Source organism: Psychrobacillus sp. Z16_25, from assembly GCF_056856695.1.
This window is the reverse complement of record NZ_JBXEOV010000001.1, coordinates 345536-403206: the sequence shown is the minus strand read 5'-3', so window position 1 is coordinate 403206 and position 57671 is coordinate 345536. Positions and strand designations below refer to the sequence as shown.

Sequence of the window (57671 nt, the reverse complement as noted above, 5' to 3'; positions counted from 1 at the left end):
TCGGAATATTATTGACAGAGCCGTCTGTCGTAACCACTACGCCGATGGTGGAATGGTCACGGATTACCTTATCTGTTCCGATTCTTGCAGCATCCTCAAATGGTATAGCCTCGTTATGCCAAGGAGTGTGAACTAACTTCTGCCCTTCCTCTCCAGAATGCGTCTTAATCCCATCAATCATATAGCCGACACAATCTACCAAACGGATTTGCAGCCGTAGCTGTTCCTCACCCAGATATACATTTGTTCCGTGGGCAGGGACAAATTTAGGCTCAGCTGTCATAATCACATTCCCTGGGGAGCTTTGGGGAAGTTCATCTTGTGCTCGGAGTCTTTCTGATTCCTCTAGAATATTTGGAATCACAACCAGTTCCATTACTTTTTTTACAAATGTAGATTTTCCAACCCTCACAGGACCTACAACGCCGATATACACATCACCATTTGTTCTTTCCGCTATTTGTTCATACAGTTTACTCGTCATGGGTACTCTCCTTTCTTCGCACTTCAATATATGCACAAAAAAAACGTTTCATGCACAGTGCATAAAACGTTTCTTTTTACTTATCTAACATAAAGATAGGCTCGTTATTTTCATTAACCGTATATGGCAGGGAATAAGCAGGAACAACAGCAAAATTGTCTGTTAGTAGGTATCGAATATCTTCTCCTGGCTTCGGTTTCTCTTCTGCTTCCTGTAGCATTCGATTTAACTCAATGGAATAATCGACATAAACTTTCCCCTCTCCTGATGCCACGAGTGGAAGCTGGGTATCAGAATAAGGACTTTGAACGGACGGCTCCGTCTTGTATCCCATTTTCTTATAATCTAAGCGATACACGCCCTCCGCAATTTGCTCGGCAATTGGTCCATATTTATTGATGGTAATGCGAGAGTTCAAATCACGTAAAGTATCAGCTAAGCGTAAGTCTACTAGTTTTACAGTTGGATCTTCATCCACATTCATCAAGACGTATTGATAAATACCCCCGGCTTCATAGGAATTGGGAGGAGTTTCTGCCATAAAACTAGGAATAATCTTTTTAAAGTCTATCGGGTATTTAATATATTGATCAGTTTCCATATCTCTCGTCTTAATAGGCAGGAGACCACCATTTGTTTCTTGATAGCTGTCCACCGCTGTTTGAACGGAGTTTATCTGATCCTCATAGGGTAATAGATTTTCTGGTTCATAGCCACTTTTATATGCACAACCACTTAACAATGCCACTATAACTAATAAGACACAAAAGGTACATTTTTTCATTGATATCTCCTAACTAAGCCTTGGTTGGATTAAAGATGATATAAATCATCGTAATAAAACCTATGAACAACAGTATGTATGCAATGAGTCCAAATAAAAACTTCAAAAATCTGTTTTGTATTTTTGTTTTCACAAAAAACATAAATAGCATCGCTAAAAACATGCATCCCATCGACCCGAAGGAGATCCACATTTTATCCATTGAAGATACTAGTAGCAACAGTTCCCCCACCTTTCTTATAGCATTATATCACAGAAAAAAAGAGTTGCATTTTTCCTACAACTCTTTTTTTGACAATTTTAAAACGTTTTATAATCCTCTAGCTCACTCTTTTTCGTTCTATGCATGAGTGTATCAACAGCTTCCTTAGGATGTACTCCTTCAAATAAAACACCATAGAGCGCTTGGGTAATCGGCATATCGACCTGTTGCTTTTCTGCAAGCTGGTAAGCTGCTTTTGTTGTTCGAACACCTTCTACAATCATCCCTATCTCTTCAAGCACCTCATCAAGACTAGCACCCTTCCCTAGCATGTTACCTGCTCGCCAGTTTCTTGAATGAACACTAGTACAAGTAACGATCAAGTCACCCATACCAGTTAATCCTGCAAAGGTAGAAGGCTCGGCACCTAGACTGATACCTAGTCTCGAAATTTCCGCCAAACCTCTTGTAATCAAGGCAGCCTTCGCGTTATCTCCATATCCAAGCCCATCGACAATACCGGCAGCCAAAGCAATGACATTTTTCATTGCTGCTCCTATTTCCACTCCAATAACATCTGCATTTGTATACACTCTAAAGGCTTTATTCATAAAAAGATCCTGAACCTTCTCCGCTGCTTCCATATTGACGCTTGCAGCCGTTACGGTTGTTGGATGCTCCAGTACTACTTCTTCAGCATGGCTCGGTCCTGATAGAACAACAATTGCTTGTACTAGATGTTGTGGAATTTCTTCCTCTATCATTTCTGTAATACGCTTTAATGTGTCAGGCTCAATACCCTTCGAAACATGCACAATTAGCTTTTCTTGATCTGCAGTTTTCGCAACAAGCTGGCAGACCTCACGAATCGCTTTCGTAGGTACTGCAATAACAATCGTAGAAGAATGACTAATCGCTTCTTGAATATCACTAGTCGCTCGCAGATTATCTGGCAGCTTCGTTCCTGGTAAGTACTGCTTGTTCGTTTTATACTCATTTATCTCTTTAGTTTGGTCTTCTCTAATGGACCATATTAGACAATTATGGTTGTTATGGGCTAGCACCATAGCAAGGGCTGTTCCCCAGCTTCCTGCTCCTAATACTGTTACCTTTTCCATTCTATCGCCCCCTCTTTTCTTACCTATTCATCAGCACGTATAATTTTTTATGTTCTTGCTCGAGTAATAATACGAATTGGAGTTCCTTCAAAGTCAAAGGATTCTCGTATACGATTTTCCAAGAAACGCTCATAAGAGAAGTGCATAAGCTCCGGTTCATTTACGAATACAACAAAAGTCGGTGGCTTAATTGCAACCTGTGTTGCATAGTAGATGCGCAAACGTTTCCCTTTATCTGTTGGTGCAGGGTTTCTTGCAACCGCATCCTCGATTACCTCATTAAGAACGGATGATTGAACACGTAATGCGTGATTTTCACTCACTTGATTAATAACTGGGAATAAGGAATGTACTCGTTGCTTCGTTTTTGCAGAAACAAAGACGATTGGTGCATAATCAAGGAATTGAAAATGCTCACGAATCGATTTTGTCATTTCATTCATCGTTTTATCGTTCTTTTCAATAGCATCCCATTTATTCATTACGATAATAACGCCTTTTCCTGCCTCATGTGCGTATCCTGCAATTTTCTTATCCTGCTCCTGAATTCCTTCTTCAGCGTTTAATACGACTAAGACGACATCAGAGCGTTCAATTGCCTTTAATGCACGAAGCACACTGTATTTTTCAGTGGTTTCATACACCTTTCCTTTTTTACGCATACCTGCTGTGTCGATCATGACATATTCTTGATCGTCAAAGGTATACTCTGTATCGATTGCATCCCTAGTAGTTCCTGCAATATCACTTACGATTACTCGCTCATGGCCTAAGAAAGCATTGATTAAAGAAGATTTTCCGACATTTGGTCGTCCGATAAGAGAGAACTTGATAACATCCTCTCCATACTCCGTATCATCTTGTTCAGGAAAGTTCTTTGCAACCTCGTCTAATAAATCCCCTAAGCCTAGACCATGGGCTCCAGAAATCGGGAATGGCTCTCCCATGCCAAGAGAATAGAAATCGTAAATCATCTCTTTCATATCCGGATTATCAATTTTATTCACAGCCAGTACAATCGGCTTTTTCGTTTTATATAAGATTCTCGCCACGTATTCATCGGCATCCGTCACACCTTCTCGTCCATTTGTTAAGAAGATAATAACATCTGCCTCATCCATCGCAATCTCGGCCTGTTGTTTGATTTGCTCTAAAAATGGCTCGTCGCTAAGCTCGATACCACCAGTATCAATAATATTAAATTCATGTGTCAGCCAATCTGCTGAGCTATAGATTCGGTCACGTGTTACACCAGGGATATCTTCCACAATGGATACACGTTCCCCGACTATTCGGTTAAAGATTGTCGACTTCCCTACATTAGGCCTACCGACAATTGCTACTACTGGTTTTGTCATTCTAATTTCATCCTTCCAACTTCATCTAAAATGTATTATACAACATAGAAGCGTTTAAATGTAATGAAAGCTATATTTTCACGGAAGCATGCTTCATATTTGAGTTCGAAAGTACAACATTGTCGGCGAAAATTACAACATAGCGACCCATTTTTACAACATCGCTTCGAGGGCCAAGCGTTTTTACAACATTCCTACTGATAATTACAACATTGTTAGTGGAAATTACAACTTTGTGACTCGTTTTTACAACATTACTCCGAGGGCCAAGCGTTTTTCCTACATTCCCACTGAAAATTACAACATTGTCATTGAAATTTACGACATTGTGGCTCGTTTTTACAACATAGCGACCCATTTTTACAACATCACTTCGAGGGCCAAGCGTTTTTACAACATTCCTACTGATAATTACAACATTGTTAGTGGAAATTACAACATAGTGACCGGTTTTTACAACATTGTGACCCATTTTTACAACATTGATTCGAAGGGCCAAGCTTTTTCAATGCAATAAAGCAATTACGATTGGATTAGCGACTGAATACTTTTTTACTATGTAAAAAAGCAAGCGATTTAGCTATCGCTTGCTTTTCAACTTACTTATTCGTAAAGTTTTTTAGTTTATCCCCAAGGACATCGCTGATAGAGAAACCTTTTGATTCCTCTGGTGCTTGGTAGTCCTCTAGGTTGTAATCTTCTTCATTTTCCACTAAATCTTTGATGCTTAAGGATAGACGTTTTTCTGCGCTATTAACCTCTAGCACCTTCACTTCGACCTCTTGGCCCTCCTGCAATACTTCATGTGGAGTTCCAATATGCTTATGCGAGATTTGAGAAATGTGTACAAGTCCCTCTACTCCTGGGAACACTTCTACAAAAGCTCCGTATGAAACTAAGCGCTTAACTGTTCCAGTAAGCACTGTTCCCTTAGCAGCCTTCTCCTCAATATCAACCCATGGTCCAGGTAACGTTTCTTTAATAGATAGAGATATTCTTTCAGAATCCAGGTCTACAGATAAAACTTTTACTTTTACCTCTTGTCCTTCTGCTAGAACATCGCTAACGTTGCTTAAGTGTTCATGTGAAATCTGAGAGATATGAACAAGTCCATCTACTCCGCCGATATCTACGAAAGCACCAAAGGAAGCGATTCGTTGTACTGTTCCAGTTAACACATCTCCTGGTTTTAGAGAGCTTAGGGTTTGGCTTTTCGATAAGGATTTTTCGTCCTCCACTACTGCTTTATGAGACAGAATCAGACGGTTTTTATCTTTTTCTAGCTCCACAATCTTGAAGGTTAATGTTTTTCCTTTATAGTCATCAAAGGATTCTACGAAATGATCTTCGATTAAGGATGCTGGTATAAATCCTCGTACGCCAAGATCTACTACTAATCCTCCCTTAACAACCTCTTTTACTTCTGTTTCAATGATTTCTCCAGCTTCAAATTGTCTTTCTAACTGGTCCCATGCTTTTTCAGCATCAACTTTTCTTTTAGATAAAACAAAATTTTCTTCTTCAACCTTCGTAATCATTAATTCTAAAGTATCGCCAACAGAAACGGCGTCGGATGCTTTTTCAATATGCAGGCTAGATAGTTCGCTTATTGGAACAATCCCATCGAAAGGTGCACCTTCAATTGAAACGATTACGGATTTATCATCTACTTGTGCAACCGTTGCTTTCACTAGATCTCCTTCTTTAAACTCTTGCGTGTTTAAGTTCATTTCTTCTGACATATGATATTCCTCCTTCACAGCGTCTCAGTATTATTTTATGCCAACTAGTCCAGAAATACAAAAAGAAGCCCTTTACTTTTAAAAATTTTCAATTATCTCTTTTGTGCTGGTCTAATAATTTTTGGATGTGCTCCATGATAACCTCCGTTACTTCGTCGGCACTTGCCTTTCTTTCACGATAGGGCTCCATATCAATTACATCCCCATAAACGACCTTTAAACGCTTAAATGGCTTGTAAGGTCCAATTATTGCGCAAGGTACCACATTTGCATTTCCTCTTAATGCGAAAAAGCCTGCTCCACTAAAACCCTTTCCAAGCTTTCCATCTTTACTGCGCGTACCTTCAGGGAATAACCCTACTACCTCTCCGTCCTTTAGTAGCTTTAATGCTTTGCGGAGAGCATCACGATCACTCAACCCTCGCTTCACTGGAAAAGCACGAACTCCCGGTAATATAGACTTCAGAATAGGTACATGAAATAGCTCTTCTTTCGCCATAAAATTCACTGGTCGAGGAGCATTAATACCAACCACTGGAGGGTCAAGATTATCTATGTGATTTGCGCAAAGTAAGATTCCACCTTCCTTCGGGAAATTCTCTGCACCGATTACTTCAAAACGATAGATGGGCTTTAATAGTGCATATACCACCGTTTTTGCAAAAGTATAAAGCTCCAAGTTACACCATCCTTTCTTTTGCCAGTTGCATAATCTTTTGAGATACTTCATCGATAGATAAAGATGTGGTATCAATGAAGATCGCATCCTCCGCTTGTACTAAAGGAGAAGCCTCGCGTTCACTATCGAATTTATCTCTTCGCGCAATATCTTCCTTTAATTCTTCAAGACTTATGTCGATTCCTCTTTTTTGATTTTCTAAGTATCTTCTTTGTGCTCTTTCTTCCACACTAGCAGACATGAAAATTTTCAGCTCTGCATTGGTAAGTACTTTGGTGCCTATATCTCTTCCGTCCATGACCACTTGTCCATTTTTTCCCATTTCTATTTGTCTTCTAACCATTTCTTCTCGCAAATTTGCGTGGGCTGCCACTAGAGAGACATTAGATGTCACCTCCATGGAACGTATTTCATCCGTAACATCTTGACCATCTAAGAATACTAGCTGTCCGTTTGGTGATGGCTTTAGTTCAATAGAGGTTTCCTTCAGAAGCTTCGTGAGCTCTTCACCATCCTCCAAATCAACAGATAAGGATAAGGCCTTATAAGTGATGGCGCGATACATAGCTCCTGTATCCACGTATGTATATCCTAATAATTCCGCAGTTTTCTTTGCAATCGTGCTTTTTCCAGCCGCTGCTGGCCCGTCAATGGCAATTTGTATATGTTTGTTCATTTCTTATTTCCTCCACTCTATTCGCCTATATTTTATCATAGAACGACATGAAAAAAAAAAGCCTGTATATACAGACTTTTAACTAATTCCTTTTTTTCTTAAAAGGAGCTGTCTTTCAAAGCAAAAACGGACGATGTGCTGTTGATCCGTATCGTCTGCATCTATAAACTCTAGAGAAGCAATCGTAATATCCTGTTTATCCCAGATGCGAATCACTTTTGCATCAGAAAAGACATATTTCATATCACCATTGTTAAAGGCAAGGGGTAATACAATAGACACTCTATCCCCGTCATGAAAGTTAACTTCCTTGTTTAGGATGACCGCAATTCCGCCAGCGCTAAGATCCTCTGTTATAAATTGAAACTTTTCTCCCTCATATTCAATTGCGATGTCTAGGGCATGCTCAATCCTCACATAGTTTCTTCTTTGAATTTTTAAGATTTCCGTTGGGTTCGGTATGGAAAGCTTAATCATCGGAACCTGTCCTAGCTTTCTTCCTAGCACCTCTGTCGGAAAAGCATACACTGCCTTCGTATCGTCCACAAAGGTCACTTTCAGCTGTGTCCCATCTGTTAAAATAACTGATTTGTTGGTAGAAGTGTCCACTGGATAATTAATAAAAATAGAATGATTATCCTGATCAACTACCTTACAACGATACTTTTCAGCTTTTGAGCTAAAAGTAGGCTCTAGAAGTAAATTTGTACCAAGCTTTAAATCCATATTTTCCCCTCTTTAGTCATCATAATTATTTATTATGACATCTAAAGAACTAATTTACCACAATAACTTTTAAGTATTTCGAAAGTTGTTTTAGAACTATTAGGGAAATGCCAAGGTAGTTTCTACCCCGACTTTTTCCCTGCTAGTATTATGGCAGCTTTTCTGTTTGTATAACATCATGAGTTTCTGTGTCAATATACACTTTATAGGTACCAATTCGATCACTTCTTAATAATAACTCATAGGCAAGCCTTTGAATTAGCTGATCATTTTCTACATAAGCGAGTTTTTCTTCCTCAATTTTTAAATCGTCAGAAAATTTATCTTGGAAGTTTAAAGGAACAATTTTTTGATTGCCCAGCTTTTCTTCCTGTATATATTCCATTGCATTTAGACCCAACAGCTCTCCAGTATCCTTTGCAACCTTTAGCTGGATACCGTCTGCATAGACAAGGGCATTTGTTTTTGGATCCTTCCTAGCAAAGGATAGATGCCAAGCTATGTTATTTTCACGAAATTCTACTAGCTCTGTATCACTATAACCTAGTGTTTTCGTGTACTGTATTGCTTTTTCCTTCATTTGCTCTACACTTATGGTCTTATCTTCAAAAGGTCGTTCTAATAAAAACGATAATAAGTGACCGCCTTTTTTAGTAAAATCAGCATAGCCGATACGAATTCCCTCATGGAATTTGACATGATAAAACGGATAGGCAGCGTTTTCAGAGCTTTCTGTGATATGGATTTTTGCATGTTTCAACTCTGGAAACGCTTCTATAAATTTTTTCTTAACCTCTTCCACCGAAATTTCTTTTTCCGTTAAATGAGCCAGATCCCGCTTCTTTTGTCGGTCCGTTTCACTTGCTGTCATTGGAAAATCACTTTCTGTATAGCTTTTAACTGAATTTCCTAGATTGGACCAGTTCTTTTGATGATCTTCACTTACTTTATTGTTTACGAACGAATTCACGATATAATCTTTGTTATATCCCTGGTTATTGGCAAATGACCACTGTTCAGATAGAGACCGAAGATTTTCTCTTGCAGCTGCCATGTTCTTTTGCCACTCTTCCACAGGAATTTTACCTTGTCTAACTTGAGAAGCCCCATTGCCGATTCTCGTTAGATAATTCATCCAAGCTGCTGTTGCCTCATTGTCAATTGGAAGTGCAGCGATGGACGTTCTTATATCGGAAGAGATACGCCAAACATCCTCTAATGACTTGTCTAAGGATGTACGGTCTTGAAATATCAATGTTTCATCAATCGAGTCGCTAAGCTCTGTTAACTTTTCAGAAGCAGAGGTCAACTGATTAGCGTATTGTACTGCCAGCATATTTTCAAGCTTGGTATTTCTCTCTTGTACAGTGAAATGATATACAATAAATACAGCAAGTGCCGCTATTCCTATAATCCATGTAGTTTTTTTCATATGAACTCCTTATGAACAAAATATGTGCTTTCCGATTGTCTTAATCTGAGGTCGTGACCATATCCACTCACTTGTTGCGGTTTCAGGGTTGAAATAGTAGATGGCATTTTCAGTAGGATCCCAACCATTTAGAGCATCTAAGACAGCCTCTTTTGCCCTTTCATTCGGCTCCAGCCAAATTTGTCCATCTGCAACAGCTGTAAAAGCTAGCGGTTGAAAGATTACCTCACTAATTGTATTTGGAAAGTCAGGATGTTCTACTCGGTTTAAAATCACGGCTGCTACGGCAACCTGCCCTTCGTAAGGCTCACCACGAGCTTCTCCGTAGACAGCATTGGCAATCAATTGAAGATCCTTCTCCGAATATTTCGGCGGTAGCTGATAGCTGTTATTTTTATTGTTAGCTGGTTTTGCCGTATTATTATTTTTAACTTGTGACTCTAAGCTTTTGCCTCCATAATGCGTGAAGCTATTTCCCTTGTTTATTTGGTTGTGTACAAATTCTTTGTTATAATCGGATACGCTGACTAGTTTTTGTTTCGTTTTACCGCCCAAAAGGCCGTCAACAGGAAGCCCATATTGCTCTTGGAAGTTTCGCAAAGCCCAATAGGTACCATATCCAAATTGCCCATCAATCTGTCCATGATAAAAGCCGATGTACTGTAGCCTTGCCTGAAGCTCGATGACATCATCGCCAAATGCGCCCCTCTGTAAAACCTGTTCAGAGAATGCTTGAGTGGGCTCATCCTTTACAAAGAAAAAGTAACCGGCAGTACAAACTACCAAGCTTAATAAGATGTATGTTATTCGCTTCATTAGACACCTCTCCTTTTCCCGTAGCTTGCTACTAAAATGGCTAGAATATACAAAAAAAATCTAGCACTTGGCTAGATTTCTTCTCTCATATAATATTCATGCTGTAGGTATCTATTTTTTCTAGATAATATATGTGCTTTCTTCACCTTTGACAATCCAAGTATCCACAAAAACAACATAAACGGAACTAATAGCAGCAGTTCAAGCCCTGCAATAGTCAAAATTCCATTGTAGAATATGTGGAGGGATATTGGAGCAAACAGTGCTAGCACTAGCTGGTATCTCAGCTTGGAGATTGTACTGAATTTCGCTCTTCCAAAGTAATATCCCATTACCACTCCAAAAAGTGCGTGGCTGGATACTGGAAGAAACGCACGGATTAAGGCCTCATCCATTCCATAGGCTATTAAGTATAAGATATTCTCCACTGTGGCAAAGCCTAGAGAAACACTCACTCCGTATAGTATACCGTCATACGGATCATCAAATTCTATATGCTTAAAAATCGCAACCAGCAAAACTAACCATTTAAAAAATTCTTCTAGCACACTACTTACGATGGCATTTCGAAGGAATAAAGACTCAAATAGCTGCTCCTCTGTAAAAACATGCTGAATAAATAAAATTGGAAAGGTCAATATGGCGCCATAAATAAAAGTATGTAACAATAGCCTTGAAGGCTCTTTAGCAATTTCCTTTCGTAAATAAAAATAACTTAAGAGTGCAAGAGCAGGTGCAATTGCACAGGAAAGTAGTACAATCATGATCCTACTCCTTCCATTTCATTACTTTTATTATACAATATTATTACGTACAAATGTCATTTTGGGAGAGATTTTTATGAAAACTATTTTACTAATTCATACTGGTGGAACTATTTCGATGCAAGTGAATAATGAAACAGGTGCAGTGGTTCCATCGTCACAAAATCCATTAGTAATTGAAGCAGATAAACTGAAACAATTTGCGGATATTATAGAAGTAGAAGCATTTAATCTTCCTTCTCCTCACATCACGCCATTTGAAATGCTTAAGCTAAAGCAATTAATTGAACAGTTCCTGGAAAAGGAACAAATTGACGGCGTAGTTATCACACACGGAACGGACACTCTAGAAGAGACTGCCTACTTCTTAGACAGAACAGTGAAAACGAATATTCCGATTGTCTTAACTGGTGCTATGCGCTCTGCCAATGAAATTGGCTCAGACGGTTTATACAACCTTGTTTCTGCTATAAAAGTAGCATCAACTGACCAAGCTTTTGGCAAAGGTGTTCTGGTGGTATTAAATGATGAAATCCACACAGCTGAAAATGTCACAAAAACACATGCCAGCAATGTAAGCACCTTCCAAAGCCCTCAATATGGACCAATCGGCTTTGTCTCCAAATCAATCGTTCACTTTCATCACTCACCAAATCATCGCTCTGTTTTTCCTATACAGACTATTGAAAAACGCATTGCCTTATTCAAGGTGTATGCAGGAATGGAGCCCGACGTACTTCAGGGAGTCATTCATTTAGGATATGACGGAATCGTGTTAGAGGGTCTGGGGCAAGGAAACGTCCCACCTGTCCTCGTTCCCATCATCCAAGACATCATCGAAAAAGGGATACCAATCGTCCTCGTTTCAAGATGCTTTAATGGAATTGCACAAGATGTATACGGATATATGGGTGGCGGAAAAGTGCTAAAAGAAAAAGGAGTCCTCTTCGGTAAAGGATTAAACGGTCAAAAAGCAAGATTGGCTTTATTGATTGCCTTGAACCACGCAAATCCTCAAACAGCATTGGAAGAGCTATTTCCAGAGGAATAAAGGAATTTCCCTGTGAATAAAAAAGTTAAACAAATGACAAGGAAGCACCCGCTCATGAGAGTCGGAGGTGCTCCTTTTTATATTTATGGCGAACTGCTATTATCTGTTAGATTTGGTCTTTTTAGAGAGTAATACAAAAATCAGTGAACCTAAAACGAACAAACAGGCAAAGAAACCAACGAAAAGCAGTAAACCAGTCAACCTATCACCTCCACTATATATATCCTCAAAAGAACGTCAACCGCTAGCCGTTACGAAGAATCGTCCAAGTGATTTGAACGAATATACTGGTTACAGCTTACAATTATTTATACATAGGTATGCGTAAAAAAGTTTTGTTTTCCCCACATATTTATATGTCACTGCAAGCATTGACATGTGACACAATCGATTTCCTTTATGTGTGAAATATAGAATCACTATGTACATGATGAAGAAAACAGATCCACCTCGTTTTCTTGCCCCCAAAATATGAACGAGCAAAATACAAAACCCACACACGCGTAGTCTATCCATACGCGTGTGTGGGTCTTTCAATGAAACCTTATTTCTCTTTTGAAACTATTGCTTCTACAATTTGTCCCCCGTGGAATCGACCGTTCTCGATAAAAATTTCGTTTGCATTATTCCCAGCAGCAATAACTCCTGCTATAAAAATACCTTCTACATTCGTTTCCATCGTCTCTGCATCATGAACAGGCCTTCCCGTTGCCTCCTCAATTCCAACTCCCATGGCTTTTAAAAAGGAGTGATTCGGATGATAGCCTGTCATAGCAAAAACAAAATCATTTTCCAAGCGGTATACGCCTTCCGGACCTCTTAGTGTAACAAAGCCCTCCTCAATGGATAAGACATTCGTTTCAAAATTCATCGTGATTTCTCCACTGCGAGCAAGTGAGTCAAACTCTGGCAAAATCCATGGCTTGATGCTCTTAGAGTATTCGCTGCCACGGTAGACAACTGTTACATAAGCTCCAGCCTTGTGAAGCTCTAACGCCGCATCAATTGCAGAGTTCTTCCCGCCAATAACCAGCACATGCTGATTAAAGTACGGATGACCCTCTTTAAAATAATGAAACACCTTTGGAAGATCTTCGCCTGGGATGCCCATATAATTTGGGTGGTCATAGTAACCAGTCGCAATTACTACATTCTTCGCAAGGTAGGTATCCTTACTTGTCGTGATAATAAAATGCCCGTCTTGCTTCTCTACTTTTTGAACTAGCTCATATGTATTCACGCGCAGCTGCTTTCTACGTACAACATCACGGTAGTAGACAAGTGCCTGGTTTCTTCTTGGTTTTCTTTCTTCTACAATAAAAGGAACATCCCCAATGGATAGCTTCTCGCTCGTACTAAAAAAGGTTTGATGAGTAGGATAGTTGTAGATGGACTCTACGATATTCCCCTTCTCAATTACCAATGCATTTAGACCTTTCTCTTGAGCTGCAATCGCTACTGACAGTCCACAAGGACCTCCCCCTACAATTAGTACATCTAGTTGCTCCACTTTCAAAACTCCTTTTCTTCTTTGCATCTTATCCCGCATTAAGGGACAGTAAGACTCCCACTTCAAGTTGGCAAAAGAAATGAGACAGCTACGTGGGTGATCAACTGTCCCTAAAAGCCCGATCGGTTCAACTAATGATTGGTGGGGGAGGAAAGAACCCCCCACCAATCAAAGTTTCACTTTAACGTAATCAAATGACACTCTGCCTTCGCACCTAAGCGAAAAGGGACACCAGTTGTGCCAAAGCCGTTACTTATCAATTCCGCATAATCCTCTTTCAATCGGTAAGATCCCTTCTCATATAATCCAAGTGGTCCTAAACGAATTTGTCCCCCATGTAAATGACCAGCCAACAATAGATGCGGCTGTATCATGTTTTTTGCTCCTGGAAAATACTGAGGTGCGTGAGATACAAAGATAATCACATCATCCGCACTGACTTTTGAGAAAGCACGCTTCATATCTACGTTACCATTAAACCCATCATTTATTCCAACGATGCGGATGGATGTAGTGAAATCAGGCAATCGGATAGAATCATTTGTTAAAATATGTACTCCATGCTCTAATAAAAGATTTCTTAAGGACTCAGCTCCAACTTCCCGATCATTATTCCCATATACATAAAAAACGGTGCCAAGCTTCGATAGCTGCATAATATTATTTGCTGTCCTACTTAACGGTACTCCTTTTTCTGTAAGGTCTCCACCGATAATCACGACATCTACCTTCCCCGCAAGCTGGTGAATCATTTTTTCCGAAATCGCTCTACGATGTATATCAGAAATAAAGAAGATATGCAGTTCTTCTCCATTTTTCATCCCTTCTATAGCTAACTCATGCTCCACGATATTCACTTGAAAAGCTAATCTCAGCATGAATAGTAACAAGCAGATCCCCGCTATCAAAACGAGCAGAAGTATATATGGCATGTGCTTTCCTCCCAATTCCATACAAAAAGACAGGGAATCATCCCTGCCCATCTATTCCTTAATATTAAGCAACCTATTCATCTTTTTCAATATGTAACACTCTAAATCCGGATTTTTCTAAATCCTGAATAATACGATCAACCTTTTGTGTATTATCAATCTTCACGACAATTCGACGCACAAGCTTATCCGTTTCATCAAAGGTTACTAAGGAAATAACCGACGTATGATACTTATGCAGTACATCGGACATTTTCAAGATTCTACCCTCTGTTTCCACAGAAGTAAACGTAATGCGAGTTCCTTTTGAATTCATACCAAATGCACTCTTAAATTGCGTGATCGTATCATAACGAGTAACCAATCCAAGGAACTTCCCATCCTCTACTACTGCCAGTATCGGAAAGTCATATAGCTTCATAAACGTATCCTCAAATACGTCTCCCAGATGTACATGGACGTCCTCTCGAATCGCTATATCGGACACTTTTGTTTGCTCAAGAAATGTTTGTTTATCTAAATCACTGTAAAAGTAAGCTTTATATAAAAGATATTTGTTAAACATACCTTTATATACTCCGTTTTCAACAATCGGTAAGGCGTCAATCTCCTTTGCTTCCAGTTCATGAATAGCATCTAGGACAGATGCATCTGTATGAATAGTTAAACATTTTTCCTTGGGAATCATCACACTTTTTACAAACATATATAAACACCTCTTCCAGAACTTATATATTTATATATTCTCTAGCAATCTGAAATATCCTTCTACTTTTTTCCTATGGCAAAATTAATTTTTGTCCAGCTGATATTTCATTTGAAGAGAGCCCGTTAGCCGCTTTTATTTTTTCTACAGCACTAGGATTGTCATAATAATTCATTGCAATTCGGAAAAGTGTTTCTCCTGGTTGTACTACATGTGATTTGGTTTCTACTGGTTTTTCTATCTCTTGGGGTTCTTCTTTTGGTTCCTCTTTTGGTTCTTCCTTAGGTTTTTCTGTTGTTTCTGGCTTGTCTACTTCCGCAGGAGGACTTGTCGGCTGCTCTGTTTGAGAAGTATCTGGCTGTTCCGAGTTTTCCACTTTCTCCGTAGACTCCTCTTCTTCTTGCTTACTTTCATCCAGACCATTTGTTATAGGCTTTGTTTCAAGCGTAATTATGCCTACCTCCGTTTGCTCTGGTATTTCCGGACTGTAGAAAAACTGTACATACACAAACATCCCTACAGGAATCATGATGAAGATAAAAAACAAGCTGGGGATAAGAAGATTCTTTGATTTTCTCGCTTTTTTCTTTGCGTTCTTTGTTCTTCTGCTACGTCTCAGCTCTTGCTCTTCATCTGCGCCAATTGACTGTCTATGCTCCTCTATTTTTTTCTGATAGTCTTCTTGATTCATTTTAAATGCTCCATTCTTCCACTATTCTACTAATATTATGCCGAATTCTGTTGAAAAAGTAAACGTACCAAAAATACTAAAGTAGTCTATCCAGCCTGTTTTTCCAGTTTAATTCGACAGAAACAGATTTTGTTGATGAGAAGCCCACGAACATTTCGTCTAGCTGTCCACCACATTTCGAGCAACAGAGCGGAGGCTTATCCTTTAACTGTTGTCCAAAGAAATCGACTAGCTGCTCTCTTATACATCTATCATTTTCCAGTAGCTTGTATAGCCGTTCTATTTCTGTCCACTTTTTTTGGCGAATACTTTGGAAAAGGTCGATTGTTTCTTGCTCAGATAACTGCTCCTTCCAATAGTCGAGTATCCTTTGAGTAGTTTCTGGCAGCTGAATCTCTTCGTTGGAATGAAAAGCCAGGTGGATCAATTCCTTTTCCGGATAATCCTGCGTGGCAACATAATATGCCTGCTCTACATCCGAGGAATGGTATAGGATAGAGGCAATTGATTGCTTCCCATCCCGTGCGGCCCTCCCTATTTCTTGCATATACCCCGCAATGCTAGTCGGTATATGATCATGGATGACCTGTCGAATATTTGCTTTATGTATCCCCATGCCAAATGCGTTCGTTGCACAGATCCATTCCAGCTCTCCCTGCTGGAATTGTTGCTGAATCAGTATACGATCATCCTGCTCCATTTTCGCGTGATAATAGGCTGCATTTATTCCTCTTTGCCTTAGCTCCTGTGCATACAGCTCCGCTTTCTTTCTAGATTGAGTATAAATAATTCCTGGCCCAGCCGTGGAAGATACTCGGTTAATGATCCACGTCACCTTTTCCTGATGGTTTTCTACTTTTTGTGATTCATAATAAATAGAAGGACGATCCAGTGAATGGATATAATGAAATACGTCTTTCATTAACAGCGTCTTTTCAATATCTGTAAGAACCTCTGCAGTCGCTGTTGCAGTTAATGCCAGCACCGGGGTGTTTTCCTGCTCCATCAACCATTTCGAAATCCTCAAATAATCCGGACGGAAATCAAAGCCCCACTGAGAAATACAGTGCGCCTCGTCAGCTACAATAAAGGAAATAGAAATCCGTCTAAGCGCTTGATGGAAGCGCTCATTTTGCAGCATCTCCGGGGAGGTGAAAATATATTTATAGGTCGATAGGCGCTGGATTGCTCGCTCCTTCTCTTCAAAAGATAGAAAAGAATTTATCGCAATCACTCGCTTTTCCCCCATCATTTTCAGCTGTTCCACTTGGTCCTGCATCAAGGATAATAAGGGCGAAATAATGAACACAGAGCCCTCCGTCAGATAACCTGGGAGCTGATATAACAACGATTTACCCATTCCAGTAGGGAGAATAGCTACCACATCACGTTTTTCTAAAAGCTTTTCAATTACTTCTCGCTGTCCTTCTCGAAAGCTTTCGTAACCAAATTTTTGCTGTAGCACTTGTGTCAGTTTATCCATCTGCCTGCCCTCCTTTTGATAAAGCTAGTCGAATCATAAAATAACTAAGCTCGGGAAGCTGCTCCTTTATGAGTCTCAGCTTTTTCGTATGCAAGCTTTTCGAGACCTCCCAAACTTTGCTCATCTGTTCGCTGTTTATATAGTTTTCTACAGAAAAGGAAGGATTCGCAGAAGCTATCTCAATCAGATGATCCTCAATCGTATTCACCTTTAAGTTCCTAGCCGCAGCAACCTGCTCTAATGTGTAGCCCTTCTCTAATAGCAGGCTCGTTCGATATGCAGAGTCGGTGAGCGGCGTCTTGATGAATATTCCATCAGCTAACGGATAGATATCTGGATGATCCTGTTTATTTAGGAAGCGAAGTAGCACATGCAATACCTCGATAAATTGCAGCTTCACATCATGCACCAAGCTGTTATACTCGGAGGCTAGCTGGTCCCAGGTAAGTCCGCTAGTCTTATAGCCACTCAATCGATAGACAAATAACGTTCTCTGCTCGTCTGTTAAAGGAGATGCTTCCAGTAGATGAAACAGCTGCCCTTTAAAGGCTTCTGCAAATGCAGGAGCTTGATATTCTTTTCCTCTCAGATAGTTTCGGACGAATTGCTGTACCGCGATATCCTTCTGATTCGGGATAAACTTCGATTCTCCAGCATAAAAGTGGGAGATAGTTTGTACAACCAGCTCTAATCTTCTCCAAAAGACAATCTCATTCCCTCTTAACCCCCAGCCATCAAAAGCCGGTGCTTGAAAGCCCTCTATTCGTTCCTTTCCCTTTGCCGTAAGGAATGGGATCCCCTCGTTTATTTCCACTAACCCTTCCGCCTGCAAGGCAAAGATTAGTAAATCGTATTCATCCTTCTTTAAATTTGAATAAATAGCAAAAAAGGAATGTAATTGAAAATACGTCACGTCCTGCATCGTTTGTCCTGACTTCTTCCCTTTTAATAGATAATAAGGAGCTGTGAAAGACCTTTCTCCATTAAACTTTTGGATGATATATAGTAATAGTTGGCTAAAATACAATTGAAATACCTCACAATAATAAAGTATTTTTGTTGAAAAGTGATGCAAACATCTTTAGAATGAATACGATAGCTAATTCGAGGAAGCAGATAATTAAAGGAGAGAATAGATAATGGCAAAATACACGATAGTAGATAAGGATACATGTATCGCATGTGGCGCTTGTGGTGCTGCAGCCCCTGATATATATGACTACGATGATGAAGGCATCGCTTTCGTTATTCTTGATGATAACATGGGTACAGCTGAAGTGCCAGAGGAACTGCTAGAGGATATGGAAGATGCATTCGAAGGCTGCCCAACAGATTCTATTAAAGTAGCAGAGGAATCCTTCGAAGGCGACGCATTAAAGTTTGAATAGGTTCAAGCAATTTAGATTGGAGCAAATCATGTTCCAGTCTTTTTTTGTTTAACTCAGTAAATAGGGTTGTTAGTATGAGGGTAGGACGAAATAATTTCAAAGCACAAACGGTTAAGATTATTAATTAAATCGTTGTGCTTTCTTACTTCTAACACACTTGGTTCTCCGCTGTGCCGGACGCTTGGAGCGGAGGCCAACAGGATGTTGGTCAGGAAAACGTTGTCACAGGATGTGACGCTTTTAGTTTTCCTTCCTTAACTCCCTCGCTGTCGCTCAGTCCGGGTGCATACGCTCGGTGCTCCTGTCGCTCCGCTTTCGTCGCAAATAAATTTGCTTTTCCCGCAGGAGTCATCGGCACTGCTACGAACCACTAATGTTAACTTCTAAAAAGTAAATTTAGATAAGAGTCCCATAAAAAGAAAGTGTAATAAACATAAAAAATAGTTTAGTACCATTCTCTTTTATTAAATGGTGCAAGTCTAACCCTGCCTCAACAATTATCTAAATGGCAAAGTAAAGATATAACCTATATAAAAGAACAGTTCTCGAAAGAAGAAAGGCAACTTACTATTTAAAGTCTTATATACCGAGGTTTGAGTAGGAGATGAATATGCCTCCTCCATTCCAATACTCTTTGCAATTAAAATTGCTCTTTTCATATGTAAAGGGTCACTTACAATAGTAAAAGTGTGCAAGTTTTCTTCCTTCGCAATTTCATAAGCATACGTTAGATTTTCTTCTGTTATATTTGATTGCGTCTCAATCAGAATATCTTCTGCAGGAATATCGTTTTTTATCGCATAATCTCTTGCTACCTCGGATTCTGCATATTCATCGTCTTTCCCCTTGCCTCCAGTAAAGATAATTTTCTCTACATAATCATTTTTATACAGCCAGATGGAATGGTTGATCCTCTCGCGCAAAACAGGTGAGGGCTCATCATCCCAAGCAGCAGCGCCAAGTACGATAGCCACATCTGTCTTAACTAATTGATTTTTACTTCCAAATGTCCAAATGCTAATAGCTGAATAACATAGGAAAAGAAGAAAAATTACTATTACGGCAAAAACTAATCTTAGCCTGAACTTTTTGGTCAAATGAAATCAGTCCTATACTTTTTAATGGTAAAGTTTATATGCCGTGGAAAAAAGAAAGATTACCCCAAAATAGAGCCTTTTCTTTTCCTACCAAATGAACGATTAACATAGAGAGATACAATAAACAAACTGATAAGTGCTGAATCTATAATTCTTACGACAAGTATGCCATAGGATTCAATCTCAACTCGGTCCATGAGATTCCACAAACAAAACAAGCAGATGGTGAACAAAGCTATTTGAATCCAATACCTCCATTTCTGCTTTGACTCTTTATTTGACTCAGGATACCCTTTGCTCCTAGCCACTCTGACATACATAAATAGGAAAATGGCAGTTATACCAACGATTGTGCTACCATGCTGAAGAAATTTAAAAATTGGAATATGAAAATCAAAAATGACAACTTTGTATGTAAGTATAGAAAATTTTTCTACGATAAAACCATTAACATGAGTAAAAGCATCCCAGACTACATGAGTCAGCATTCCAATTAACGTCGAGTATAAGAATACACCCCCCCTTAATAGCCTAGTAGAATTTATTTTAGGAGTATAAGGACCCTGTAAACTTGATGGTAGATGACTAACTAATGTTTTATGGATAAATGTCAGGTAGATGAAATAAACGATGATAACGATAGGAAGATTAAAAGTTACAAATCCGACAAATGTATGACCAATTTCACCAGACGGCATTCCCCTAATAAAATACTCGAAATCAGGTGACATACTACCTAATACCATCGCTAAAAAGTTAATATATTTGCTATTCCTCGAAAAAGGTAAAACTGCTGCTGGGTGAGCAAAAGTCAACGGCATGTATGTTCACTCCTAAAAAGATAAATTCCAAAAAGCACCTCTTCTTACACTTATCGTAACACATTAATCAGTTAGCTGAATTCATAAAGATTGTTGCTTTTTAATAAAAAGGGAAGCTGCTATCCATCTTACGTTACAATTGAGTGGGGAGTACCTTCTTGAACAAAAGCGGCAGGTTAGTGAAAATAAACTGTATAATAAATATAGTTCGTAGAAAGAGGAAAGATAGATGTTTTTTTATAAGCGAAAATTAATTAAAAGCGACATAAAGTTTATGGCGAAATTGTTATATGAAGATGTATCACCTGAAAAATGGGACCAAGAAAACCTCACAAAAGATAATTTGAATTTTTCGTTAGAAAGTGTTCGCTTAGTTGATGAGTATGCTCATAGGTTAATGAATACAGACTTTGAACAGCAACTTTTAAAAGAACATCCAGATAATTTTTCCGTAAGAATCGGAGTTTATCTAGGAGAAGTCATTAAAAACCATATGAACGGGCAATATAAATGGTTTGAGTTTAAATCTATACAAGAAAATACAGTTCATTTAAATAACTATATGGCAAGTGTAAAAAATGAAAGTGTTCTTTACTCAAAAAAATTAGACAAAGTGATATGTCCAATTTATGAAACTGTACAATATCTTAATGGTAAGTCTAAATATAAAACTCTTTTAAACTATGTAGACGAAGTAATAAAGAATCAATAAAGGAAACGAATATAAACTTTATTGAACTTACGAAGGCTTTAGTTAAACAACTGAGACAGCAATAAAAGCTGTCTCTTTTTTATGGCATTAGCAACAATCCTTACGAAAACAGCCTTTTATAAAAAGGGATTATAAAAAACCATCTGAAGTGAGTCAAAAATCTCTCTTCAGATGGTTTGCAATAATATCACATTCTGCTGCTCGTTTTAGAAGAAAGGCACGCTCCCGTTCATTCTGTGTAAGCGATGCAGCTCGAGTGAACTCAACTCTCGCTTCCTCCACTCGCTCTAGCTTTGCAAGCAAGTCCCCATGAACAGCTGGTAATAAATAATAATTTTTCAAGGACAGATCATCTTCCAATGCACCCACCATTTTCAATCCTGTAGCTGGTCCGTAAGCCATCGAATATGCAACGGCGCGATTCAATTTCACTACAGGAGAAGGTACTACCTGTGCGAGGGCATCGTATAATGCGGATATTTCTTCCCAATCCGTTTCTTCTGAGGTTTTTGCTCTAGCATGACATGCAGCGATAGCAGCCTGTAGAGAATATGGACCATAACCAGCCCCGATTTCCTCTACCCTCTTGAGGCTAGATAATCCACGTTGAATGAAAAGGTGATCCCACAACGCTCTATTCTGGTCTTGAAGTAATATCGGCTCTCCCGATGGTCCAATCCGTGCTTTGAAGCGAGAGACCTGGATTTCCATCAGTGCAAGGAGACCATGCACTTCCGGTTCATCAGGCATAAGCTCTGCCAATATCCTACCAAGACGAATTGCTTCATTGCACAGTATTGGTTTAATCAAGTTCTGACCGGCTTTTGCAGCGTATCCTTCATTGAACAATAAATAAATGACATCTAGAACTGCTGACAACCTTTCCGAAAGCTCATGTCCGCCTGGGATTTCAAAAGGTATCTTAGAAACAGAAAGTGTACGCTTTGCCCTCACTATTCGTTGTGCAATCGTGGATTCTGAGACAAGGAATGCTCGTGCAATTTCATCAGTCTTTAATCCACAAAGCACCTTAAGCGTTAGAGCTACTCTAGCTTCTCGGGAAAGAACCGGATGACAAGTGGTAAAGATAAGGCGAAGGAGATCATCATCAATCTCCTCCTCACTACTTTCAAAGTCAGAACTCCAAGTGGGGTCCATGCTCAAACCGAGTACCTCATATTTCTGATTTCGCAATTTATTTCGACGTAGAAAATCAATCGCCCGTCTTTTGGCCACAGTCATTAGCCAGGCTCCTGGTTTGTCCGGAATGCCTGACTTTGGCCATTTTTCAAGCGCAACGATTAATGCTTCGTGTGCCAAGTCCTCCGCAATCCCGATATCCTGAACAATACGTGTAACACTAGCTATAATTTTCGGCGCTTCGATTGTCCAGATTCCTTCAATCGTACGATGGGTTTCAGAGGTTGTCACTATAGCTTCTCTTGCTGAGATTTCTCACGTAATTTAGCTGTCTCTTTTGCAAAACTCTCCATGTCTTCAACCACCTGACGTACTTCAATTTGCCCTTCTCCGAATCCTTGAGGGTCTGGCATCCTCATTGCCCACTCAATGGCTTCCTCCCTCGATTTCACATCAATTAATATGAATCCAGCAATTATTTCTTTCGTTTCGGTAAATGGACCATCCATCACGACGGGCTTTTCACCTGGTTTCGGAAATGAAATACGAATCCCATTCGCACTTGGATATAGCCCTTTCGCCGTAACCCGAACCCCTGCCTTTACTAAGTCCTCATTAAAATTACTCATCGCCTCGTTAAGCTCCTGTGGCGGGAGATTCCCGCCTTCAGAATTCTGTGAAGCTTTCACAATTAGCATAAATAGCATAACAATTCCTCCCTATCCTTTATTAGAAACCTTTCATGCTCGGTCTCTATATACATACGACGAATTGAAAAAGACAAAATCGACAGACGAAATAAAGAATTTCATTTCCATGTTAAATATGTCAATTAAAACTCCACATAAAAAGGGTGTTTGCTACTATCTAGACAGTACTCGACTCTTTTTCTAAAGTTTTCAATGGTGATCATCTGTAAAGCCTGTTCAACAGGGAAAAAGCCCACTTCTATATTTTCAGGTGAAGTGGTTAATTCGCCACCAATGGGCTTCGCTAAAAAAAGCGTATTACAGATGGATTTATTCACATTTTGAAACACCCCGCAGAATTTAAGAACCTCAATATCGATACCAGACTCCTCTTTCGTCTCCCTTATTGCTGCATCTTTCAGCGATTCCCCTACTTCTACGATTCCCCCTGGCATTTCCCAGCCTCTATCAGGCCCTTTAATTAATAAAAGTTCATTTTGATCGTTGAGTACAATAGTAGCCGCAGAAACAAAATGCTTAGATGATGTATATGTTTGTGATGTATTAGCTCACAAAGGTATTCTCCTCATTCTCTTTTGTATTTGATAACTCTGCTAATCCTTTCATGAACGAATACTTTTAAAATAGTTCCCCCAATGAGGTCTTGTCCCATCTATGTCATAGAAACCATATAATTCGGATAGCTCCCACGTACTTAAAACTTCACCATTTTTAGTCGCTATTGAAGGATCTAAGGCAAGGTTTTTTACGGCTTCACCAATATAATACGGAGATTCAGATGCAATGAAATGCGGATCAACCTTTGCTCCCTCTTTCCAATTTTCCTCGGTCACACCAAAAAGATCGAGCTTAGCCTCAGAACGTAGAAAGCCAGGAGTAACTGCAATAGAAGTGATATTATACTCCTTTAAATCCTGAGCCATTGCTTGTGCCATATGAATGGCAGATATCTTTGCAAGACTATAATAAAAGCTACCACGAGGCTGATAATCTACCCCATCCGTGATTTCAATGATAAGCCCACCTTTATTTGCTCGCAGCAATGGCACACTATAATGTGTAGTAATGATATGTGAATGAACGGCTTGTTTTTGCATCTGAAGCCCCTTATGTAAATCATGCTCGCCAATCGGCTTCCCCCATTCCGTAAGTGGATCACCGCCCCATATATCATTTACTAAAATATCAAGCCGACCTTGCTCCTTTTTTATTTGTTCAAATAAATGAATGACCTCTGATTCAACAGTATGGTCTACTTTTACAGGTATCCCTTTTCCACCAGCTCTTGTTACCATTTCTGCTGTCTCTTCGATTGTTTCCTTCCGTCCCATTGGTGACTGATTATTCCTGGTAGTTCTGCCGGTCACATAAACTACTGCACCAGCCTCTCCTAGCTTCACTGCAATACCTCGACCAGCTCCACGAGTTCCTCCTGCTACTACTGCGATTTTTCCCTTTAACGATGACATTTTGTCAATTCCTTTCGACACGCTTCTTAAACTTCATTCTATTAATATTCTCTATATTCCCCAGACTTCCTCTGTATTTATGAAACCATCTCGTGTTTAGTTAAAAATTAGAAGATGGGCCATCTTAAGTTCGCCAAATATACTATAAATAAAAGAGAAAGAAATGATGTCAGAGCAAGAGGTCGCGTATAAACGCAAAAAGACAGAACAAACGAAGAGACAAAGAGATGAAAAAAGAGTTAAAAAAAGTTGGAGATAAATATAAGAAAAAATAGACAGAGGGGTATCCACTTCTCTGTCTTCATTTGTATACAGTTCTTCTAAGATATATATGATTGATCCACGACATTTTTCACATAATAGATTGTGAAAGCTATATATCAATTCACTCCAACAACTTGTTGATCAAAACGTTTTCTTAATCCTTCATCTACACACCAGCCTACTGATGAATAAATTGTTGCTGGAATTAAAAAGTACCAATCAAAAGCCTTAAAATCAATGAAAATAAATCTGGATTCAGTAATGAAAATAAATATGACAACGAAACTGATAGCAAAAAACAAATGGGTTACGAATGAAGCATATAATCTTTTCTTGCCCATTAATCTATTATTTATTTTATCGGATAATATTGTTACAGGGATTCCAAAGAATAAAACAACTGGAGCAGCAAAAATAAGGACGAATAACGTTAAGCCTGGTACCTCTTTTAAGTTACTCTGTTCTACCAGCATATAACAAAAACCAATAATGGGCGTGGAAATGAGGATCGTCCAAATAAATGAAAATACTTTCCTTTTAAACATGTTAGCAGCCCTCCTTTTATTTGTAATCCCTTAGCTACCCACGCAAATTTAATCCCTATTATTCTCCAAGTACATACCCAATTACTTCTAACGTTTCAGGATCTACATAAATTGTGGGGGAAGCAAGAGCATCCTCCATATGAACTTCATATATCTCTTTTCCTATATAAGCTTCGTCTACGAATTTATAATTGGCATCAACCGTTAACATTTCCACCCTTGCATGTTCCCAATCCTTTATAGTTGGATAATGTTGCTGAACCCAGCCCTTTTGTTCTATAAAGTCTATTACTACATTTCTTACCTCTGTGTAGCTATCATTCTTTTCGACTTTTTCTTCTTCGACCTCATTATTTGTACACCCCATCACAATGAATGAAAAGAATAGAAGTAGGTAAACCAATGTAAGTTTCGATTTCACTAGGATCCCCCTATACAATAAGTCGGTTTCGGCATTGACTCAAAAAGAGCTGTCAACGGACGTGGACAGCATTATTCTTTGAAAATCATTGTGTCTGCTATAAAAAACTCTTTGGTTTGTTTTTCTTTGTTTACTTCCCACTCCACCGTAATGCGTGCATCTTTGAATAACTCTTTCAATTCCTTCTCCTGTAGTCCTTTTGAATAAAAGATAAACTCCCTATGATAAGAAGCAAAATTTTCTCCATCATTATCTTGTGAGGAACCGCTCCCACCCCAATATCGATCTGGTCCATCAGAATCATTTATAAAAAGAACCCAGTCATCAAACATTTCAATTTTTCTTTTCACCCTATCACCATGCTCCATGGAAAAATCAAAAGTAAGCTTTTTAAAATCATTTTGATTTAATGTACCGCTTTTATTTGTCCCCCCTAATTTGGAGAATTCCTCAGCGGAAACATTTAAAATAATCGTATTCACTTGGATATCAACTTCTGTATTACTGCAAGCGGTTAATATGCTACTAAGCCCTATTAATAAGAGTAAAATTCTTCTCATAAAATCCCCTTTGATACATTAATCTTCATTACCTATTCAAGGCATTAAATTTTTGAAGTTTCTCTGCAGTCTCTGGATGAATTTCATTTTCCTCTTGATTGATTAATTGCTCGGTATTGATTTCTTTGAACACATCATGAATGAATTGTAAGCGGTCCATTTGCTCAGCTGTTGGTTGGTCATAAACCATGTCATTGAGTAAGTCAATTATGTCTTTTAAAGTAACATGTAACGCTGGATTCAACTCTGTCACCATATTCAGTATCCCTTGAGCCTCATAAACATCCGCTAAAATCGGTGCAACAGCCAGACTAATCTCCTCAGGATTCTTCTTTTCTTGAGCCATTGGTATATTAGTTGTAAGAGTCACCTTTATTAAATCAAATGCATCCTGAAAGAAGGCATACGATGCAGGCAGGTTATATTGATCATTCATATTTTCTTTTTTATAGAAGGTTTCTTTTTGATATCCACTTTCCTTATTATCATAGATGAACTTCTGTACTTTTTTATTAGAATGGGATGTATGAATCATCACGATGGCTGGCTTATTATCCATTGTGGTCGTAGTAAAATTAATGGAACCTAATTGAACATAGTCATGAAAAAGTGGATACGTATTTTCTCCATCTTTCACGACCAACAGCCATGTCTGCCCATCATCCCAACCAAACACGCCATTTTCCGATTTGCCGGCATTTACATACAATTCGATTACTTCCTCTTCACCATCCTTATCCAAGTCCAATGTCGCTTTCTTATAAAGCGTCATTGGATATTCTTCAATGTCTTTGGCTAGAATCATCGAATGATCCATACTCACTTCTTGAGCTATCTCTAACTCGCGTGCTTCCCTTTCCTCTTCTAAAGTCTTTAAAAGGGTATCCTTTTCTTCGGTAAGCTGCTCAATTTGCTTTTCAAGTTCGTCCATTTCGCTCGCCAGGTCAGCGTTTGACTCATCGGTGCAACCGACAAGTATGAAAGTTAAGCAGACCACTCCTACGATAAGCCTCTTCATTTTCTTTCCCCCTCATATTCTATTCTTCCAGAAATGTTAATAATATACTTATTCAACGATGCATATATAAATCCTTTATTCCTCTAATAAAAAAAGCTGTAGAAGCGTTATAACCGCCCCTACAGCTTATTAAATATTATGCAGTTTTAAATGCATGCGTTACCCAATCTAATAAAGGCTTCATACTCTTGAACAGTACGATCATGACCTGAGTCACAAGAATATATTTTATAAGACTAAAGTCCACCTTTAAATATGCAGATAACACTGGTAACAGAAATGTAAGTAGCATTAAGGACAAGCTACTTAGCATGGCGATTACTATAAGCTTTTGCGTCTTGCTCCTTTTCATAAATACTCTCCCCATTTGCAATTCAACCCACGTGTTGCTCCTGTGACAACAGCAATTAGTTTTAAAGAAACAAAACCTATTGATGTATTCTACTCTTTAGCGGATAAATATGAGTTAAGAAAGTATTATTCTTTGACATTTTAATCAAATCTGTTAAATAAGTAACATCTAAAAGAGTTTTGTACATTGATGAAATGAATTTCTATCTTTAAACTGAAGGTGTAGTAAATTATTAGATTCACAAAGAATCAACATACAAATTTAGGGGGAACCTATAATGACACGTTTACAAGGGAAAGTTGCCATTATTACTGGTGGCGCAGGAGGAATGGGTGCAAGTCATGCAAAGCGATTTATTCAAGAAGGTGCAAAAGTTGTGATTGCAGACTTAGCTACTTCACATGCTGAAGAGTTCGTAAAAGAACTTGGTGAAAATGCAATTTTTGTAGTTACAGATGTAGCTAACGAAGCATCTTGGGAAAACTTAGTTGCTAAAACAATTGAAACATTTGGCAAAGTAGATATTTTAGTAAATAATGCTGGTATCTCTACTTCAGGGCTAATTGAAGATACAACATTAGAATCATTTCAAAAAGTTATAAATATCAATCAAGTAGGCGTATTTTTAGGGATGAAACACGTTGTACCTCATATGAAAGAAAATAAATCAGGTTCGATTATTAATATTTCTTCCATCTCCGGTTTACGAGGCACAAAAGCAGGAATTTCTTACGGTGCATCTAAATTCGCTGTTACAGGGATGACAAAGACCGTTGCACTTGAAGTTGCTGAATATGGCGTTCGAGTAAATTCTGTTCACCCAGGTGTAATCAAAACGAAAATGACTGATCCAGCATATTTAGATGAAGATACAGCAAAAGTCATCCAAACTTTTATCGATAAAATTCCGGTAAAACGAATGGCTGAGCAATCGGAAGTTACGAACTTAGTACTTTATTTAGCATCAGACGAATCAAGCTATTCAAACGGCGCTGAATTTGTTGTTGATGGTGGAACCACAGCACAATAATTTCAGCATTTCTTAAAACATTATTCTAAATAGAATTCTCTAAATATCATAAGGGCTGTCAGATACGTGAATCTACAGCCCTTATGTTGTCTATTTATACAGTAATCCTAGTCCCACTACTATTTAATTTCAATTTTCCCTAGTGAATATTTAAAGACTTTCACAAGTTCATTTGAAAATTTTTCTGGTTCTTTAGGAAAATCGTCCATAATCCACTCAATAATCAACCCCATTAATCCATATGCATAATATCTATTTAACATATCATTAATAGTTTTATCTTCACTCGGCAGATCCATTTTAAAGTCCTTTAAATAGGTAGTTATCATCTCATTCGTTAATTGAATGCTGAACGGACCTTTTATATTTTCTCTTAATAGAATTTGATAATACTCCCCATATTCTTTAAAATGAGTCAGCATATATATTGGTTCATTTACTAGCTCTTTAATGTTAATACTATCCGTATTTTCATACGGGGTTCTTTGTGCTTTTTTCGCTTCATGAAATAGGTAATCTATAATTTCATCTAATAACTCTTCTTTATGTTTATAATGTGTATAAAACACTCCCCTACTATAACCAGCAAGCTCGACTATGTCTTTGACTGTTATTTGTTCATATTTTCGTTGCTTTAACAATTCAAAAAATGCATTATATAAATCTGATCTTGTTCTTTGGACTCTCTTATCTAAAAATTTAAATTCAAACATAGTAATTCCTCACAAATTTCTTTTAACGTTTGCTTAATTAGTGGACTTCTGTTCTTTTTAACCCGCAATTCCATTTTACTAACATGCAAATATTTTAACAATAAAATATAAGAAAGATCTAAAGAGACTAATATCAGAGTTGTTGCTGAGTCTACCTTATATACTCATGAAAAAACGAAAATATCGTTCCCACTATTACTCCGACCGGTTCTATTACTTGAGTGTGGATGATTGAATAATCCTTGCTTAACTGCTGATTTGTCTCTAACTCAAATGCTTCCCTTTCTCCCTCTAGCATATTTATTAATTCATCTCTTTCTAGTGAAAGCTGGGGTTGACTTATAGGTCAACCCCAGCTTTTGGTGATGAACGATATATATACATAATTTAATCATAAAGACATCATTCAAAATAATTCATATACTGATGTATTAAAGAAAAAGCAATAATATAAAAATTGCTAAATAAAAAAGCTGTAGAAGCGTAATGACCGCCCCTACAGCTTATTAAATATTATGCAGTTTTAAATGTATGCGTTACCCTATCTAATAAAGGCTTCATACGCTTAAACAGTACAATCATGACCGTAGTCACAAGAATACCTTTTAAAAGATTAAACGGCAGAATACCGAAAATGATTGTATTAAATAATGCTGTCCCTGTTTCCATCGGGAAATTTAAGAAGTACGTATACATTGGTAAGAACACTAAATAATTAAGCAAGCTCATTCCAATTGCCATTGTAATTGTTCCTGCCACCAGTCCATAAGCAATTCCTTTAGAGGAAGCAACCTTACGGTAAATTAAATAGACTGGTGTAACAAATAGAATACTAGTGACAAAGTTTGCAATGTGTCCTACTGGTACTCCTGTTGGACTGCCAGAAAACAGCCAATCCAGTACGTTTTTCAAAAACGCTACTACTATTCCTGCTACAGGTCCCATCGTAATAGCTGCAATTAATGCAGGAATATCACTAAAGTCTACCTTTAAGTATGCAGGTAACACTGGTAACGGAAATGCAAGTAGCATTAAAACAAAGGACAAGCTACTTAGCATGGCGATTGCAATAAGCATTCGCGTCTTGTTCTTCTTCATAAATCCTCTCTCCTTTTGCGATTCACTCCACAAGAAGAAAGGTTCAGCACGTTTAGTATTTCCTCACGAAAAATCCCTTAAGTAACGAGCACTTAAGGGAGTTAAAAGGTACACTTAAATAAGCGTATCCGTATGAGTAAAATACGAAAAACGACTGCACCTTCACCTTCTCCCATCCAGACTATACTGTCGGCTTTGGAATTTGACCAAATCCTGCCATTTACGGCTCGCGGGCTCAAGAAGTTTCCTTCTACTACCGCCGATCGGGAATTTCACCCTGCCCCGAAGATGAATCATATTATTTTGTTGTCGATTCATACTTGAATCATGAATATTTTAACAAAATTTTAACCTTATTGCAATAGAACTAGCTTACGACTTATTGTATGGACCTATTTCTTTTTCAACTAGTGAAACCGTTTAGACGGATTGTTAAGTTTGGTTAAGCGCATGTCCAGTACACCGCCTGTCATGGATTAACCATTGCAAGTAACCACCGACTAAGTGAAAGAAATTCTGTCAGTATGCAAGTAACTGCTTATTGACTACCAGTATTATCAATTAGCTCTTGTTTTTAATGTGTGACTTCGCTTTTGTTTTCCATTTACTTCCTTTTTTACAACTAACTAGTTGGCTTCCGCAACTAAATTAACTAAAAGAGCAACTAAATCATCCATTATCGCAACTAAAATAGGAGTAATCGCAACTAATCTCTAATTCTATCGCAACTCTTTCCTTCTAACCGGGAACTTTATTACCAATAAATTCCGTTAAGCGACTAAATGGATGATGAAAGCGACTAAACTACCCTCGAGGGCGACTATTCCATCAGTGAGTGTGACTAAAATCATCACCAGCGAACGTATTCCTATTTCTCTTCCAATTTCAAGTCATTCTTTGTAATCCACCTTCAAATTAAAACCAATTATTCCCTTTATTTAACGAATAAAATGTATTTATCACCAATAAATTCCACTTATTAATTGCCACCGCAAGTAAACTGACCAAAATCGCAAGTAACGAAGCCGCTATCGCCTGTAAGTAACACCCCAGCGCTAGTAACGGCACCACAATCGAAAGTAATGACGAAATTACCGCAAGTACTTCCTTTAAATTCCCAATTAGAAGCCCCTTGTTCTATTTATCGCTATCTTCGCGTCTCCAACCCTCCACATACCTACCACCCAACCAAAAAAGCCGAATTCGAGCGGACTCGAATTCGACTTTTTTAATTCTCCATCATATAACCGTTTGGGCCAACAGGTCTGGGAAGGACATCTGTGAAATCGTATTGATCCCAAGAGGTTTGCACTACGTTCTCTAGCTTTATATTTAACCCAAAGCTACCGGCAGTAAGTGTTAGAGCATCGATTAATCTATTTGCTTCTCCCTCGTCCATTTTACTGAGGTCAAGCGGATTATCAAAAGTTATAATTCCATCGTTTTTTTGCTCTGTATACTGAAAGGTAACGTCACTTGGTATAGGTGAGCTGTAGAAATCTCCTTGAGATTCCTTCAAGGCGAAAAGTGCTTGCTCCGCATTTTCATAAAAATTCACAGTTGGAGCTAGATAAGTTTCGCCGTTTGTCGCTTCATATACGTAGTATGCTTGTCTTGGATACTGTCCCGTTAAAGGGGTTGGTTCGCTGAGCAGACCCACTTGGTCCCACTCGATAGGAGTCCCATCTTCATTCACTCTTTTTAGCTGAGCAAAATCAACAAATATTTCATTGATGGAAGACAGGTATGGAACCGTTGTACCTGAAGCCATATCGTAGTTATGATCAGCAGGTAAGTAATGCACTAACGTATCACCTTCTGCGAAAAAATATCCCTTGTATGGATGATAGTCATCAAAGGCTAACGCCGCTTCATCAATTCTTCCTGCATATTGGTTATATAAATCTAGACTGCTTGGCTCGATGCCTGGGAAGTCCGCCTCTATCTGCTCCTGTGGAATAATAATTGTCACCGGAACAGACATCGCATTTTCTAAAAAGGAAAAATGAAAGGCAGTACCACCATTTAAATCTTCCTCATATATAGCACTAGAACTCTCTAGCTTATAGAGATTCAAGGTTTCATCAAATCCCATCATCTTCGTTTGGTCCTCTGGTGGAACTGATGTAATACTAATTTCAGATTCCCCCGAAGGATCTTGTTGCATTTCTCTATTCTCCTGGGCTGGAGAATCCTTTACCAAGTCCGAAGATGACTCCTGTTGCGCATTGTCCATAAAGGATGGAACCAATACGGCTAATAGGAAAACGGAGGCAATGGAAACGATTATAGGCATCCACCTTGCTGTCCCGCGTGGCATTCCTTTACCTACGTCTTTAGCTTTCTCATCAGCCTCCAGGTCCTGAAGGAGACGACGAAGCACTTCCTCTTTCGAGCGATTGTCGTAAAATTTGGGCATGCTACGTAGCAGTTCATCCAACTCAGTATTCTCTTTATCTTTGGTCATGGTTGAATATACCCCTCCTTTTCTTTGACAGTTAATCGTTCGCGAAGTGCTTTAATTGCACGGTGCTGGGTGGTTTTCACCTTACCCTCCGACCACTCTAGCACTTGTGCTGTTTCTGAGATGGATAAATCTTGAAAGTATCTCATGATTACCACAAGCTTTTGATCTCCCGTGCAAGTATCTAATGCTTTTAGCATAGCTCTCATCTCATCGCTTAACACGACTAAATCCTCTGGAAGCATATCTGGAGAGCTCAGCTGCATCGTTTCCCAATCAAATGAATCAAATGCCCTTTTTTTCCGAACGGTTTGCTTCCGGAAATGATCAATCGCTACATTTTTAGCGATAGAGAATAGCCAGGTTTTTTCTGAGCTTTTCCCTTCAAATTTGCTATAAGCTTTTAGAACACGAACATACACTTCTTGAACCAAGTCTTCCGCAGTTTGTCTGTTTTTTACCAAGTAAATCAGAAACTGAAATACATCTTGATGATAATGATCATACAAGTGATGGAAAACGGAGTCATTCATATGCTCCCCCCGTTCAATATATTAGTCGTTCTATCTACTGATTTGTTACATTAGTTAAGGGTAGCTTTATAAAAAATGTAGTACCCTCTCCAACTGTGCTTTCCACTGACAGATGTCCTTCATGTCGCTCCACAATATTCTTGGCAATCGCAAGACCTAGTCCTGTACCACCTTTTCCTCTTGTTCGAGCTTTGTCTGCTTTATAAAAGCGTTCAAATACATACGGAAGGTCTTCCTTAGGAATTCCATAGCCCGTATCTGCAACCGATATGGTTAAATGCTTTTCTAGCTGTTCCACATGCACTGTGACAGACCCATGCTCAGGCGTATGTCTTAGTGCATTATCAATTAAGTTAGTCAATACCTGCTCCATTCGATCTTCATCTATCTTTAGTAACAGACTTGGATTGGTGGAATATTGCAAACTTAGTTGAATCTGTTTTTCTTTTGCAATTTTTTCGAATTTTTGCGTGATGCGTTCAATTGTCGGGATAATGTAAACATCTTCTTTGTAAATGCTTAAATAGCCCGACTCAAGTCTAGCTAAATCTAGGAGCTCTGTTACGAGTCTTCCCATACGATTTGATTCATCGTTAATAATACGGATCATTTCGTTTTTCTCTTCCTCTGATGTCACCATATCATCCAGAATTGCTTCGCTATATCCCTGCAGTAAGGATATCGGAGTTCTTAGCTCATGAGAGACGTTGGCAATGAAATCCGACCGCATTTTATCCAGCCTGTGCTGTTCTGTCATATCTCGCATTACGACCACCGCACCGCGAATCGACTCGTTACTGTATAGCAAACTAATAGATACAGAGAAATAATAGCCTTTAATTTCTACCTCTTCCTCTATTTCTTCTTCTTCATGGAATACATGCTCTAATAGATGCTGTAATTCCGCTGGGATATCTGAATCGCCAGTTAGCTTTTTGTTTTCGTACCATTTTTGTAGCAGTTCATCCGCTTGCGGGTTACTCACCAATACTTGGTAGTCCTTATTGAATGTGAGTACAGCATCCGTCATCGAGGTGAGAATATTCGATAACTGCTCTTTTTCTTGATTAATAAGCTCTACATGGTGCTTTAGGTGTCTACCCATCCTGTTAAACGCTGCTCCAAGCTCTCCAATCTCGTCTCTTTGAACGATTGGTACCTTTGTTTCAAAGTTGCCCTTTGCAAGCTCTAAAGCCGCTAGACGCATAGATCTCAGAGGAGACGTAATTCTTGAGGAAAGGAAGAACGTCAGCAAGGTTGTAAGTAACAAGGCAATAAAACCAGATAAAAATACAATTTTAGCCGTGCTATTGGATGTTTTGTCCACGACATCTAAGCTTTGATAAATGAAGACAGCTCCATGGTTTTCTTTGTCCGATTCTAGAGGAAATGCGAGAATAATATAATTCTCCATCCGTTCCTCCTCCATCATCGAGGGCATCAGCATTTTCCTAATAATTGTATCATTAGATGTGTAAATTTTGGAAAGTTCTTTGTCATTTAGAATTTTTTCTGTTATGACTTCCTTATGCAGTCCATCGTGTACAGAAAGAAAGACTGAATCGGCATTCCGGACGATTAGTGTATTTGTTTCTGTACCTAATATATCTTCAATAATATCAATAGATGACTCTACGTCGTCGTGCTGTTCCACAATTTTACCGATAGTGGCAGCCTCCTGACGTAGAATTTCTTCTGCTTGCTCGGTATGGAAATCCTCTAAAAACTCTAACATTAAAACAGTCACAATGAACAGTACAAATAAAACGAGAAGCAAAATGGTTCCCCACAGCTTCCCGACTACACTATTCCAGATTCTATTCATTGGCTACCTCAAATTTATAGCCAACGCCCCATACGGTGACAATCATCTTTGCAGCCTTCTCTGAGACTCTGTTAAGCTTTTCTCGTAACCGTTTGACATGCGTATCCACTGTACGTAAATCACCAAAGAAATCATAATGCCAAACCTCTTTTAGTAAGTGCTCACGATCGAATACCTTATCTGGAGATTTTGCAAGGAAATATAAAAGCTCATACTCTTTAGGTGTTAAGCTTACCTCAATCCCATCAGCAGTTACTCTATGTGCATCATGATCAATCGTCAAATGTGGAAACACCACAATATCCTTCGAAATCGACACTCCTTGAGCAGCTGAATAAGCAGAGGATCGTTTTAATAACGCCTTCACACGAAGGACAACCTCTCTAGGACTGAACGGTTTTACGATATAATCGTCCGCACCAAGCTCAAATCCTTCTACCCTATTTGACTCTTCTCCCTTTGCAGTTAGAAGAATCACTGGCGTATCTTTATGCTCACGTAATTCTGTTATTACTTCTATACCATCTTTTTCGGGCATCATAATATCTAAGAGGATACAGTTATATTCATTTTCTAATGCAAGCTGTAAGGCAATCTTCCCATTCTCAGCTTCTTCGACAATATATCCTTCTCGCTCTAAATACATTTTTAATAATCGACGGATACGTTCTTCATCATCTACTACTAAAAGCTTTATCATATCTGACATTTTATTATCATACCCTTCTATCTACTTACTTATCATTCATATTGTACAATTACTAGATGCAAATTGGAAGAAAAGCATCAAACTAACATCTTATTTTGATAATCGTTTTTGATGGTTTGCCTTTTATTCTATCGCTATATTATCGCATAACCTAGACTCTAAGTTTAATTGTTCCAAGTTCATCACAGTTTCTCTTCCGCCTTATTGCAGCAAAACAGTGACAATGATGGATTATTAGCTCTAAAACTTTCTAACAGAGTAGCAAGTTTCGATATATATCGCCATATAACTAGCGTACTCCCCTTTATTCTTCCTTCTACAAACTAGCTGATATTTATGTATATATTTTTTATATCATAATTCTTTTTTATCGTATATGTATTCGAACAAATTTTATCCTATAAAAATAGCCGAAGTCATCATTGACCTCGGCTATTTAACCAGCAGTTATTTACGCATAAGAATGTAAGCCAGCAATTATTAGGTTTACTGCAATTAGGTTAAACATAATGATAATAAAACCGATCAATGCAAGCCATGCTGATTTTTCTCCATCCCAGCCCTTTGTGAGGCGAAGGTGTAAGAAAACAGCGTAGAATAACCAAGTGATTAATGCCCATACCTCTTTTGGATCCCAGCCCCAGAAGCGTGCCCACGCCTCGTGTGCCCAGATCATCGCAAAAATCAGCGCTCCTAATGTAAAAACAGGGAAGCCGATTAATACGGAACGATAGCCTATCTCATCCATTAGCTGAGAATTGGATTTTTTCGCAAGAGGCTGTAAGACAGCAGCCACACGTTTACGAAGGATTAATCGTAAAGCGATATAAATGATTGTACCAAAGATTAAAGACCAAACAACCGTTGTCAGCTTTTTAGCGTTCACAATCGGTGGTGTTTCCACGAATGGTTCCATGACACCCTCTGTGATAGCCTCCGACTCATTCATACCAAAAAGCGGTGGCATATGGTAAACGATTGTTTCTTGCGTCTCTTCCTTACTAATATAAGAGAACTCTGCCTCATAACCGGCAATAGCAAAGGTAATAGTGGAAACGACAAACCCTACTACTACAATTAGTAGATACATAACCGCTTCCATCCAAAAGCGTTGTTTAGATGGCTTTGTTAAATCGATGTTTTTTAATAGCCATACAAGTCCTGCAACCGCACTAATCGCTAAAATAGCCTCGCCCATTGCAGCTGTGATAACATGTATTGTTAGCCAATGACTATTTAACGCTGGAATAAGCGGTGAGATTTCTGTTGGGAACATCGTTGCATAAGCAATAATGAGCACTGCGATTGGCAATGCAAACAGCCCAAGTGCAGGTGTTTTATAAATAAAGTAAATAAGTATAAATGCTCCTACAATCATCATGCCGAAAGCCGTTGTAAATTCAAATAGATTACTAACAGGAGCATGCCCAGCTGCTATCCAACGAGTAATAAAATAACCTAAATTACTTATAAATCCGATGATTGTAATTGTTATAGCAGCTTTGCCCCATCTATCAAAGGACTTATTGTCAGAGGAGCTAGAGCTTTTAACAGCTCCCCCGAATAATATGGTTCCCAATAGATAAGCAACGAATGCCACGAATAATAAGGAACTACTTAAAGATACCATTGTCATTTTTCATTTTCCCCTTCCATTTTTTCCTCTTTAGCATCTTCATCCTGTTGGTCTTCATATGGTGGAAGCTCCGTGACTTTGGAAACCTCATCTATATCTCTCTTCACGCTTAGCCAGTTTTTATTGGTATGAGCAGCAATGGCAATTTGACCATTTTCTAAAACCTGAAGCCAGATACGTCGGTGGTTCCAATAAGAGCCTTGTACTACCCCAATCATGAAGATTAAACCACCTAAAGCAAGGATCGGAAGTGTTAAATCTTTACGAATCGTAAGACCTGAAACATCTCGTGTTTCTACGCTTTGGAATGCAATCTTATGCTTATTTTCTCCAAGGGGCTCTAGCGTTTCTTGAATCATGACAAAGCTAGTCTCTCCTTTTGGGAATTCAGGTGTATACATTTTGACCAAAAATGCTGGATTGTTCGGTACAGGAGATTTTGATTGTGGCTCTCCATCCTCGAATCCTGTGAAGTCAGCATAATAATCTACAATTTCCACCTTATAGCCTTCTTCTAGCTCATACATTGGCTGTGGATTTGCAAGGTCAATTGTAAATTCCCCATAGGACTGAGCAGTTTCTTTATCTTGTAGCTGGAATGTCATAGACTTTAATTCATCTAGACGGAAATCCATTTGAAAGACAGAGAAGTTATCAAATTTTAGTGGTTTATTTACTTGTATAGAGTACTCTTTTTCAAATGTAAGCTCTTTCGAATTGCTAGGAAGGGAATCTTCTGGTCCCTTGTAAAGGATAGCATCTGTTTGATAGTTAGAGGCAATCGTACCTACTCGGTCAATAGCTTCTCCAAACACCTCGGAAGATTCGTCCTTTGAATAAGTCTCATAAATAAAACCCTTATTTTCTAGATAATATCCATCCGTTTCAGGAATATAGAGTGTTTCCCCTTCTCTAATCCACATACTTTCATCCACATAAAAGCCAGGAAAAGCTCTAAGCATAACTCCTCCTAAGAATATGATCAAACCTAGGTGGTTCACGTATGGACCCCAACGTGAGAATCGGCCCTTCTCCGCTAAGATAGCAGTGCCTTCTCGCTTCACTTTATAACGCATGGATTTTAGCTTTTCTTCTGCTTTTGATAGAGAATTTTCTGGATTTTCAATTGCTCCGATTCCATAAATACGTTGGCGCTTCAAGAAGCTTATATGGCGTTTAGTTTTTTGTTTCTTTAAAGATTTATATAAAGGAATCACACGGTCTAAACTAGCAATTACTAAAGAGATTCCAAGCATTCCAACTAAAATCTGGAACCACCAAGAGCTATATAAATCTGACAAGCCAAGCTCATAATAGATCGTTCCAAATATCCCATAAACTCTTTCATAGTAAGCAGCAATGTCTGCTTCGTTTGTTGCAGGGACATAGAATACCTGTGGCAGGATCGTACCAATGGCAGCTGCAATTAAAATAGCTACAATAATCCACATACCAACCTTAACGCTAGAGAAAAAGTTCCAAATCTTATCGATAATTGTTTTATTGTAAGTTTGGGAACGTCGTGCAGACCCTTCATATCTCATATCCACAAGCTTTTTTTGCTTCGTTTCCTGACTTAAAGGACGTCCGCAGCTTTCACATAGCTCTGTGCCGACTGGATTGATATGCCCGCATTCACATTGTATCTTTTCCATTTAAAAGAACTCCTTCATGAAGGTTTAATTTCTTCCATAAAATTCGCGATATCTTCTTCCGTCATTTCCCCTTTAATAATCTTCACAATTTTCCCTTCTGGGTTTATGAGAAAAGTTGTAGGAAGAGGGTCGATATTATAGGATTCCTTCACGCTTTTATTGTGATCGATTGCAATTGGAAAAGATAAATCATATCTTTTTGCAAAGCTATTAACCTTCAAATCAGATTCTGCAATGTTCACCGCAAGGGTTTGTACCCCTTGGTCTTTATAAATTTTGTATTGGTTGTCCATCGCAGGCATTTCTTTCGCACATGGCTTACACCATGTGCCCCAGAAATTTAAGAAAATACCTTGTCCTTTATAATCTGACAGACGGTGCTGCTCTCCGTTCATATCTGTTAACACAAAATCAGGAGCTTGATCTCCAACCTTTAAAACAGCATTCTTTTCTTTCGTTACATTCGTAACAACTGTAAATATAATGGCAGATGCTAAAAGCACTAAAATAACTGTTCGTATATAAAAGCGTTGTTTTTTTGATTGAGCCATACTAATTACCCCCCCTTTTTAAACATACCGTCAATATTATACCAAATAATTCTATGGAAATTGAGATATACATATGAAGGGTTTGTGAACTTTTTAGCCTATTTCCCTATTTTGCCCGTTTCCGCTAATACACGAAGCTGTTTTACTTCATGAGTCGTTAACTCTCTCCATTCACCAGCATTCAAGCCATGAAGCGTTAAGAAACCAAATTTTTCGCGTTTTAGCTTTTGTACAGGGTGTCCAATTGCATCAAACATTCTTCTAACTTGCCTGTTTCGTCCCTCATGTATGGTAATTTCCACAATGGCCTTATCTGTCTTCTTTTCGCTAGATAATAGTTTCACTCTTGCAGGCGCAGTCTTCCCGTCTTCTAGCATGATCCCTCTTTCCAGCTTTCTCAGCTGCTCCTTTAAAGGAATTCCTTTTACACGCGCAACGTACGTCTTATCCACTTTAAACTTTGGGTGTGTTAGTGCATAAGAAAAATCTCCATCGTTTGTAAGCAATAAAAGTCCAGAAGTATCGTAATCGAGCCTTCCTACTGGGTATAAGCGCTCCGTCACGTGAGGAAGAAGATCCGTTACCGTTTTTCTCCCCTTGTCATCACTGACAGCAGAAATAACTCCTCTAGGCTTGTAGAGTAAATAGTATACCTTCTGCTCTTTCTCCAATTTTACCCCTTCTACCTCCACGATATCAGAGTTTGACACCTTTGTACCTAGCTCCGTTACTACTTTCCCGTTAACTGACACTTTACCTTGTAAAATTAGCTCCTCTGCTTTTCTGCGTGATGCCACTCCAGCATGTGCTAATACTTTTTGTAATCTTTCCAAGTAATTCACCTCGTCCATTCTTTCCAATCATCCTGAGTGAATTATGTCACACTTCCCGAAAAAATAAAAGAAGACAGTCTTTTATAAAAACTGTCTCCTACCTATTTTACTTGATTTTTTTTACATTAAATTGGAGTGCCGGCTCATTGTCAATCATTATCTTCCAGAGATATGGACGGCTTTCCTTACCCTTTCTTGGAATAATCAGCACATTCTTCAGCTTTTCTTTTTCCTCTTTATTGATTAATAAATAATGGTCTTGCTCTACCTTGATGACATCCTTCTGGAAAAGGCGGTATTTCCCCTTGCTCACAACCTTTACAGTCTCATATGTATCAAACACTTGCTCAGCCAATGAAACATGCGTAGCCCAATCATTCGAGTGGTTCAGGGTCACCACAATTACTTCCTTATCCTTTTCCTTCAAGTAGGTGACAAGGGTCCTGCCTGCTCTCTTCGTGTAACCTGTCTTGCCCGCTATGGTATTTTGGTTAAAATGCATAAGCTTATGCTTATTTCTCCATTTCACGGACCTTTCTTTCGGCACATAGGTTTTCGCAGAAGAAATCTTCACAAAATCCTCATTTTTTAGCGCTAATCGAAACATATTCGCCATGTCCTTCGCCGAAGCATAATGATCATCGTGATGTAATCCAGAAGGATTTGTAAAATGGGATTTCTCCAGATTGGCGATTTCCATTTTTTCATTCATCAGTTGAACGAACCCTTCTATTGACCCGCCAGTATGCTCTGCGAGTGCATAAGCTGCATCATTGCCGGATTGCAGCATCAGTCCATGCAATAAAGAACCGACTGTCCATTGCTCTCCTGGCTTCAAATAGAGGGAGGACCCCTCCTGCACAGAGGCTGCTTGAGAAATGGTGACTAACTCGTCTAATTCTGCGTTGTCCAGTACAGTTAGTGCTGTCCAAACCTTTGTTAGGCTTGCGATTGGAAGCTCTTGCTCGGCGTTGCTACCAATAAGCAGTCTGCCGGTTTTTGCATCAATCACTGCATAGGAGCTAGAAGCTTCCGCAGGCTGAATGTTCCAGACCAACAAAAATAAGATGAATAAGATAAAAGACTTTTTATAAATTGCCAATACTCCTTTGTAATTTATTTCATCCCTCAAAGGTTTCTTGAAACTTCGTCATAAATAAATCCGTGTCATCCATCTCGTCTACCTCAATATCCTCTGGAAGTGGAGGTAATGAGTGTAAATCCTTCAGACCAAAATACTGAAGAAATTCGTTTGTCGTACCGTATAAAATAGCTCTCCCTGTTCCCTCTGCGCGTCCAACCTCTTGAACCAGTCCCTTCGCTGAAAGTGTATGGATCGGACGTTCAGACTTCACTCCTCGAATGTCCTCTATCTCTACCCTTGTAATAGGCTGCTTATATGCAATGATGGCCAAGACTTCCAGAGACGCCTGGGATAATGATTGTACTGTCGGATTCTCCACCAGCTTTTGAAGGTACTCAATATTTTCTTCCTTTGTCACCAGCTGATAAGTTCCAGCTAGCTGCTTTAGCTGTATCCCCCTCGTTTCATCATCCTCATATTCCATCATCATCTGATCAAGTGCTTCTGCGATTTCCGCCTCCGTGCTGTCGGTCAAAAATGCAAGCTGTTTTTTCGTTAAACCATCCTCTCCAGTTACAAATAGGAGGCTCTCAATCTTACTCTTCAAACGTGTCATCAAAATCTATTTCCTTTCCTAACTCTACTACTAGCTCTTCAAAATTATGCTGTTGTTCTACTTGTACTACTTTACGTTTTATCAACTCTAGTAATGCAAGAAAAGTAGTGACAATGGTTGTTTTATCTCTCGTCGGAAATAAATCATAGAAGGATAATCTACCATTGTGCTTTTGAAGAGTAGTTACTACATTATGCATTTGCTCTTTTATCGATACTTCCTGTCTACTAACTCTTGTATGTAAAGGGGCGCTAAGCTGCTTTCTTCTAAGCATTTTTTGGAACGCACCAAGCATATCATAGACATTTACATCTAACTCGAATAAAGCAAGCTGCTGACTAGACTGGTATTCACTAAGATCTGTCGGCGCCTTTGTAAAGAAAAGACTTCTATTTCCTTCCAGCTCCTGTAGATTCTCCGCTGCCTCTTTATATTTCTTGTATTCTATCAGCTTTTGCACTAACTCGTCCCTTGGATCCTCATAAGGGATATCAAAGTCGGCGTCCATATCCTCATCCTGATGAATCGGTAAGAGCATTTTGCTTTTAATGGATAATAGGGTCGCCGCCATTACTAGATACTCACTTGCCTCATTCAGCTCTAATACACTCATTGCGTGTATGTGCTCCATATATTGCGTCGTGATTTCTGCCATCTTTATATCATAGATATCTATTTCCAAACGATTGATTAAGTGCAATAATAAATCAAGCGGGCCCTCAAAAGCTTCCGTTTTTACTTCATAAGACATAAAACTCCACCTAAAATTCATTTTTAATCATTATTATAGAGGAAAGGTGAGCTTATTGCACCCTACATTACATCCCAATTTTATTCAGTTTATAAAAGAGTTTAATAGAACCTTCGATTATTTTGAATGTCACGAGCTTTTAGAGGAGTATTGGAAGGAGGTTGCCCCCGGAAACAAGGAACATCCGGCAGCGGTGTTCGTTCTCCTTTCTACCTCCATGTACCATTGGCGAAGAGGTAACTTTGCCGGGGCTAGAAAGACGATGAAAACCTTTATCCAACGTATGGAGAAAATCTCCTTATCACCCTTTGACCAGTACATCGACTTTCCTGAACTAATAGAAAAGGCGCAGCAATCCTTGTCCGCCATCGAAAGACAGGATGCCTTTCAACACTTTCTTCTGCCAATAAAAGATCAAGAGCTAGAGCAGCTTATCGCACAGGAAGAGCTAACTCTACTAGATACGGAATATCTTACTCATAAGCATATGCTCCGAGACCGCTCTGAAATACTAGCAGAACGAGAAAAACAGAAAAAAAGACGAAGCGAGTAGGGTCATGGGAAAGCCGTTTACAGAAAAAGAGAACCGGTCAAGTAATATGTACATATAAAGTGAAACTTTGATTGGTGGGGGGTTCTTTCATCCCCCACCAATCATTAGTTGAACCAATCGGGCTTTTAGGGACAGTTGATCTCCCACTTAGCTGTCTCATTTCTTTTGCCATCTTGAAGTGGGAGTCTTACTGGCCCTTAATGCGGGATAAATAAAGAGTCCTATGAATTCCTAATGGCAAGCTGAATTTGTAGGACTCTTTTTATGTTTGGGGGCTTGGAGTTTGTCACCATGAATTGCTTTTCTAGCTGGCAAGCGGTCCACCATTTCTGACTGAGAATAAATGGGCGCTTTCCGAGAGTAAATCTCCCCTGAACGAGAGTATTCCCCTCGAATGAGAGTAAAAGTAGGCTATCCGAGAATAAAGTCTCTCTATACGAGAGTATACGTTGGCTATCCGAGAGTAACTGATCCCCAACTGAGAGTAATGATAAAATGAGGGCGGCTTCGCCTGTCTGGCAATCAAGTTGTTTTGATAGATGGGCCCCTTCTCCTGCTGGCAAGCGTTTTGCCGTTTCTGACTGAGAATAAATGGGCGCTATCCGAGAGTAAATCTTCCCCGAACGAGAGTATTTCCCTCCAATGAGAGTAAAAGTGGTCTATCCGAGAATAAAGTCTCTCTATGCGAGAGTATACGTTGGCCATCCGAGAGTAAATGACCTCCAACTGAGAGTAACGACAAAATGGGGGCGGCTTCGCCTGTTTGGCAATCGAGTTGCTTCGATACATGGGCCCCTTCTCCTGCTAGCACATGCTCCGACAGAAGATATCTCTTACTATAAAAATAGAGTGCTAAATCGGTAGATTCAGCACTCTTGTAACTTTTTTTGTTAGATTTCATTTTCGTCCGTTTCCTGTTTACACTTATCAAAAAAAGCCTGGACCTGCTCGGCTGGGATGATTTTGGCATTTTGTAGTTGAGCTGGTAAGGAATGGATCATTTTTTTGGCGATTCCTTCTCCTCTATGGGAAGGGTTCACAGAGATATGCTGCAAGATAGCGGTATTGTTTTCCATGCGGATACCAATAATACCTACAACATCCTCGCCTTTTTTCCAAACAAATAAATGCCAGTCAGGATTTGACTCGTATTGTTGAATTGTTTCTAGTAATTTTTTTACGTCCTTTTCCTGTGGCATGAATGATAATAGACCCATCGATATTTTCTCATATGCTTTTTTATAGCGATATAACATGTATATAACCCTCTTTTAATTTCTTTAAAAGAACTTTACTACCAATTACTTAGGTTGTCTAGCTCTAAATATCAGCGTTCGGGGCGACAAATAACCAGTAGGCTACTCCCCAAGCAATTCCCGTAAGAAAAAGTATTAGAAATAATATTATATTAAACTTCTTCAAATAAATCACCCTCTCTCCATCGTAAAAGGAAGATCCAGATGAACAATATCCTCTAAAGTTTCTCTTCTTACAACTAATTGATGCTTTTGATCTTCCACAAAAACGACTGCCGGTCTTGTAATTCGGTTATAATTACTTGCCATTGAATAACCATAAGCACCTGTACAAAATACCGCAAGAATATCTCCTGGTTCAGCCTTTGGAAGCTTGACGCTTTCAATTAGCTTATCGCCAGATTCACAGCACTTACCTGCAATAGTATATTCAATTTCTTTATTTTCTGTCATTTTATTTGCAATCATGGCATCATAAACTGCTCCGTATAGCGCGGGGCGAATATTATCTGACATTCCACCGTCAACAGATAGGTAATTCCGGATGTCTGGAACCTTTTTTTCTGAGCCGATTGTATATAAAGAAGTTCCTGCATCGCCTACAAGGGAACGACCAGGTTCTATCCATATTTCCGGCATCGAAAAAGATGTTTTTGCCACCAGTTCCTTCACTACCTGAACCATTTCCTTGACATAAACAGAAGGCTCTAGCGGAGTATCCTCCTCTGTATATTTTATTCCAAAGCCTCCCCCAAGGTTTAAAACGGTGCAAGTGTACTGGTATGTACTTTTCCATTCAATCATTTTTTTGATAAGCTTTTCAGCTGCTACTTTGAAGCCACTTGTTTCAAAAATTTGAGACCCAATATGACAGTGGAGACCTAAAAGTTCTAAATATGGATTCTGATAGACCTGCTTAAATGCTTCGTCAGCTTGTCCATTCAGTAAATCAAAACCAAATTTCGAATCCTGTTGGCCTGTCGTTATATAGTCATGTGTATGTGCCTCTACTCCTGGTGTGACACGGAGTAATATGCTTACTTGTTGCTTTCGTTGGGCTGTTAGCTCTTGTAACAGCTCTATTTCATAAAAGTTATCTACTACTATACAACCAATGTTATGCTCCAGTGCTAGTAATAATTCTTCCTTGCTTTTATTATTCCCATGAAAATGAATACGCTCTACAGGGTAGCCAGCCTTTATTGCAGTATAAAGCTCTCCAGCCGAAACGACATCTAATGATAAATTTTCTTGGTTCATCACCTGATACATCGCCACACTGGAGAATGCTTTACTCGCATAGGCAACTTGTGCAACTACATGCAATTCTTTGAATGTATTTAGGAATGCTTGTGCTCTTTTTCGAATGAGAGAAAGGTCATATACAAAAAGTGGTGTCCCATAAGTTTTGGCAAGCTCTACGCTATCTACTCCACCTAGTACGAGATGACCTTTTTCATCGATTGTATGCTCTGATACGGTAACCATGTATCTCGCCTCTTTTCCATGAATTCTATAAGAACTTTACCATAGGAAAGGAGGAAAATGCAATTGTACCTAGGAACGTTTACGAACAAGTGCTCGTGTAATAAATGGCCTTTTCGCATTTGTCGGCATCGGAAAGCGTATAATCGTGCGAATAAATGCAATCGGATAAAATGGAAGAAACGGCCATAAATAAGGCACATTTAAAGGTTTTACGCTACATAAGTACCAAAGTAAAATAACCGAAACGATGAAAAAGCCATTTATCCCAAAAGCTGCAGTACTTATTAATAGCCCCGTTCGGAAGATTTTCGTTGCAATGCTTATCTCGTAGGAAGGTATCGCAAATGTAAAGATGGCTGTTAATGCTGTATATAGAACAACCTCTGAAACAAACAAGCCAACATTCACCGCCATGTCACCTATGATTAAAGCGGCTATGATTCCCATTGCAGTCGAGAGCGGGGTCGGCGTATGAATGGCGGCCAGTCGCAAAAACTCTATTCCTAAGTCCGCGAAGATAATCTGCAAGAGAAGCGGGATGGAACTCTTTTCGCTGGGGCCTAAAAACTCCAATGCTTTCGGGAGTATTTCCGGATGCTTGGCTAGCAAATACCAGAAAGGGAGCAAAAACAAGCTAAAGAAAACACCAAAATAGCGAATCCACCGAACAACGGTACCGATCGCAGGAGCCTGTCTATATTCCTCTGCGTGCTGCAGATGATGGAATAGGGTTGTAGGAACGATGATAACGGAAGGAGAAGTGTCTACCACTAGAATGATGTGTCCTTCTAGCAAATGTGCCGCAGCTATGTCAGGTCGCTCTGTGAACCTTACAAAGGGTACAGGATGAAACCCTTGCTTGAAGAGCCATTCCTCCAACGCCTTATCACTCATCGTAAATCCATCATGCTTAATCTTCTTTAATCGCTTGCGAATCAAGTCTAAATTATCATCATTCGCAATACCTTTAATGTAAGAAATCGCTACATCCATTTGACTTAGCTTCGAAATACGATGCATCTCAAAGCGAAGATTTGTATCTCTAATCCTCCGTCGAATGAGTCCTGTGTTTTGGATAATATTTTCAGTGAAGCCATCCCTTGAACCACGTACTACCTTTTCATTATCCGGCTCCTCTGGATTTCTTCCAGGATAGCTTCTGACATCGAGTGTATAGACAGAACCATTTTTCAGAATAAAGGTCACCTGACCGCTGAGTAAAGCAATTAACCATTTTTCCTTATCATCATACTCAGAAATGGAGTAGAAAGGAAAATAGTGTCTCATTATTTCTTGCTCATCCACAGCGGGCTCAGGATAGTCTCTCTGTGTTCTTGTTAAAATATCGGTTAACAAATGGCCGTCAATAAGTCCATTGATATAGACCAATAAAACCGGGAACTTGTATAAATGAGTATGGAGCAATCCAAAATCGTATGTTTCATTCTCTCCAAACTTTTCTTTCAAAAATGCTTCTGCATCTGACATGCTTTTGAACAGTGGTTTCGTGTTAATCACCTATCTTTTGCTTTTGATTTCGTAGAAGCTCCCACAGGAACAAGCCAAGTCTTGAGCTGCGAAAGAATCTTCTTCTCCAAGCGTGATACCTGTACTTGGGATATGCCTAAGCGTTCTGCTATATCACTCTGAGTACAGTCTAGGTAATAACGCAAATAAATAATCATCTGTTCTCGTTTTTCTAATTTTTCCACTAGTTCTCTTAACGGAATATGGTCAAAGGACTTCTCCGAGCGTTCGTCTCTCATTTGATCCATTAGTGTCAATGCATCACCACTATCATTCTCATATAGTTGCTCCTGCAAGGATGCTGGATCACGGAGAGCATCTGTCGCCATGACGATTTCCTCTCTAGACACTTCTAAAATAGCTGCTAGTTCTAGAATCGTTGGCTGACGCTCATGAACCTTTAAAAAGTCGTCTGTAGCATGTCGAATCTTAAAATTTAGCTCTCGGATGGAGCGGCTAATCTTCACCATTCCATCGTCTCGCAAGAAACGCTGTATCTCTCCTATAATCATCGGTACCGCATAAGTAGAGAACTTCACCTCATAAGAAAGATCGAACTTGTCTACCGATTTCATTAATCCAATACAGCCAATCTGAAATAAATCCTCTAGATCCGCTCCCCTCGAAGCAAATCGTTGAACGATGGACCAAACCAACCTTGTGTTACCTTCAATCATTTGCTGTCTAGCAAACTTATCGCCTGCCTGTGCCAATGCAATGAGCTCTCTCATTTTTTCTTGGGTGAGTAATATTGTTGGTTTATTGTTGATCATTAGACTATCCTGCAAGATTCATGAATTGGTACAAATTTCTTCGTAATAGTTACAGTCGTCCCCCTATCAGGAAGAGAGTAGATATCTACATCATCACTAAAGCTCTCCATAATCGTGAAGCCCATTCCTGAACGCTCTTGCTCAGGTTTCGTTGTATAAAGGGGCTCACGAGCTTGTGTAATGTCCTTGATTCCTTTCCCATAGTCAACAATCGAAACTACTACCTCTCTATCGGTTCTGTGAGCATGCATCTCAATCTTGCCAGTTCCATCTTCCTCGTAGCCATGTACAATAGCATTGGTGACAGCCTCTGAAATAACGGTCTTAAATTCAGAAAGCTCCTCGATCGTCGGATCTATAGCAGATATAAAGCTAGACATTACCATTCTCGCTAATGCTTCATTTTCACTTTTGGCAACAAACGTTAATGTAATTTCATTGTCCATAGACGATTCCCCCTAATCTTGAAATTATTTCAATTTCTGACTCACTGTAGATATATGGACTTAAACCTGCAAACTGAAAGATTTTACTCATAGTAGGAGATGGATTCACAATAATCGTTTGTCCATCAATAGGCGCCAATTCTCGCATTCTACCTAGTATTAGTCCTATTCCTGAGCTGTCCATAAATAGTAAATCTTCTAAATTCCAAACTATCACTTTGATAGAGCCATTTTTAATCATCGGTACAATCTCATTTCGAATATTATTCGTACTATGATGATCAAGCTCACCCTTCAATCGAATAATAATAATTTCATCACCAATTTTTTCTACTTCATGTATCATATAGTTTCGCCTCCTCTGATAGCGCAATTCCACACTTCCATCCTGAATTCCTTGCACATGACAAAAGTAGAAGAAATGATTGTTTATTAGTCTCTATTCGACATAGGAGATATACATTTCTAGTATGAGATTATTTTGGATTTTCTAATCAAAAAATAGGCATCTCCCAAAAGTTTTTAAACCTTTGGAAAATGCCTATGAAGGGTATCGTACTATTCAGTTATTATTTCGTAAACTAATGGAGGAGCATCCTTTTTCTCTGCTTCGATATGAATATTTTCATTCAGTTTCGTCAGCACTTGCCCTACATCCTCTGTATTCGCATGAATCGTCGCAATGGATTCTCCCTGCTCCACTCGATCTCCTACTTTTTTATTCAGAACGATTCCAACTGCTAAATCGATTTCTGATTCCTTCGTCGCACGACCAGCACCTAGTAGCATGGCTGCCGTTCCGATTTCATCTGCTTCCATATAAGTGATATATCCGCTTTTATTTGCAGGAACCTCGAATGTAAATTTCGCTTTTGGCAATAAAGAAACGTCGTCCACTACGGCATCATTTCCACCTTGCCATTTGATAAATTCCTTGAAGATGCGTAATGCTGAGCCGTCCTCTATTACTTTTTCCAGCATTGCTCTAGCCTCTTCTAACGTAGATGCCTTTCCACCAACAACAACCATTTGGCTGCCAAGTGTTAAGCAAAGCTCCGTTAAGTCCTCAGGGCCGTTTCCTTTTAACGTGTCGATTGCTTCGATTACCTCTAAAGAGTTTCCAATCGCTCTTCCAAGCGGTTGAGACATATCAGAGATGATTGCCATCGTTTTTCTACCTACGCTATTACCGATTTGAACCATCGCTTTTGCAAGCTCTCTAGCATCATCCGTCGTTTTCATGAAGGCACCTTCACCGGTTTTCACGTCTAAAACAATCGCACCTGCTCCTGCAGCAATCTTTTTACTCATAATAGAGCTAGCGATTAACGGGATACTGCTAACAGTAGCAGTCACGTCGCGAAGTGCATATAGCTTTTTATCCGCTGGAGTTAAGTTTCCGCTTTGCCCGATCACAGCAAGCTTCAGCTCATTTACCTGCTTCACAAATTCTTCTGGAGAAAGCTCTACGTGGAAACCTTCGATTGCCTCTAATTTATCAATCGTTCCACCAGTGTGGCCAAGTCCTCGTCCGCTCATCTTCGCAACTGGGACACCACAAGCTGCCACAAGAGGTCCTAGAACAAGCGTTGTCGTATCTCCAACTCCACCAGTAGAGTGCTTATCGACCTTAATCCCTTCAATAGCAGACAAGTCGATTTGCTCTCCAGAGTTCACCATCGCCATCGTCAAGTTCGTACGTTCTTCTTCATTCATACCTTGCAGGTAGATTGCCATTAAAAGCGCACTTACTTGATAATCAGGGATTGAGCCGTCCGTGTATCCGTTTACAAAGAAATTAATCTCTTCCTTCGTTAATGGGAAGCCTTCTCTCTTTTTCTCAATAACATCAATCATTCTCATACAAACACTTCCTTTACTTTAATAACGATAAAAAGCTCTCTCCAAATGCCGTTTTCTCTACGCCAAAGTTGTCGACAACAGTTGCACCAATATCAGCAAACGTCATTCGTAGAGGCAGCTGTTTTGGCTCTTTAAAGCGTGTGGAGTACACAAGTAATGGCACATATTCACGCGTATGATCTGTACCAGGCATAGTTGGGTCATTTCCATGGTCTGCAGTGATAATCAGTAAATCATCATCCGTCAATTTAGGAAACACCTCTTTAAGTCGAGCATCGTACTCTTCTAATGCTTTCCCATATCCTAATGCATCTCGTCTATGTCCGTACAGCGCATCAAAGTCTACAAGATTCAAGAACGATAAACCGGTAAATTCTTTTTCTAATGTTGCAATAAATTTGTCCATACCATCCATGTTATCCTTCGTTCTTTCACTTGCTGTAATACCCTCACCATTATAGATATCATGAATCTTTCCTAGTGCAATCACATCATAACCAGCATCTTTTAGCTCGTTCATCGCTGTGCGACCAAACGGCTTTAATGCATAATCGTGTCGATTGGATGTCCGTACAAAAGCTCCTGGTTGTCCAACAAATGGACGAGCAATGATACGACCAACTAGAAACTCTTCGGTTAGCGTAAGTTCACGAGCAATTTCACAGATACGGTATAGCTCCTCTAAAGGAACAACCTCTTCATGAGCAGCTATCTGAAGAACTGGATCAGCTGAGGTGTATACAATGATAGCCCCAGTTTTCATATGCTCTTCTCCTAGCTCATCTAGAATTTCTGTACCGCTAGCAGGTTTGTTTCCAATTACCTTTCTGCCAGTCTTTTCTTCCAAGGCAGCAATTAGCTCTTGAGGGAATCCGTTTGGGTAAACCTTAAAAGGCTTGTCAATATTTAACCCCATGATTTCCCAGTGACCAGTCATCGTATCTTTTCCAACAGAGGCCTCTTGCATCTTTCCGTAGTATGCAATTGGGCTTTCTACTGGGTCGATCCCTTTTAAAGGCTCAATATTCCCAAGTCCAAGCTTTTGCATTTCCGGCATTTGAAGGCCATTCATTTCTTCTGCGATATGACCTAGTGTATGAGAGCCTTTGTCCCCAAAAGAACCAGCATCGGGAGCTTCTCCGATTCCAACAGAATCCATTACAATTACATGTACACGTTTAAAATTTCCCATAAATACATAACCTCCTAGTTACCCGTTAATTATATCAAAAAGCCACAGAATTTACATGTCAGACTTCTGACCTTATGCACGCGGATGAAATTGCTTATACACTTCTTTTAAGCGTTTCTTGCTCACGTGGGTATAAATCTGTGTGGTAGAAATATCTGCATGTCCAAGCATTTCTTGTACTGACCGTAAATCTGCTCCATTTTCGATTAAATGGGTGGCAAATGAGTGCCTTAGGACGTGGGGGGTAATCTCCTTATGGATACCAGCCTGCTGAACATGCTTGTTTAATAATTTCCATATCCCCTGTCTGGTTAGTCGCTTGCCTCTTTGATTAATAAAGATGGCATTCGTACGAGCATCTGGCTTTACTAGCTTCGGCCTACCTTCTTCCAAGTATAAAGAACAAGCCCTGATCGCTGCCCCGCCAAGTGGAATGATGCGCTCCTTACCACCCTTTCCAAAAACACGAACAAACCCCATATTCAAATGAAGATCTTCCATATCTAAGTTTACGCACTCACTTATACGCATACCACTTGCATACATCAGTTCAAACATCGCAAGGTCTCTTATTCCCTGTGGTTTCGAAGTATCAATGGCCTCTAACAGACGATTTAGCTCCTCCACAGATAAAAAGTTTGGTAGCTTTTGATCAATTTGGGGCTGTTCCAGATGAATGGTCGGATCTGTATTCGTAACTTTTTCTCTCAGTAAAAATTGATGAAAAGATTTAATAGAAGATATATGTCGAGCAATCGACCTTGGCGATTTCCCACTTTCCTTCAAATACCGCAAGTGCATCACAATATTTGTTCTATCTACCTCATCTAAGCTTTGTAAATGCTGTCGCTCCAAGATAGAGTTTAAATAATCAGTCAAATCTTTTTTATAAGACACTATAGTATTTTCCGCTAACTGTCTTTCAATCCTCAAAAAATGCAAATAATCCTCTAATTGAGATAAACCTTCCTTCATAGAATCCCTCCTACTCTTGCTGTTGGTATGTATAAGGTCACTGATTATTTATTCTACTCCTTACTATTCGGCTCGGCTAATGTTGTAATTCGGAGTGTTAATGTTGTAAAAATGAGACGTAATGTTGAAATTCCTCTCCGCCCAAGCAGTCTGCTCTCCTAATGTTGTAATTTTTAGCTTTAATGTTGTAAAAAGAGAGCAGTATGTTGTAAAAATGAGAAGTAATGTTGTAATTTCTCTCTGGCTAAGCAGCAGATTCCATTAATGTTGTAATTCTGAGCCTTAATGTTGTAAAAACAGACCAGTATATTGTAAAGATCCAACATAATGTTGTAATTCCTCTCTCCACTCTACTCGCCAGCCGACTCACTAATCCATAAGTTATAAACTCATGAAACAAAAAAAAGATAGCCAGCAGCTATCCTTTTCTATTTATCTTGGCAACGATGACAAATTCCGTGAAACGTTAACCGGTGGTCTTTTATAAGGAAGTTCCATCTTTCCTCTACAATAGCTTCCACGTCTTCTAGCAGATCTTCCTGAATTTCATCCACCGCTCCACATTCAATGCAGACAAGATGATGATGAAAATGGGTAGCTCCCTCTTGTCTTAAATCATATCGAGAGACGCCATCACCAAATTGGATTTTATCTACGACATTTAGTTCATTTAATAATTCAAGTGTTCGATAAACTGTTGCAAGCCCAATATCTGGAGATTTTTCTCTAACTAGTAAGAAAACATCTTCCGCACTTAAATGATCTTCTTCATTTTCAAGCAAAACTCTCACTGTCGCTTCACGCTGTGGCGTCAGTTTATAGCTCGCACCAGATAATTGTTTTTTTATACGCTCAATACGGCTTTCCATATGACGCCTCCTTAACTTCCTCCATTATACCAATAATTGATTTCCTCTGACAAGAGATTCAACCAATAATAATTATAATTTAATATTAATTATTAGGTAGTATAAATGGCAGTAACAAGAATTCTATTATTATAGTAATTCCATAGATGGCGATTGTAAACAAATTAATCTTGTGCGAGAGCACGAGTAATAGTAAGCAATAAATCAGTTGAAATGGGAACCACCAAAATACATAGGGAAAGGTGGAGTCTTGTATTTGTAGCAGGTAGCTGGAACAGAAGCCGTAGAAGGTTATTTTAAAGGCACAGATTAGTAATACGGCTCTTTGCAGATAACGATGCTGATAAAACAAGAAGAACACGATGGCTACGAGTACGTGTGGAAGAATGGTATCAAGGAATGACGGTTGTCCCTCTAGTAAAACTCTGGAGTCTAAGAGGTTAATGATCCATTGCTGCTGTTCTGGTGTACTTTTTTCGAAAACGAGTAGGCCGCCAGCGAAGCTGCTGACAAGTATGCATAATGAAATGAGTATAGTGAAAGTCTGGTTCATCTTGGAACACCCCCTGTCTATTCCCATCCTATGCTTGTACTATTTTAAACATGATAGATTTGAGATAGTTTTTGGGGGACTGCTAATTTGCTTGAACGTAAACTACTATTTAAATACCTTCTTTTAGATTAACTGATGATGTTAGAATATAGGTGCTTCTTGGCAGACGCTCTCTGTTAGGCCCACAGGATGTTGGTCAGGAAAAAGTTGTCATACGATGGGACGTTCATAGTTTTCCAACCTGTATGAAAAATAAAGTCTAGGATCTTCTGTAACCCAACTTTAAATACCTTCTTATAGATTAACTGCTGGTGTTAAAATATAGTCGCTTCCTGGCGGACGCTTTCCGTGGGGTGAGCGATGACCCAGCACCGGCCGCTTACGCGTGTCGGTGTGCTGTCTCATCTGTCTCACTCATCCCACAGGAGTCGCCGCCGGTCGCTTCTTTTCATAAATATAAATACAAAGTGTACAAAACAAAATACTACTGGAAAGTTAATTGCAAAGGCCCTTAAAAACTATGTGGCTACATTACTAGATTAATCTGGAGCTACTTAAAAGATGGAATATCGGGCGTCCCCAATATTCCGTCTTTAATTTTATCTAGTCCCAAAAAGGATATGCTTAAATTTACCTTCTTTATCAAAATGGAACACAGTCAAGGCATATTCGCCCGTGTCAGGCATTTCAATATAATAACTGATTTCTGTTGCCTCAGAATGCTTATTGAAGAAACCTATGAACATCGGTTGTCCCGCAAGATTAATGGGAAAAGGTATATTGTCGCCTGGTTCTTTAAAGTGTATAAAGTTGTCTTTTACTTCAAATACATCTCCATATTCTGTTCTTAAAGTTTCAAAATCTTCTTTTGCAATTAACCTCATAATCCTTCTGGAATCTCTATCAGTCGTTTGCAAAGAGCTGCTATAATCTCCTTGCATTTCAAGCAGTTCATCTTTTAATTTTTCATTTTCTTTTTTTAAGTTATCAATCTGTTCTTCATACTCAGAAATTACTGTAGTGTATTCCTCTTCATTTGAACAACCAACCAAAAACAACAAAATTAAACTTCCTAGGATTTTTATTTTCTTCAATCTTTACCCCCCTATCTAAAACAGCATTCAGAACACTAATTCTATTAGGTTCGTTAGTACAAATGTGAACAAAGTAAACAATAAAATCTCTCTAATAAATAGCCAGTTTATCAAGGAGTACTCTTAAAAATGTAAATCCAGCTGCAAAAATGAACGATTCTATTACTCCCATTTACATAATCCCCTTAGATTTTAAGTAGTTCTTCCCTCAACCTGAATCCATCCACAAGGATACGTATCTTAGTTCCCCAAATAATCCTTCAACCAGATGTAAGCAAAGGCTGTTTTGGCATCGTAGATTGCGCCGCTTTTTACTAGCTCTCCCATTTCTTCTATGGAAAGATGCATTAGTTCCACGAATTCATCCTCATCCATTGCGAGTGGAGATTCTACTTTTTCGATGCCTTTGGCGAAATATAGATGGATAATTTCATCTGCGAATCCTGGAGACGTCGCAAAGGATTGGATGTATTCTAAATGGGATGTGGTGTAGCCAGTTTCCTCTTCTAGTTCTCGGAGAGCAGTTTTTTCTGGTGCCTCCCCTTTTTCGATTTTGCCTGCCGGGATTTCCACGATGGATCGTTCTAATGCTTTTCTATATTGCTCGACTAGGATGATTTTATTGTCTTTTGTCAGAGCGATAATCGCTACTGCTCCAGGGTGCTTGACGATTTCTCTTTTTCCCTGCTTTCCATTCGGAAGCTCCACATCATCTACTTGTAATGTAATAATCTTCCCGTCGTAAATTTTTTCCGTTTGGATCGTTTTTTCTTCAAATTTTTTCATTCGAAACTTCCTCTCTGTTGAAAACCTTGTTACTGTCATTGTACCATGGAGGAAAGGATGTGATAAATCTTGGAAAAGAGACAGCTTGGAAAAAGTTCATTACAAGTATCAGAAATAGGATTAGGTTGTATGTCGCTACCTACTGACCTAAAAGCGGCAGAAAAAATTATCGACATTGCACTCGATGCCGGTATTAATTATTTTGATACCGCGGATTTGTATGACCGTGGAAGAAATGAAGAAGTGGTTGGAAATGCTTTACGTCAAAGACGCCAGGATATCATACTCGCTACAAAGGTTGGGAATCGCTTAAATGAGGACGGAGAAGGCTGGTATTGGGATGCTTCAAAGGAATGGATCCAATCGGCCGTTCACCAATCTCTTAAAAGGCTACAAACAGACTACATTGATGTGTATCAATTGCACGGTGGCACGATGGAGGATAATATCGATGAGGTTATTGATACCTTTGAGGCGCTCAAAAAAGAAGGTTTGATTCGAGAGTACGGCATTTCCTCTATCCGCCCTACTGTTATTCAACGATTTTTAGAGAAAAGTAATGCCCTTTCCGTGATGATGCAGTATAGTCTGTTGGATAGACGCCCAGAGGAATGGCTATATCTGCTCGAGGATAAAGGAGCGTCCCTTTTGACAAGAGGTAGCCTTGCGAAGGGTTTATTGACAGAGGAAGGTTTAGCTCGTGCTAGTAAGATGGGGCAATATCTCACGTATTCACAAGAGCAATTGCAGAAGACAATTACGGAATTAAAGGAGCTGGGAGTGCCATTAAATGCACTTGCAATCCAATACATCCTTCAGCAAAATGTCACCGGGTCCGTAATTGCAGGCGCTAGCTCACCTGAGCAGCTACAGGATACGATTGCAGGATATGAGCAATCAGTTTCTCCTGAGGTATTACAAAAAGCAGCGGAAATCACGAAGCAAGACATATATGAAGAACATCGATTAGATTAGTACAAGGGTGCTGCCAGAAGATGGTGGCACCTTTTACAGTTTTCTACAATTTCCTAAAAATTAATGTTACGATAGTGTGTAATAGAAAAGAATGTCAAGTTAGGAGAGAGACATGAGGGTTTTATTAGAGTTAGTACGAATACTTTTACTAATTATGCTAGTTGGCGGTTTT

63 protein-coding genes, 1 pseudogene and 1 riboswitch (2 of these 65 running past the window's edge) are annotated in these 57671 nt (G+C 39.1%); of the genes and pseudogenes, 8 read left to right on the top strand and 56 right to left on the bottom strand.

All coding sequences use genetic code 11. The annotated features are described in order from the left end of the window. The 13 genes from spoIVA to prsW all read right to left on the bottom strand — a co-directional run. Nucleotides 1–484, bottom strand: the start of a protein-coding gene (gene spoIVA, locus AC1VU3_RS02020) for a stage IV sporulation protein A (protein WP_480389540.1). 995 nt of this gene lie to the left of the window's left edge; only the first 484 of its 1479 coding nucleotides appear in the window; its start codon is at nt 482–484; the stop codon falls past the left edge of the window. Between the two features lie 76 nt (nt 485–560). Beyond that, nucleotides 561–1268: a hypothetical protein gene (locus AC1VU3_RS02015; RefSeq protein ID WP_480389539.1), complete on the bottom strand. Its 708-nt coding sequence runs from the start codon at nt 1266–1268 to the stop codon at nt 561–563. A gap of 13 nt (nt 1269–1281) precedes the next feature. Further along, complete coding sequence (locus AC1VU3_RS02010; protein ID WP_480389538.1) at nt 1282–1488, bottom strand: DUF2768 domain-containing protein; 207 nt, start codon at nt 1486–1488, stop codon at nt 1282–1284. An 80-nt stretch (nt 1489–1568) separates the two neighbouring features. Beyond that, nucleotides 1569–2588: an NAD(P)H-dependent glycerol-3-phosphate dehydrogenase gene (locus tag AC1VU3_RS02005; protein WP_480389537.1), complete on the bottom strand. Its 1020-nt coding sequence runs from the start codon at nt 2586–2588 to the stop codon at nt 1569–1571. Nucleotides 2589–2635: 47 nt separating this feature from the next. Continuing rightward, on the bottom strand, nt 2636–3946 hold the full coding sequence (gene der, locus AC1VU3_RS02000; protein ID WP_480389536.1) for a ribosome biogenesis GTPase Der: 1311 nt from the start codon (nt 3944–3946) through the stop codon (nt 2636–2638). A gap of 70 nt (nt 3947–4016) precedes the next feature. Beyond that, the gene (locus AC1VU3_RS01995) at nt 4017–4418 is read right to left on the bottom strand and encodes a hypothetical protein (RefSeq protein WP_482982603.1); all 402 of its coding nucleotides are present in this window, start codon (nt 4416–4418) and stop codon (nt 4017–4019) included. Nucleotides 4419–4545: 127 nt separating this feature from the next. Then, nucleotides 4546–5688, bottom strand: a complete 1143-nt coding sequence (gene rpsA / locus AC1VU3_RS01990) for a 30S ribosomal protein S1 (protein ID WP_480389535.1) — start codon at nt 5686–5688, stop codon at nt 4546–4548. An 88-nt stretch (nt 5689–5776) separates the two neighbouring features. Continuing rightward, the gene (locus tag AC1VU3_RS01985) at nt 5777–6367 is read right to left on the bottom strand and encodes a lysophospholipid acyltransferase family protein (RefSeq protein ID WP_480389534.1); all 591 of its coding nucleotides are present in this window, start codon (nt 6365–6367) and stop codon (nt 5777–5779) included. A gap of 1 nt (nt 6368) precedes the next feature. Continuing rightward, complete coding sequence (gene cmk / locus AC1VU3_RS01980; protein ID WP_482982602.1) at nt 6369–7043, bottom strand: (d)CMP kinase; 675 nt, start codon at nt 7041–7043, stop codon at nt 6369–6371. Between the two features lie 78 nt (nt 7044–7121). Further along, on the bottom strand, nt 7122–7769 hold the full coding sequence (locus tag AC1VU3_RS01975; protein ID WP_480389532.1) for a flagellar brake protein: 648 nt from the start codon (nt 7767–7769) through the stop codon (nt 7122–7124). Between the two features lie 148 nt (nt 7770–7917). Further along, nucleotides 7918–9201, bottom strand: coding sequence for a PepSY1/2 domain-containing protein (locus AC1VU3_RS01970; RefSeq protein ID WP_482982601.1), 1284 nt, complete (start codon nt 9199–9201; stop codon nt 7918–7920). 9 nt (nt 9202–9210) lie between these two features. After that, nucleotides 9211–10017: a spore cortex-lytic enzyme gene (gene sleB / locus AC1VU3_RS01965; RefSeq protein ID WP_482982600.1), complete on the bottom strand. Its 807-nt coding sequence runs from the start codon at nt 10015–10017 to the stop codon at nt 9211–9213. A gap of 71 nt (nt 10018–10088) precedes the next feature. Beyond that, nucleotides 10089–10781 carry a glutamic-type intramembrane protease PrsW gene (gene prsW, locus AC1VU3_RS01960; RefSeq protein ID WP_480389529.1) on the bottom strand — a complete coding sequence of 231 codons (693 nt, stop codon included), beginning with the start codon at nt 10779–10781 and terminating at the stop codon, nt 10089–10091. Between the two features lie 76 nt (nt 10782–10857). On the opposite strand from prsW, the gene AC1VU3_RS01955 reads away from it, so the two are divergent. Together AC1VU3_RS01955 and AC1VU3_RS01950 are read left to right on the top strand one after the other, a co-directional pair. Beyond that, entirely contained in the window at nt 10858–11832 is a 975-nt protein-coding gene (locus AC1VU3_RS01955) for an asparaginase (RefSeq protein ID WP_482982599.1), read from the top strand. Between the two features lie 67 nt (nt 11833–11899). Continuing rightward, on the top strand, nt 11900–12160 hold the full coding sequence (locus AC1VU3_RS01950) for a hypothetical protein (protein ID WP_482982598.1): 261 nt from the start codon (nt 11900–11902) through the stop codon (nt 12158–12160). A 216-nt stretch (nt 12161–12376) separates the two neighbouring features. On the opposite strand, the gene AC1VU3_RS01945 is transcribed toward AC1VU3_RS01950, so the two are convergent. The 6 genes from AC1VU3_RS01945 to AC1VU3_RS01920 all read right to left on the bottom strand — a co-directional run bounded on the left by AC1VU3_RS01945 (nt 12377) and on the right by AC1VU3_RS01920 (nt 18181). Continuing rightward, nucleotides 12377–13342, bottom strand: coding sequence for a YpdA family putative bacillithiol disulfide reductase (locus tag AC1VU3_RS01945; RefSeq protein ID WP_482982597.1), 966 nt, complete (start codon nt 13340–13342; stop codon nt 12377–12379). 176 nt (nt 13343–13518) lie between these two features. Continuing rightward, the gene (locus tag AC1VU3_RS01940; protein WP_482982596.1) at nt 13519–14274 is read right to left on the bottom strand and encodes a metallophosphoesterase; all 756 of its coding nucleotides are present in this window, start codon (nt 14272–14274) and stop codon (nt 13519–13521) included. A 73-nt stretch (nt 14275–14347) separates the two neighbouring features. Next, nucleotides 14348–14980, bottom strand: coding sequence for a CBS domain-containing protein (locus AC1VU3_RS01935; protein ID WP_480389525.1), 633 nt, complete (start codon nt 14978–14980; stop codon nt 14348–14350). Nucleotides 14981–15053: 73 nt separating this feature from the next. Further along, entirely contained in the window at nt 15054–15671 is a 618-nt protein-coding gene (locus AC1VU3_RS01930) for a LysM peptidoglycan-binding domain-containing protein (protein ID WP_480389524.1), read from the bottom strand. 76 nt (nt 15672–15747) lie between these two features. Further along, on the bottom strand, nt 15748–17154 hold the full coding sequence (locus AC1VU3_RS01925) for a RecQ family ATP-dependent DNA helicase (RefSeq protein WP_482982595.1): 1407 nt from the start codon (nt 17152–17154) through the stop codon (nt 15748–15750). Then, the gene (locus AC1VU3_RS01920) at nt 17147–18181 is read right to left on the bottom strand and encodes a YpbB family protein (protein WP_482982594.1); all 1035 of its coding nucleotides are present in this window, start codon (nt 18179–18181) and stop codon (nt 17147–17149) included. Before AC1VU3_RS01920 ends, AC1VU3_RS01925 begins: the two co-directional genes overlap by 8 nt. Before the next feature lie 112 nt (nt 18182–18293). On the opposite strand from AC1VU3_RS01920, the gene AC1VU3_RS01915 reads away from it, so the two are divergent. Next, on the top strand, nt 18294–18542 hold the full coding sequence (locus AC1VU3_RS01915) for a ferredoxin (protein ID WP_480389521.1): 249 nt from the start codon (nt 18294–18296) through the stop codon (nt 18540–18542). Nucleotides 18543–19039: 497 nt separating this feature from the next. Here the strand turns inward: AC1VU3_RS01915 and AC1VU3_RS01910 are convergent, their stop codons facing one another. Continuing rightward, a complete protein-coding gene (locus AC1VU3_RS01910) occupies nt 19040–19639 on the bottom strand; it encodes a YdcF family protein (RefSeq protein ID WP_482982593.1) in 600 nt (199 codons plus the stop codon). Nucleotides 19640–19698: 59 nt separating this feature from the next. Beyond that, entirely contained in the window at nt 19699–20460 is a 762-nt protein-coding gene (locus tag AC1VU3_RS01905; RefSeq protein ID WP_482982592.1) for a DUF4184 family protein, read from the bottom strand. A gap of 229 nt (nt 20461–20689) precedes the next feature. Here AC1VU3_RS01905 and AC1VU3_RS01900 point away from each other — a divergent pair, with 229 nt between their 5' ends. Next, nucleotides 20690–21172, top strand: coding sequence for a hypothetical protein (locus AC1VU3_RS01900; protein WP_482982591.1), 483 nt, complete (start codon nt 20690–20692; stop codon nt 21170–21172). Nucleotides 21173–21325: 153 nt separating this feature from the next. Here AC1VU3_RS01900 and AC1VU3_RS01895 read toward each other — a convergent pair whose 3' ends face one another. The 9 genes and pseudogenes from AC1VU3_RS01895 to AC1VU3_RS01855 all read right to left on the bottom strand — a co-directional run bounded on the left by AC1VU3_RS01895 (nt 21326) and on the right by AC1VU3_RS01855 (nt 27651). Then, a complete protein-coding gene (locus tag AC1VU3_RS01895) occupies nt 21326–22603 on the bottom strand; it encodes an RNA polymerase sigma factor (protein WP_482982590.1) in 1278 nt (425 codons plus the stop codon). Beyond that, a complete protein-coding gene (locus AC1VU3_RS01890; RefSeq protein ID WP_482982589.1) occupies nt 22603–23019 on the bottom strand; it encodes a YciI family protein in 417 nt (138 codons plus the stop codon). The genes AC1VU3_RS01895 and AC1VU3_RS01890 overlap by 1 nt, the downstream gene beginning before the upstream one ends. A gap of 125 nt (nt 23020–23144) precedes the next feature. Continuing rightward, nucleotides 23145–23546 (bottom strand): annotated as a pseudogene (locus AC1VU3_RS01885) (NUDIX hydrolase); the annotation flags it as partial. Between the two features lie 78 nt (nt 23547–23624). Next, nucleotides 23625–24491 (bottom strand): SDR family oxidoreductase, encoded by an 867-nt coding sequence (locus AC1VU3_RS01880; RefSeq protein ID WP_482982588.1) that lies wholly within the window; start codon nt 24489–24491, stop codon nt 23625–23627. A 380-nt stretch (nt 24492–24871) separates the two neighbouring features. Then, nucleotides 24872–25300 (bottom strand): hypothetical protein, encoded by a 429-nt coding sequence (locus tag AC1VU3_RS01875; protein WP_482982587.1) that lies wholly within the window; start codon nt 25298–25300, stop codon nt 24872–24874. Nucleotides 25301–25358: 58 nt separating this feature from the next. Then, a complete protein-coding gene (locus AC1VU3_RS01870) occupies nt 25359–25721 on the bottom strand; it encodes a hypothetical protein (RefSeq protein ID WP_482982586.1) in 363 nt (120 codons plus the stop codon). Nucleotides 25722–25792: 71 nt separating this feature from the next. After that, complete coding sequence (locus tag AC1VU3_RS01865) at nt 25793–26281, bottom strand: hypothetical protein (protein WP_482982585.1); 489 nt, start codon at nt 26279–26281, stop codon at nt 25793–25795. A 28-nt stretch (nt 26282–26309) separates the two neighbouring features. Further along, nucleotides 26310–27299 (bottom strand): hypothetical protein, encoded by a 990-nt coding sequence (locus AC1VU3_RS01860; RefSeq protein ID WP_482982584.1) that lies wholly within the window; start codon nt 27297–27299, stop codon nt 26310–26312. Nucleotides 27300–27435: 136 nt separating this feature from the next. Further along, nucleotides 27436–27651 (bottom strand): hypothetical protein, encoded by a 216-nt coding sequence (locus AC1VU3_RS01855; protein WP_482982583.1) that lies wholly within the window; start codon nt 27649–27651, stop codon nt 27436–27438. Between the two features lie 277 nt (nt 27652–27928). Here AC1VU3_RS01855 and AC1VU3_RS01850 point away from each other — a divergent pair, with 277 nt between their 5' ends. Then, a complete protein-coding gene (locus AC1VU3_RS01850; protein WP_482982582.1) occupies nt 27929–28681 on the top strand; it encodes an SDR family NAD(P)-dependent oxidoreductase in 753 nt (250 codons plus the stop codon). 119 nt (nt 28682–28800) lie between these two features. Here AC1VU3_RS01850 and AC1VU3_RS01845 read toward each other — a convergent pair whose 3' ends face one another. From AC1VU3_RS01845 to AC1VU3_RS01785, 13 genes are all read right to left on the bottom strand, one after another. Then, nucleotides 28801–29394: a TetR/AcrR family transcriptional regulator gene (locus tag AC1VU3_RS01845; protein WP_482982581.1), complete on the bottom strand. Its 594-nt coding sequence runs from the start codon at nt 29392–29394 to the stop codon at nt 28801–28803. 513 nt (nt 29395–29907) lie between these two features. Then, the gene (locus AC1VU3_RS01840) at nt 29908–30492 is read right to left on the bottom strand and encodes an ECF transporter S component (protein ID WP_482982580.1); all 585 of its coding nucleotides are present in this window, start codon (nt 30490–30492) and stop codon (nt 29908–29910) included. A gap of 160 nt (nt 30493–30652) precedes the next feature. Next, a riboswitch (FMN riboswitch) is annotated at nt 30653–30786 on the bottom strand. 934 nt (nt 30787–31720) lie between these two features. Beyond that, nucleotides 31721–32959, bottom strand: coding sequence for a hypothetical protein (locus AC1VU3_RS01835; protein WP_482982579.1), 1239 nt, complete (start codon nt 32957–32959; stop codon nt 31721–31723). Next, on the bottom strand, nt 32956–33489 hold the full coding sequence (gene sigX, locus AC1VU3_RS01830) for an RNA polymerase sigma factor SigX (RefSeq protein ID WP_482982578.1): 534 nt from the start codon (nt 33487–33489) through the stop codon (nt 32956–32958). Before sigX ends, AC1VU3_RS01835 begins: the two co-directional genes overlap by 4 nt. Before the next feature lie 34 nt (nt 33490–33523). Next, nucleotides 33524–35314, bottom strand: coding sequence for an ATP-binding protein (locus AC1VU3_RS01825; protein ID WP_482982577.1), 1791 nt, complete (start codon nt 35312–35314; stop codon nt 33524–33526). Beyond that, nucleotides 35307–36023: a response regulator transcription factor gene (locus tag AC1VU3_RS01820; protein WP_480389501.1), complete on the bottom strand. Its 717-nt coding sequence runs from the start codon at nt 36021–36023 to the stop codon at nt 35307–35309. Before AC1VU3_RS01820 ends, AC1VU3_RS01825 begins: the two co-directional genes overlap by 8 nt. Nucleotides 36024–36474: 451 nt before the next feature. Next, nucleotides 36475–37659, bottom strand: a complete 1185-nt coding sequence (gene ccsB / locus AC1VU3_RS01815) for a c-type cytochrome biogenesis protein CcsB (RefSeq protein WP_482982576.1) — start codon at nt 37657–37659, stop codon at nt 36475–36477. Then, nucleotides 37656–39314 carry a cytochrome c biogenesis protein ResB gene (gene resB, locus AC1VU3_RS01810; RefSeq protein ID WP_482982575.1) on the bottom strand — a complete coding sequence of 553 codons (1659 nt, stop codon included), beginning with the start codon at nt 39312–39314 and terminating at the stop codon, nt 37656–37658. The genes ccsB and resB overlap by 4 nt, the downstream gene beginning before the upstream one ends. 14 nt (nt 39315–39328) lie before the next feature. Further along, on the bottom strand, nt 39329–39865 hold the full coding sequence (gene resA, locus AC1VU3_RS01805; protein WP_480389498.1) for a thiol-disulfide oxidoreductase ResA: 537 nt from the start codon (nt 39863–39865) through the stop codon (nt 39329–39331). A gap of 98 nt (nt 39866–39963) precedes the next feature. Beyond that, complete coding sequence (locus AC1VU3_RS01800) at nt 39964–40698, bottom strand: pseudouridine synthase (protein WP_480389631.1); 735 nt, start codon at nt 40696–40698, stop codon at nt 39964–39966. A gap of 106 nt (nt 40699–40804) precedes the next feature. After that, the gene (locus AC1VU3_RS01795) at nt 40805–41800 is read right to left on the bottom strand and encodes a D-alanyl-D-alanine carboxypeptidase family protein (protein ID WP_480389497.1); all 996 of its coding nucleotides are present in this window, start codon (nt 41798–41800) and stop codon (nt 40805–40807) included. A 19-nt stretch (nt 41801–41819) separates the two neighbouring features. Then, a complete protein-coding gene (scpB, locus tag AC1VU3_RS01790; protein WP_480389496.1) occupies nt 41820–42398 on the bottom strand; it encodes an SMC-Scp complex subunit ScpB in 579 nt (192 codons plus the stop codon). Beyond that, a complete protein-coding gene (locus AC1VU3_RS01785) occupies nt 42379–43149 on the bottom strand; it encodes a segregation/condensation protein A (protein ID WP_480389495.1) in 771 nt (256 codons plus the stop codon). Before AC1VU3_RS01785 ends, scpB begins: the two co-directional genes overlap by 20 nt. A gap of 55 nt (nt 43150–43204) precedes the next feature. Here AC1VU3_RS01785 and AC1VU3_RS01780 point away from each other — a divergent pair, with 55 nt between their 5' ends. Then, complete coding sequence (locus AC1VU3_RS01780; protein ID WP_480389494.1) at nt 43205–43702, top strand: DUF309 domain-containing protein; 498 nt, start codon at nt 43205–43207, stop codon at nt 43700–43702. 890 nt (nt 43703–44592) lie between these two features. Here AC1VU3_RS01780 and AC1VU3_RS01775 read toward each other — a convergent pair. The 13 genes from AC1VU3_RS01775 to AC1VU3_RS01715 all read right to left on the bottom strand — a co-directional run bounded on the left by AC1VU3_RS01775 (nt 44593) and on the right by AC1VU3_RS01715 (nt 56524). Further along, nucleotides 44593–44958: a GNAT family N-acetyltransferase gene (locus AC1VU3_RS01775; RefSeq protein WP_480389493.1), complete on the bottom strand. Its 366-nt coding sequence runs from the start codon at nt 44956–44958 to the stop codon at nt 44593–44595. Nucleotides 44959–45129: 171 nt separating this feature from the next. Further along, nucleotides 45130–46446, bottom strand: coding sequence for a diaminopimelate decarboxylase (lysA, locus tag AC1VU3_RS01770; RefSeq protein WP_482982574.1), 1317 nt, complete (start codon nt 46444–46446; stop codon nt 45130–45132). Between the two features lie 69 nt (nt 46447–46515). Beyond that, on the bottom strand, nt 46516–47934 hold the full coding sequence (locus AC1VU3_RS01765; protein WP_482982641.1) for a spore germination protein: 1419 nt from the start codon (nt 47932–47934) through the stop codon (nt 46516–46518). A gap of 26 nt (nt 47935–47960) precedes the next feature. Then, nucleotides 47961–48746, bottom strand: coding sequence for a SigF/SigG family RNA polymerase sporulation sigma factor (locus AC1VU3_RS01760; protein ID WP_480389491.1), 786 nt, complete (start codon nt 48744–48746; stop codon nt 47961–47963). Continuing rightward, nucleotides 48746–49192, bottom strand: a complete 447-nt coding sequence (gene spoIIAB / locus AC1VU3_RS01755; RefSeq protein WP_480389490.1) for an anti-sigma F factor — start codon at nt 49190–49192, stop codon at nt 48746–48748. The genes AC1VU3_RS01760 and spoIIAB overlap by 1 nt, the downstream gene beginning before the upstream one ends. Next, nucleotides 49182–49538: an STAS domain-containing protein gene (locus AC1VU3_RS01750; RefSeq protein WP_480389489.1), complete on the bottom strand. Its 357-nt coding sequence runs from the start codon at nt 49536–49538 to the stop codon at nt 49182–49184. Before AC1VU3_RS01750 ends, spoIIAB begins: the two co-directional genes overlap by 11 nt. A 212-nt stretch (nt 49539–49750) precedes the next feature. Beyond that, a complete protein-coding gene (locus AC1VU3_RS01745; RefSeq protein WP_482982573.1) occupies nt 49751–51055 on the bottom strand; it encodes a pyrimidine-nucleoside phosphorylase in 1305 nt (434 codons plus the stop codon). Between the two features lie 13 nt (nt 51056–51068). Continuing rightward, nucleotides 51069–52247, bottom strand: a complete 1179-nt coding sequence (gene deoB, locus AC1VU3_RS01740; RefSeq protein WP_482982572.1) for a phosphopentomutase — start codon at nt 52245–52247, stop codon at nt 51069–51071. A 72-nt stretch (nt 52248–52319) separates the two neighbouring features. Beyond that, on the bottom strand, nt 52320–53222 hold the full coding sequence (gene xerD / locus AC1VU3_RS01735) for a site-specific tyrosine recombinase XerD (protein WP_480389486.1): 903 nt from the start codon (nt 53220–53222) through the stop codon (nt 52320–52322). A 428-nt stretch (nt 53223–53650) separates the two neighbouring features. Continuing rightward, entirely contained in the window at nt 53651–54091 is a 441-nt protein-coding gene (gene fur / locus AC1VU3_RS01730) for a ferric iron uptake transcriptional regulator (protein ID WP_480389485.1), read from the bottom strand. A gap of 85 nt (nt 54092–54176) precedes the next feature. Then, the gene (locus AC1VU3_RS01725; protein ID WP_480389484.1) at nt 54177–54644 is read right to left on the bottom strand and encodes a hypothetical protein; all 468 of its coding nucleotides are present in this window, start codon (nt 54642–54644) and stop codon (nt 54177–54179) included. A 599-nt stretch (nt 54645–55243) separates the two neighbouring features. Continuing rightward, nucleotides 55244–55738, bottom strand: a complete 495-nt coding sequence (locus AC1VU3_RS01720) for a hypothetical protein (protein ID WP_480389483.1) — start codon at nt 55736–55738, stop codon at nt 55244–55246. 240 nt (nt 55739–55978) lie between these two features. Further along, on the bottom strand, nt 55979–56524 hold the full coding sequence (locus tag AC1VU3_RS01715) for an NUDIX domain-containing protein (RefSeq protein WP_482982571.1): 546 nt from the start codon (nt 56522–56524) through the stop codon (nt 55979–55981). Between the two features lie 69 nt (nt 56525–56593). Between AC1VU3_RS01715 and AC1VU3_RS01710 the strand changes: the two genes are divergently transcribed. Both AC1VU3_RS01710 and AC1VU3_RS01705 read left to right on the top strand, forming a co-directional pair. Continuing rightward, nucleotides 56594–57499 carry an aldo/keto reductase gene (locus AC1VU3_RS01710; RefSeq protein ID WP_482982570.1) on the top strand — a complete coding sequence of 302 codons (906 nt, stop codon included), beginning with the start codon at nt 56594–56596 and terminating at the stop codon, nt 57497–57499. A 112-nt stretch (nt 57500–57611) separates the two neighbouring features. Further along, nucleotides 57612–57671, top strand: partial view of a hypothetical protein gene (locus AC1VU3_RS01705; RefSeq protein ID WP_482982569.1) — the 5' end (the start) only. The gene runs 234 nt beyond the window's last position; the window shows 60 of its 294 coding nt (coding positions 1–60); it begins with the start codon at nt 57612–57614; its stop codon lies off the right edge, out of view.

Bases quoted from the DNA above. Each gene is read 5' to 3' on its own strand.
- AC1VU3_RS01915 (WP_480389521.1), top strand. From the start codon at position 18,294: ATGGCAAAATACACGATAGTAGATAAGGATACATGTATCGCATGTGGC.
- AC1VU3_RS01860 (WP_482982584.1), bottom strand. From the start codon at position 27,299: ATGAAGAGGCTTATCGTAGGAGTGGTCTGCTTAACTTTCATACTTGTC.
- AC1VU3_RS01760 (WP_480389491.1), bottom strand. From the start codon at position 48,746: ATGATCAACAATAAACCAACAATATTACTCACCCAAGAAAAAATGAGA.
- AC1VU3_RS01850 (WP_482982582.1), top strand. From the start codon at position 27,929: ATGACACGTTTACAAGGGAAAGTTGCCATTATTACTGGTGGCGCAGGA.
- AC1VU3_RS01825 (WP_482982577.1), bottom strand. From the start codon at position 35,314: ATGAATAGAATCTGGAATAGTGTAGTCGGGAAGCTGTGGGGAACCATT.
- AC1VU3_RS01775 (WP_480389493.1), bottom strand. From the start codon at position 44,958: ATGTTATATCGCTATAAAAAAGCATATGAGAAAATATCGATGGGTCTA.
- rpsA (WP_480389535.1), bottom strand. From the start codon at position 5,688: ATGTCAGAAGAAATGAACTTAAACACGCAAGAGTTTAAAGAAGGAGAT.
- AC1VU3_RS01785 (WP_480389495.1), bottom strand. From the start codon at position 43,149: ATGTCTTATGAAGTAAAAACGGAAGCTTTTGAGGGCCCGCTTGATTTA.
- AC1VU3_RS01975 (WP_480389532.1), bottom strand. From the start codon at position 7,769: ATGGATTTAAAGCTTGGTACAAATTTACTTCTAGAGCCTACTTTTAGC.
- AC1VU3_RS01855 (WP_482982583.1), bottom strand. From the start codon at position 27,651: ATGAAAAGGAGCAAGACGCAAAAGCTTATAGTAATCGCCATGCTAAGT.
- deoB (WP_482982572.1), bottom strand. From the start codon at position 52,247: ATGGGAAATTTTAAACGTGTACATGTAATTGTAATGGATTCTGTTGGA.
- der (WP_480389536.1), bottom strand. From the start codon at position 3,946: ATGACAAAACCAGTAGTAGCAATTGTCGGTAGGCCTAATGTAGGGAAG.
- AC1VU3_RS01865 (WP_482982585.1), bottom strand. From the start codon at position 26,281: ATGAGAAGAATTTTACTCTTATTAATAGGGCTTAGTAGCATATTAACC.
- AC1VU3_RS01935 (WP_480389525.1), bottom strand. From the start codon at position 14,980: ATGTTTGTAAAAAGTGTGATGATTCCCAAGGAAAAATGTTTAACTATT.
- AC1VU3_RS01840 (WP_482982580.1), bottom strand. From the start codon at position 30,492: ATGAAGAAGAACAAGACGCGAATGCTTATTGCAATCGCCATGCTAAGT.
- AC1VU3_RS01750 (WP_480389489.1), bottom strand. From the start codon at position 49,538: ATGATACATGAAGTAGAAAAAATTGGTGATGAAATTATTATTATTCGA.
- AC1VU3_RS01970 (WP_482982601.1), bottom strand. From the start codon at position 9,201: ATGAAAAAAACTACATGGATTATAGGAATAGCGGCACTTGCTGTATTT.
- AC1VU3_RS01845 (WP_482982581.1), bottom strand. From the start codon at position 29,394: ATGTTTGAATTTAAATTTTTAGATAAGAGAGTCCAAAGAACAAGATCA.
- AC1VU3_RS01955 (WP_482982599.1), top strand. From the start codon at position 10,858: ATGAAAACTATTTTACTAATTCATACTGGTGGAACTATTTCGATGCAA.
- AC1VU3_RS01995 (WP_482982603.1), bottom strand. From the start codon at position 4,418: ATGGGTCACAATGTTGTAAAAACCGGTCACTATGTTGTAATTTCCACT.
- cmk (WP_482982602.1), bottom strand. From the start codon at position 7,043: ATGAACAAACATATACAAATTGCCATTGACGGGCCAGCAGCGGCTGGA.
- AC1VU3_RS01940 (WP_482982596.1), bottom strand. From the start codon at position 14,274: ATGCCATATATACTTCTGCTCGTTTTGATAGCGGGGATCTGCTTGTTA.
- xerD (WP_480389486.1), bottom strand. From the start codon at position 53,222: ATGAAGGAAGGTTTATCTCAATTAGAGGATTATTTGCATTTTTTGAGG.
- AC1VU3_RS01820 (WP_480389501.1), bottom strand. From the start codon at position 36,023: ATGTCAGATATGATAAAGCTTTTAGTAGTAGATGATGAAGAACGTATC.
- sigX (WP_482982578.1), bottom strand. From the start codon at position 33,489: ATGAATGACTCCGTTTTCCATCACTTGTATGATCATTATCATCAAGAT.
- spoIIAB (WP_480389490.1), bottom strand. From the start codon at position 49,192: ATGGACAATGAAATTACATTAACGTTTGTTGCCAAAAGTGAAAATGAA.
- scpB (WP_480389496.1), bottom strand. From the start codon at position 42,398: ATGACACGTTTGAAGAGTAAGATTGAGAGCCTCCTATTTGTAACTGGA.
- AC1VU3_RS01745 (WP_482982573.1), bottom strand. From the start codon at position 51,055: ATGAGAATGATTGATGTTATTGAGAAAAAGAGAGAAGGCTTCCCATTA.
- AC1VU3_RS01725 (WP_480389484.1), bottom strand. From the start codon at position 54,644: ATGAACCAGACTTTCACTATACTCATTTCATTATGCATACTTGTCAGC.
- AC1VU3_RS01930 (WP_480389524.1), bottom strand. From the start codon at position 15,671: ATGAATCAAGAAGACTATCAGAAAAAAATAGAGGAGCATAGACAGTCA.
- sleB (WP_482982600.1), bottom strand. From the start codon at position 10,017: ATGAAGCGAATAACATACATCTTATTAAGCTTGGTAGTTTGTACTGCC.
- AC1VU3_RS01835 (WP_482982579.1), bottom strand. From the start codon at position 32,959: ATGACCAAAGATAAAGAGAATACTGAGTTGGATGAACTGCTACGTAGC.
- AC1VU3_RS01880 (WP_482982588.1), bottom strand. From the start codon at position 24,491: ATGTCATCGTTAAAGGGAAAAATCGCAGTAGTAGCAGGAGGAACTCGT.
- AC1VU3_RS01765 (WP_482982641.1), bottom strand. From the start codon at position 47,934: ATGTCAGATGCAGAAGCATTTTTGAAAGAAAAGTTTGGAGAGAATGAA.
- AC1VU3_RS01900 (WP_482982591.1), top strand. From the start codon at position 20,690: ATGTTTTTTTATAAGCGAAAATTAATTAAAAGCGACATAAAGTTTATG.
- AC1VU3_RS01905 (WP_482982592.1), bottom strand. From the start codon at position 20,460: ATGCCGTTGACTTTTGCTCACCCAGCAGCAGTTTTACCTTTTTCGAGG.
- lysA (WP_482982574.1), bottom strand. From the start codon at position 46,446: ATGGTTACCGTATCAGAGCATACAATCGATGAAAAAGGTCATCTCGTA.
- AC1VU3_RS01875 (WP_482982587.1), bottom strand. From the start codon at position 25,300: ATGTTTAAAAGGAAAGTATTTTCATTTATTTGGACGATCCTCATTTCC.
- resB (WP_482982575.1), bottom strand. From the start codon at position 39,314: ATGGAAAAGATACAATGTGAATGCGGGCATATCAATCCAGTCGGCACA.
- AC1VU3_RS01715 (WP_482982571.1), bottom strand. From the start codon at position 56,524: ATGAAAAAATTTGAAGAAAAAACGATCCAAACGGAAAAAATTTACGAC.
- AC1VU3_RS01890 (WP_482982589.1), bottom strand. From the start codon at position 23,019: ATGCTATTTATGCTAATTGTGAAAGCTTCACAGAATTCTGAAGGCGGG.
- AC1VU3_RS01925 (WP_482982595.1), bottom strand. From the start codon at position 17,154: ATGGATAAACTGACACAAGTGCTACAGCAAAAATTTGGTTACGAAAGC.
- AC1VU3_RS02005 (WP_480389537.1), bottom strand. From the start codon at position 2,588: ATGGAAAAGGTAACAGTATTAGGAGCAGGAAGCTGGGGAACAGCCCTT.
- resA (WP_480389498.1), bottom strand. From the start codon at position 39,865: ATGGCTCAATCAAAAAAACAACGCTTTTATATACGAACAGTTATTTTA.
- AC1VU3_RS02015 (WP_480389539.1), bottom strand. From the start codon at position 1,268: ATGAAAAAATGTACCTTTTGTGTCTTATTAGTTATAGTGGCATTGTTA.
- ccsB (WP_482982576.1), bottom strand. From the start codon at position 37,659: ATGACAATGGTATCTTTAAGTAGTTCCTTATTATTCGTGGCATTCGTT.
- fur (WP_480389485.1), bottom strand. From the start codon at position 54,091: ATGGAAAGCCGTATTGAGCGTATAAAAAAACAATTATCTGGTGCGAGC.
- prsW (WP_480389529.1), bottom strand. From the start codon at position 10,781: ATGATTGTACTACTTTCCTGTGCAATTGCACCTGCTCTTGCACTCTTA.